The sequence below is a fragment of the Ensifer adhaerens genome (assembly GCF_001270265.1).
In the GTDB taxonomy this organism is placed as follows: domain Bacteria; phylum Pseudomonadota; class Alphaproteobacteria; order Rhizobiales; family Rhizobiaceae; genus Ensifer; species Ensifer adhaerens_B.
Genome location: NZ_LGAP01000034.1, coordinates 1 through 55,541 on the forward strand (window position 1 = coordinate 1; position 55,541 = coordinate 55,541).

A 55,541-nucleotide genomic window follows, 5' to 3' on the forward strand; every position below is an offset into this window, starting at 1 on the left:
GAAACGCCCCAGCGCCGATGGTACTTCGTCTTAAGACGCGGGAGAGTAGGTCGCTGCCAGGTCTGCAAAACGCAAGATAAAAAAACCGAAACGCCGCTCCCCTTCGAGGCATTGCCGAGAAGGATAAGGTAGCGGCGCAGATAAAGACTCTTCTCGACACACTCTCGGCCCAGCCGAAAAAAACGGGCCGCCCTCAAGCGGCCCTTTTGCTTGGTTAAGCTGAAAACAGACAAACAACGAGATTTTGCTTCGCAAAACTCGGACCGGATTAAAGCATAACCGCTAAAGCGGTTACGCAACCGCGATAAACCGCAAAGCGGTTTACGCTGGAACGGATAAACCGCTAAGCGGTTTACCTAGATGGCGCGGGGTGGAGCAGCCCGGTAGCTCGTCAGGCTCATAACCTGAAGGCCGCAGGTTCAAATCCTGCCCCCGCAACCAAATCAAAAAGCCCGCGAGACAGAAATGTCCGCGGGCTTTGGCGTTCTAAACACAAACGTCAGCGGACCATCGGTCCGAGCCACTGCGCGCAATGCCTGGCCTCAGCACGCAGACATCTCTCGCGTCCGGGCTACGAACAACGGCCAGAACGGCGCACCCTAGACGAAGAGGCGAAAAAACGTCGCCGGATCGTGCAATTTGGCCCTGCAGCTCTAGTCGCTAGAGGCCGCAGCCTTGCGTCAAGATATGCAAGGAGCAGGTCCTGGCAGGCAATATTCGCGAAAACCGCTATCGGGTCGAGGGCATGGATGGCGCATCCTGCGCCTCGAAGACCGACACAGCCGTCCGGCGCATGCCGGGCGTGGAAGATGTCTTGGTTTCCGTTGCCGCGGGTACGATGCTGGTCAAGCACGACGACGACGGCGAGCTCTCTGCGAACATCGTCAGCAAGGCCGGAAACCTCGGCTACCGCCTGCATCCGATTGCCGCCCACCAGACGCCTCCGATTGCTGTCGTGCACACTTGCTCGGGCCATCACGACCATGACCATCCTCACGATCACGATCACGATCACGACGAGCATACGCACGCGCACGACCACGCTCATGAACATCAGCACAGCCACAACGCGGCCCGGTCAACCTTGTTGCAGCAGCCGAGTTCACATGCGCACGATCATGGGCCGGCGAACGGTCCCTGGTGGCGATCGGGCAAGGGCCGGCTGACGATCGCCTGCGGTCTGGCGCTTGCCGCGGCTTATGGCCTTGGCCACCTGGTTCCAGCCACCGAGCCCTGGATCTTCACGCTTGCCATGCTGGTCGGCCTGCTGCCGATCGCGCGGCGCGCTTTCGCCGCGGCGACCTCCGGCATGCCGCGGCCTGCTGCTGAAGGGCGGCGCCGTGCTTGAAATGTCGGCAAGATAACCACCGCTGCACTCGACAAAACCGGCACGCTGACCGAAGGCAAACCCCGAGGTCACCGATGTCGTCTGCTTCGGCCGCGCCGAGAACGAGGTGCTTGGCTTGGCCGCAGCCCTTGAGCAGGGATCGAGCCACCCGCTTGCGCGGGCGATACTGCAACGCACCGGCGAGCTGAAGCTGCAGGTGCCGGGCATTGCGACGGTAAAGGCGGACCATCGCGGCGACACCGCCGACCCTGCCATCCGCGACGAGCCGCGCCCGGATGCCGCGGCCGGTGTCAAGGCGCTCACCGACGGCGGCATTCATGTTGTCATGCTGACCGGCGACAACCGCCGCACGGTGGAGGCGATTGGCCGTCAGTTCGGCATGGAAGTGCGCGCCGAACTGCTGCCTGAGGACAAGCAGCACATCGTCGGCGAATTGAAGAAATCGGGCTTCAATGTCGCCAAGATCGGAGACGGCATCAATGATGCACCGGCGCTGGCCGCGGCCGATGTCGGCATCGCCATGGGCGGCGGCACGGACGTGGCATTGGAGACGGCCGACGCGGCTGTGCTGCATGGCAGGGTTAGCGATGTCGCGGCGATGGTCCGCCTTTCCCGCTCTACAATGCGAAACATTTTCCAGATTATCACTATTGCGCTTGGCCTGAGGGTTGTTTTCCTCGTCACGACCATCGCCGGAATCACCGGGCTTTGGCCGGCTATCCTTGCCGATACCGGTGCCACGGTGCTTGTGACTATGAACGCGCTGCGCCTGTTGCGACCCGCCAAAACGGACTGAAGCAAACGTTTAAGACAGAACCGGCGGCATCGAATGCCGCCGGTTTTTTGTTGCGATCACGGTCGATCTGCCTGTGTATATTCACGCTGGACTCTCATCAGTGATCCGGTGAGAGTATAAGGAGATCTCGATTGAGGGCTTCCGCGCCGGGAAATCGATGATAAACTTATACCAAATGGTAAAAAAATCGCCGGCACGGTTTCTGGGAAGAAGACCGAAGCGGGCCAGTTTGGGGATCGCAAGGCCAATATGGACAGTATTGCCATCGAACTGCGTGGGATCGACAAGAGCTTCGGTCTGGTTCACGCCAACAAGAATATCAATCTGAAAGTCCGCAAGGGTACGATCCACGGCGTCATCGGTGAAAACGGTGCGGGAAAATCGACCCTGATGTCGATCCTCTACGGCTTCTATCAGGCCGACAGCGGCGAAATCCACGTGGATGGCAAGCAGGTCTCGATCCGGGATCCGAACGCGGCGATCGCCGCCGGCATTGGCATGGTGCACCAGCATTTCATGCTGGTCGAGAACTTCACCGTTCTCGAAAACGTCATGCTCGGAGCCGAGGAGAGCCGGATCCTCAACAAGGGCATTGCCAAGGCACGCGTCGAGCTGAAGCGGCTGGAGCGCGAATACGCGCTCGAGGTCAATCCCGACGCCGTGATCGAGGAACTGCCGGTCGGTCTGCAGCAGCGCGTCGAGATCCTCAAGGCGCTCTATCGCCGTGCCGATATCCTGATTCTCGATGAGCCCACCGGCGTGTTGACGCCGGCGGAGGCCGATCATCTCTTCCGCGTTCTCGAACAGCTGAAGAGCCAGGGCAAGACCATCATTCTCATCACCCATAAGCTGCGGGAAATCATGGCGATCACCGACGAGGTTTCGGTGATGCGGCGTGGCGAGATGGTGGCGACGCGCACGACGGCGGAAACCTCGGTCGAGGAACTCGCCGAATTGATGGTCGGTCGCCGCGTGCTGCTGCGCGTCGAGAAAGGCGAGGCGAAGCCCGGGGACGTCAAGCTTTCGGTCGACGGTCTGACCGTCAAGGACAGCCGCGGCGTCACCATGGTTGACAATGTTTCCTTCAACCTCAGGGCCGGCGAGATCGTCGGCATTGCCGGCGTCGCCGGCAATGGCCAGTCGGAACTGCTGGAGGCGATCTCCGGTATCCGCCGCGCGGTCTCGGGTGATGTCTTGCTCAACGGCAAGGCGATCGACGTCACCGGCCATGCCGACCCTAAGGAGCTGCGCGATCGCGGCCTCGCTCACGTGCCGGAAGACCGGCATCACGTCGGGCTCGTGCTGAAGTTCGAGGAAAGCGAAAACGCCATCCTCGGCTATCATCACGACAAGCGCTACCTCAACGGCGTCTTCCTGAATGTCGATGCCATCCGCAAGGATGCCGAGCAGAAGATCGCCGAATACGACATTCGTCCGCCGAACGCGCGGCTGAAGACCGCCAATTTCTCCGGCGGCAACCAGCAGAAGATCGTTCTCGCCCGCGAAATGGAGCGGGGACCCGACGTGCTGATCATCGGCCAGCCAACCCGCGGCGTCGACGTCGGCGCCATCGAATTCATCCACAAACGGATCATCGAGATGCGCGACCAGGGCAAGGCTGTCCTGCTTGTTTCCGTCGAACTCGATGAAATCCGCGCCCTGTCGGACCGGATCCTGGTCATGTTTGCCGGCCGTGTCGTCGGCGAGCGCGATCCCGACGCGACCGAGGGCGAGCTGGGCCTGCTGATGGCCGGCGTCGAAGGCCGCAAGGAGGCCGCAGAATGAGCAATCCCTATGCAAAGCTCCCGGGTTGGGTCGAATACGGCCTCGTCCCGCTGGTCAATCTCGCGGTCGCGTTTCTCGTTGCCGGCCTCGTGGTTCTGCTCGTCGGCGAAAACCCGTTCGAGGCGGCCTATCACCTGATCAACGGTGCCTTCGGTCGCGGCGAATATATCGGCTTCACGCTCTATTACGCCACCACCTTCATCTTCACCGGGCTTGCGGTCGCAGTCGCGTTCCATGCCGGGCTTTTCAACATCGGCGGCGAGGGCCAGGCCTATGTCGGCGGCATCGGGGTCGCCCTTGCGTGCCTCTGGCTCGACCAGACGATGCCGTGGTTCGTGGTCTTCCCGCTGGCGATCATCGGTTCGGCCGCCTTCGGCGCCGTTTGGGCATTTCTGCCCGGCTGGCTCCAGGCCAAGCGCGGCAGCCACATCGTCATCACCACGATCATGTTCAACTTCATTGCGTCGAGCCTGATGGTCTATCTCCTGACCAAGGTGCTGAAACCGCTCGGCTCGATGGCGCCGCAGACGCGCACCTTCGCCGAAGGTGGTCAACTGCCCAAGCTCGATTGGCTGCTGGCGATCTTTGGGCTGGATATCGGAACGGCGCCCTTCAATATTTCGTTCCTGCTGGCACTTGTCGCGGCCTTCGGTGTCTGGCTGCTGATCTGGCGCACCAAGCTCGGCTACGAGATGCGCACCATGGGCCACAGCCCGTCGGCCGCCCGTTACGCCGGCATGAGCGAGAGCCGCATCACCGTCATCACCATGATGATCTCCGGCGCGCTTGCCGGCATGATGGCGCTCAACCCGATCATGGGCGAGCAAGGCCGAATGCAGCTCGATTTCGTCCAGGGTGCCGGCTTCGTCGGCATCGCCGTCGCCCTCATGGGCCGCTCGCATCCGGCAGGCATCATCCCGGCGGCGGTTCTCTTCGGCGTTCTCTACCAGGGCGGCGCGGAGATCTCGTTCGAAATGCCGTCGATCTCGCGCGACATGATCGTCATCATTCAGGGCCTCGTCATTCTGTTCGCGGGCGCGCTTGAAAACATGTTCCGGCCGGCGATCACTCGGTTGTTTTCCATCTCCAGCCGGCGCGCCGCGGTCGTTGCCCAGACCAAGGGAGCTTGAAGCCATGGATTTCTTCCACGTCATCGTGGTGCTCCTCGAGTCCACCATCCGCGTCTCCGTTCCGCTGATCTTCGCGGCCCTTGCCGGGCTCTTCACCGAGCGCGCCGGTATCTTCGATATCGGCCTTGAAGGAAAAATGCTGGGCGCCGCCTTTGCGGCCGGCGCGGTCGCGGCGATCACCCAGTCCGTCTGGCTGGGATTGCTTGCCGCTATCCTGATCTCGATCGCCCTGTCGCTGGTGCACGGTTACGCGTCGATCACCCAGCGCGGCAACCAGATCGTCTCCGGCGTTGCCATCAACTTCATCGTTGCCGGTTCCACCGTCATCCTCGGCGAGGCCTGGTTCCGTCAGGGCGGGCGTACGCCGGCACTGGCCGAAGGTGCCCGGTTCCAGACGATCAACTTCCCCTTCGCGGACGCCATTCGCGAGGTTCCCCTCATCGGGCCGATCTATGCCGATCTGCTCTCCGGGCATTTCATCCTGACCTATGTGGCCTTTGCCATGGTGCCGCTCAGCTGGTGGATCCTCTATCGAACCCGCTTCGGCCTCAGGCTGCGTGCGGTTGGTGAAAACCCGGGCGCCGTCGACACGGCAGGCATTTCGGTGATCTGGATGCGGTATCGCGCCGTCATCTGCTGCGGCATCCTGTGTGGCTTTGCCGGCGCCTATCTGTCGCTTGCGATGACCGCCGGCTTCGTCAAGGGTATGACGGCGGGCAAGGGCTATATCGCGCTCGCCGCACTGATCTTTGCCAAATGGCGGCCGTTCAACATCATGCTTGCCTGCCTGCTCTTCGGCTTCCTCGATGCGTTCGCGATCCGTCTGCAGGGCAATCCCCTGCCGTTGATCGGCCAGGTGCCCGTGCAGCTGATGCAGGCATTGCCCTATATTCTCACCGTCATCTTGCTTGCCGGCTTCATCGGCAAGGCCATCCCGCCGAAAGCCGGCGGCGTCCCCTATGTGAAGGAGCGGTAAGACCATGGAAAACGAGCTCTTTGAAGCCGCACGCGAGGCGATGGCCAAGGCGCACGCGCCCTATTCGAAGTTTCCGGTGGGTGCCGCCATCCGCGCGGAGGATGGCAAGATCTACACCGGGGCGAACATCGAAAATCTGTCCTTCCCGGAGGGCTGGTGCGCCGAAACCACGGCCATCAGCCATATGGTCATGGCAGGTCAGCGCAAGATCATGGAAGTTGCCGTTGTCGCCGAGAAGCTGGCGCTCTGCCCTCCTTGCGGCGGGTGCCGGCAACGGCTGGCCGAGTTTTCCGGTGCCAGCACGCGCATTTTTCTCTGCGACGAGACGGGCGTGAAGAAGACGCTCGCTCTGTCGGATCTGCTGCCGCACAGCTTCGAGACCGAGATTCTCGGATGAGCAGTGCTGCGGAATTCCTGAGGGGCAGACTGGGCGGTCTGTCTCCGCGCTATGGCATTGTCCTTGGTTCAGGACTTGGGACGCTCGTCGAAGCGGTGAGTAGCACGACACGCATCTCCTATGCCGATATCCCGGGGTTCCCCGTCAGCAGCGTTTCCGGCCATGCCGGCGAACTTGTCGCCGGTTTGCTCGGCGAGGTCCCGGTCGTCATGCTGTCGGGCCGGGTGCACTATTACGAGAGTGGCGATGCCAACGCGATGCGCGTGCCGTTGCAGACGTTGAAGGAACTCGGCGTCGAAAAGCTCGTACTCACCAATTCCGCAGGCTCGCTGCGTGACGATCTGCCGCCGGGATCGGTCATGCGGATCTCCGATCACATCAATTTTTCCGGGTTCAATCCGCTGATCGGCGTCGAAAGCGACGATCGCTTCGTCGGCATGACCAGCGCCTATGATGCCGAGCTTGCCACGCGCATGCAAGGCGCAGCCGATCGGCTGGGAATTCCCTTGCACGATGGCGTCTACATGTGGTTCTCCGGGCCGAGCTTCGAAACGCCGGCGGAAATTCGCATGGCGCGTGTGCTCGGGGCCGATGCGGTCGGCATGTCGACCGTGCCGGAAGTCATTCTCGCGCGCTTCCTTGGCCTTAGGGTTGCCGCGGCTTCGGTCATCACCAATTTCGGCGCGGGCATGACGGGAGCCGAACTCAGCCATCACGAGACCAAGGACATGGCGCCCGTCGGCGGCAAGCGCCTGGCGGCCATTCTCAAGGACATGATTTCCACGGACGCGGCGGTTCAGTGACCATGCTTTCCCAGGAGATTATCCGCCGCAAGAGAAACGGCGAGCGCCTCGAAGCGGCAGACATCGCGAGCTTCGTCCACGGTCTTTCCGACGGTTCGATCTCGGAGGGCCAGGTTGCCGCATTCGCCATGGCGATCTGGTTTTCGGGCATGAGCCGCGACGAGACGGTGGCCCTGACGCTGGCCATGCGCGATTCCGGCGAAACGCTTGATTGGAGCAGCATCGGCCGCCCCATTGTCGACAAGCATTCGACCGGGGGCGTCGGCGACAACGTCTCGCTGATGCTTGCCCCGATCGTTGCTGCGTGCGGCTTGGCCGTGCCGATGATCTCCGGGCGGGGATTAGGGCACACGGGCGGCACGCTCGACAAGCTCGAATCGATACCCGGCTATGATATCCAGCCGTCGGCCTCACAGTTCCGAAAGACGGTCGACGAGGTCGGCTGCGCCATCATCGCCCAGACCGCCAATCTGGCGCCCGCCGACAAACGGCTCTACGCCATCCGTGATGTGACCGCGACCGTCGATTCGGTTCCGCTGATTACCGCGTCCATCCTCTCCAAGAAGCTTGCCGCCGGGTTGCAGTCGCTGGTGCTCGACGTCAAGCTCGGCAATGGCTCGTTCATGAGCGATCCCGGCGAAGCCGAGGTCCTCGCCCGCTCGCTTGTCGACGTCGCCAATGGTGCCGGTGTGCGCACGTCGGCCTTGCTGACGGATATGAATGAACCTCTGGCCGATGCGGCTGGAAATGCACTTGAGATCTGGAACTGCGTTGCCTTTCTCAAGGGCGAGAAGAGCGGCACCCGCCTTGAAACCGTCGTGATGGCCTTCGCCGCGGAAATGCTCGCCGCCGCCGGTGTGGCAATGGATTCGGTCGCCGGCGAGGCACTGGCCCGCACGGCGCTTGAAAACGGTGCGGCACTCGAGCGTTTCGCCAGGATGGTCCACGCGCTCGGCGGCCCCGGCGATTTCGTCGATCGTCCCGGACACTACCTCGTGCCTGCCCCGGTTATCCTGCCGGTGGAAGCCGACAGGGATGGCTATTTGCACACCTGCCAGACCCGTGAGCTCGGCCTGGCCGTCATCGCCTTGGGCGGCGGGCGGACGCATCCGAATGACAAGATCGACCACCGCGTTGGGTTCGCCGAACTGAAACCGTTGGGAACGCGGATTGTCAAAGGCGAGCCGATCGCTTTCGTTCATGCCGCGGAAGAGAATGCGGCCGAACGGGCGCGCCAAGAGATCAAGGCGCTCTACACGATCGCCGACGTCGAGCCGGAGGTGCGCTCGCCGATCCTTTCGAGGGTCATCTGACCAGGTGCAGCGCACCGTCTTCGACGCGGTAGGACGATAGTCGGCTGAGGAAGCTCATGCCGACGAGCATGCCGGAAAGCGCCTTGTCGGGTAGGACCAGGGCGTCGACATCGTGCAGCGATATGCCGCCGATTTCGACCCTCGTCAGTTTGGCCGGGGCTGCATCGACATCGCCATTGGCTGTTCGAACGCGTGCATTGAAAGTGAGCGCTCCGGCCGACAGGCCGAGCCTGCGTGCGGTCGAGACATTGATCGCGATGGTGCTGGCACCGGTATCGACCAGACCACGTTCGATCCGGCCATTGATGCGGAAGGTTCCGAAGAAATGGCCCGAGCGGTCGGCTTCGAGCACCACCCCTTTTGCCGAAGCATATTTTGCCGTCGTTGCCGGAACGGAGCTGTTTGCTCCCGTTTTGCTGGTGGCGGCAGTTTCAGGCCGCGACAGATAGGAACTCGCGAGATCAGGAATGACCAGGGCCGCAACGGCGATGCCCCCGGCAAATGTCAGCAAACGTCCGAACATGGCCTGACCTTCCGCATACCAGCCGCAGACACGCGTGCCGATGAGGGCCAGTAGAGCAGGGGATGGATAATGCGGCAAAAAAAAACCGCCGGTTTGCCGGCGGTTTTCAGTCAATTTTGCGTTCTGGTTAAGAAACGGAAAATCACTTGGTTCCGTACATGCGGTCGCCGGCGTCACCGAGCCCGGGCACGATGTAGCCGAGTTCGTTCAGGTGACTGTCGATCGATGCCGTGAAGATCGGCACGTCGGGATGGACCGCTTGGAAGTTGCGGATGCCCTCGGGTGCCGCCAGCAGGCAGAGAAAACGAATGTTCTTCGCTCCGCGCTCCTTCAGCTTGTCGATCGCCGCAATTGACGAGTTGCCGGTGGCAAGCATCGGATCGACGACGATGATGAGCCGCTCGGACAGGCTCTCCGGCGCCTTGAAAAAGTACTCCACCGCCTGCAGCGTTTCGTGGTCGCGATAGACGCCGATGTGGGAGACGCGGGCCGACGGCACCAGTTCGAGCATGCCTTCAAGCAGACCGTTGCCGGCGCGCAGGATTGAAGCGAAAACGAGCTTCTTGCCTTCCAGCACCGGCGCGTCGATCTCCTGCATCGGCGTCTCGATGCGCTCCATCGTCAGTTCCAGATCGCGCGTGACCTCGTAGCAGAGCAGCGTCGAGATTTCCCGAAGCAGCCGCCGAAAACCCGCGGTCGAGGTTTCCTTCTTGCGCATGATGGTCAGCTTGTGCTGCACAAGCGGATGATCAATCACTGTAACGCCGTCCATGGCCACCTTCCCGGAAGTTTATGTATCTGCCCTTTTTCCATGGAATGCTCCGCGGCCGCAAGGGCGTTGGGCGGCTCGTTGTGTTCATCCCCAGCGCGCTCGACCGCGCTGGGTGAAAGCGGGTTACGGTCAGAGACGGGCAAGCAACCGCTGACGCGTCGCGTCGTCGACGAATGCGGCTTCGATCGCCGTCCTGGTCATGCCGTTGATGTCGTCGTCGCTGAACCCCATCACCGCCGATGCGATATCATATTCCTGGGCAAGGGAGGTGTGGAAGAAGGGCGGGTCGTCGGTATTGAGCGTCACTCGCACTCCGGCTTCATGCAATGCCCGCAAGGGATGCGCGGCGAAATCCGGGAAGACCTGCAGGGAAATGTTGGATCCGGGGCAAACCTCCAGAACGACACCGTCATCGGCGAGCCTTAGGACCAAGTCTGCATCTTCGATCGCACGCACGCCGTGGCTGATGCGAGACGGCCTGATATGGTCGAGCGCATCGCGCACGCTGAACGCGCCCGAAAGCTCGCCGGCGTGAATGGTCAAGCCCAGGCCGGCGTCCCGGGCGATATCGAACGCCCGGGCAAAATCGGCAACGCGGTGCATGCGCTCCTCTCCCGCCAGATTGAAGCCGGTGACCAGCGTATGCTCTCTCCTGGCGGCAAATTCGGCTGTTTTGACGACCGATTCCGGTCCGAGGTGGCGGATGCCTGTTATCAGCATGCGCGACTCGATCCCGGTCTTTGCCCTGGCGGCCTCCATGCCGGCCGCAAGGCTTTCGAGATAAGCATCGGCACCAAGCCCGATGGTGTTGCCGTGATCCGGCGAAACGATGATCTCGCTGTAGATCGTTCCAGCCTCGGCCAGTTCCGTCAGATAGGTTTCGGCAAGAAGCGCATAGTCTTCCTGCGTGCGAAACAGTGAGGCGACGCTGTCGTAGCATTTCACGAAGCTGGTAAAATCCGCCCAGACATAGGCGCGGTCGGCGATGATCTCGCTGGTGTCGAGCCCATACTTTTCCGCCTGCTGCAGCGCCAGCTCCGGCGGCGTCGCGCCCTCGATGTGGCAATGCAGTTCCGCCTTCTTCAGATGTGCGGTCAAATGAGGCTTCTCCCGTGTAAGCCCGGTGCAATCCCGAGATGTCTGGCGACAGTTTCGCCGATATGCGCAAAGGTGTTGGCAACCCCCAGCGAACGGCTGCGAACGGCCGGGCCGAACATCAGCACCGGCACACGCTCACGCGTGTGATCGGTTCCGCGCCAGGTCGGGTCGCAGCCGTGGTCTGCCGTCAGGATGACGATATCGCCGGGCTTCAGTCGCCGGTCGAGATCGGGCAGCCGTGCGTCGAAGGCTTCAAGCGCCGCGGCATAGCCGGCGACATCGCGGCGGTGGCCGAAAAGCATGTCGAAATCGACGAAGTTGGTGAAGACGAGGTCGCCGTCCTCCGCCTCGTCGATAGCGGCCAGGCTCGCGTCGAAGAGCGCCATGTTGCCGTCCGCCTTGGTCAGCTTCGTCACGCCCTGGTGGGCGAAGATATCGCCGATCTTGCCGATCGCATGCACGGTGCGCCCCGCTTCCACCAACCGGTCGAGGACCGTTGGTTCGGGCGGCAGAACCGAGTAGTCCCGCCGATTACCGGTGCGGGCAAAGGTCTGCGGGCTCTGCCCGATGAAGGGACGGGCGATGACGCGGCCGATATTGTAGTCGTCGAGCAGGCGGCGAACGATCTGGCAGAACTCCAGCAGGCGCTCAAGTCCGAAGGTGTGCTCGTGCGCGGCAATCTGAAAGACGCTGTCCGAGGAGGTGTAACAGATCGGCTTTCCCGTCCGCATATGCTCCTCACCGAGGCGCGCGATGATATCAGTGCCGGAGGCGTGGCAGTTGCCGAGAATGCCGGGGATATTGCCCTCGCGGCAAATCGCTTCGACCAGTTCGGCGGGAAAGGCGTCGCCCTCGGCCGAGAAATAGCCCCAATCGAACATGACGGGCGTCCCGGCGATCTCCCAATGTCCGGACGGCGTATCCTTGCCGCGCGAGACTTCGCTGGCGGCGCCATAGGCGCCATAGACCCGGCCTGGAACCGGCATGCCCACCGGCACGCGGCCCGCGGCCAATTTCGCCGCGTGCACGAGCCCGAGTGCCGACATGTTGGGGAGATGCAGCGGACCTTCGCGCAAGCCTGCCCGATCCGCTCCACCCGCCGCGCAGAATTCGGCGATGTGGCCAAGCGTATCGGCGCCAAGGTCGCCGTAGGTTTCGGCGTCCGGCGCTCCGCCTATGCCGAAGGAATCGAGGACAAAGAGAAAAGCGCGCGCCATGAAAGTTCCGGTAAGCCGGAGCGCGAGCGGAGCTGCGGTCCGGTGCTGCAATGAGCGCGGAAGCAGATGCTGCCGGCGCAATCCCGAAGGAATACCGCCGGCGACGCCGCAATGCAATTGGCCTCGATCAAGCTCCGATCAGCAATCGGGGCACTTTATGATTTCGGCCTGGCGTGAGCGGAAATAGGTGGTTTTGGACAAATCCACCGTGTTGCTGCTGGAGGCGAGGTTCTGCGCGAACAACAACACTTCATGCTCCACGATAAGTTCCGTCCGAATGACGAAGGCTTTGGTCGCAGTAAATTGGGCCGGAACGGTCGTCGTCGAGTTTGCAGCGTAGGGCACTGCGCCATTCTGATCGCGCGACCAGATGACGGTCCCCTGATTTGCGCCGGTGACCTCGATGCCGGAGATCTTGAGCGTGTATGTTGATCCCTCATACGGCGCGAGGATGCTTTTCACGACATTCGACATGTTTCCCAGATAGGCCTTGTTGACCTCGGTTTGCTGAGAAACCAGGTCGGCCACGGCGCTGGACGCACGCGCTGCCTTGCCCGCCACGGTAAAGCCGAGCGATAATTCGAATGCGCCGATGTAAATCATGATCAGCAGCGGCGTGACGATGGCAAATTCTACACCGCCCAGCCCGCGCTGGTCTTTTAGCAGTGAGCGGAAGCTCGCGAAGGTCAGACGGATTGCCGGCATCCAGTGCATCGTTAAAGTCTTCACGACGCGCCTCACTCGTTTTCTGTGCGGAAAGTGGTTGTGGAAACCATGAGATAGTCTTTGGGCATGCTGGATCCGGCCGGGCGCAGGTTGGTTACAAATGGCCTGATGAGATCGGTCATCACACTCCAGCGATAGTACGCGCGCATGACGTTGAAGGAGCCTGGTCCGCCCGGCGCAAACTTCAGGTCGGTTGTCTTGAGATCCGACGACGACGACGAGGTGTCCATTCGCGGGATGAGCACCGGGAATTTGGTGAGATCGGTGACCGTTCTGACGTCGATGTAGAGCTTCGAGGCTTCGGCGGCCTCCGTCGCCGAGCACGTCATCAAAACGGAGATTTCGTTGCAGAACGCCTCGCGAAACTTGACCTCGTCCATGTCCGTCGCCGGCTTGCCCCGGTTGAACGTGATTTCGCCGGTGCGGATCTTGCGTGCCAACGTCTCGGTCGCGTTGGCCAGGAGCTGGTCGCCATAGAACGCGAGGAACGTTTCGATGGAGGCGAAAATCACCATGAAGAAGGGGAGAGCCAGTATCGCGAACTCAATGCTCGCGGTCCCTTTTCTGTCGCGCCGGAAACGCCCCCACATGCCTCGTAGAGGCTTTGCGCCCTTTTGGGGCCGCAGTGTTTCCTGCTCGATGCTCATCGCGCCGTCCCATCATGTTACGTCTGACGGAGAGGCAAAATAGGGAGTAACTATTGATATTTCGTTTGCGATGATCGTGGGTATTTTAGTGAATTTCCAACGTTTCTCGCAGTTTACTCAGTTTCCGCCACTTGCGGTTTTGCGCTCCACGTGCCGTTCACAACTTGGCGTACAGGAGAGCACGGTGCGCGACGTCTGCCGGTAGACGCGCAGAGTGTTGGCTTCGTCGATCGACACGAGAATTTGCTCATCGACGATGGCGTTTCCGTCCTGATCGAGAATGACAAGATTTGTCGTGCCGAAACTGCGGCCGGTAATGACGATCGTGCGGGCATCGGCAACGGTTGCATCTGCAACTTCCGCATTGCCGATGATGACCTTGGCGACCGGCCGGTCGAGCTTGAGTACGCGTGCGTGGTCCATGTAGACGCGCATCATGTCGTCCTGCGCGTTCGCGGCCGACATCGCCATGAGTGAAAGCATGCCGAAGATCGCGAGTGTCAGCGTGGCGGTCCGGTTGGCCGCGAAGGGCAAAATCATGGCAAGTCCCTGAGATGGCATTCGCCCCATCATCGATACTCTTGGTGAATGAACCGTTAAGTCGGGCGGCAGCACTCCAACTCGACACATTTCCTATTCGTTTACCCAAAAATCAGTGGTGGGCCGTTAACCTTTTGGTAGCTGTCTTCGTTAAGCCGGTAGCAATTCGGCAGGGCTAGGTTGGGCTCATCCGATCAACGGCAACAGTTGGCGGACGTGCTGAACAACAAACGTGAAGTTAGGAGAATCATCATGAAGAAGATTTTTGCCCGTCTGATGAAGGACGAGTCCGGCGCAACCGCCATCGAATACGGCCTGATCGCCGCTCTGATCTCCGTTGCCCTCATCGGCGGCGCGACTGCCCTCGGCGATCAGCTGGATCTGCTGTTCAATGGGCTGAAGAATGAAATGTCGACCGCCGTCACAAACATGTAAATCGGACTATCGTCCTTTTGTTCTGGAGGCCGTTCCCGTGTGGAGCGGCCTTTGGCTTTTATGGTGCTGTTCGATCTCTCTGCGAGATTATTCTTTGTTTATCTATTCGCTGCAATGTATCCGCTCCATTAGTAGGAAAGTGCTATGAGTAGCGCCGCGATCTTTATTGTCTTCCCCCTCTGCCTGGCTTTCGCTGCCCTGTCGGATTTGCTCACGATGACGATCCCAAATCGTGTTCCGGCCATCCTCTTAGGTGCGTTTCTTGTTATCGCGCTGGCGTCCGGTGTCGATTTTTGGCAGATCGGTTTGCATGTCGTCGCCGCGGCGGCTGTCTTCGCGGTTTGCTTTCTTCTATTTGCGCTGAATGTCATGGGTGGCGGTGACGCCAAGCTCTTGACCGCGTGCGCAGTCTGGTTTGGCCTCACCAACGCCTTGGTGGCGTTTCTCATTTATGTGTCGTTGTTCGGCGGACTTTTGACAGTAGCCATCCTACTGCTCAGGACGCAGGAGAGCAGGATATTGGCGGCTGGCATTCCGCTTCCGCGCCTTCTGTTTACGGCCAAGAAGATTCCCTATGGGATTGCAATCGCACTTGGGGGATTTGCTGCCTACCCGACATCACCCCTGATGCTGCAGGCATTTTCTCAGTTGAACGGTTAGACGCAATCTGGCTGTTCTTGCCGATCAAGGCAAAGCGTGAAGGCTGTAGAGGAATTGTTAACTATGCCCGTAAGAGGCTTGTTAACTATAATTACACCAATTCCTGATCAATCTGACCCCAGCATATCTGCGGGGCTCAGAAACCATCATGAAACCGGTTCGCATCATCATACTGGCGGTGGCCGTCGCATCTGCGGCGATGGCCGGGTTGTTGGCGATGAAGCTGACCCGCGGTCCCGCACGACAAATGGCGGAACCATTGATCGAGCGGGCGCCGACCGTCAATGTCCTCGTTGCCAGCAAGAGCTTGCCCGTGGGGTCGCGTTTGGGTGGCGATGCCGTGCACTGGATGGCATGGCCCAAGGACGGTGTCGTCGACGGGCTGATCACCGAGGAAAACCGTCCCTCTGCAATCGAAGACCTTACCGGAGCTGTGGTTCGCCTGCCCATATTCAATGGCGAACCTGTACGTAGCGAAAAAGTCGCCGATTCTTCCAGCCGAATCATGTCGTCGCTCTTGCCTGCAGGCAAGCGCGCCGTTGCCACGGAAATCACCGTTGCTACCGGTGCGGGTGGCTTCATCCTTCCGAATGACCGCGTCGACGTCATCATGGTCCGCAAATCGGACGGTGATCTCTACCTGACGGAAACGGTGCTCAGCAACGTTCGCGTGCTGGCGATCGACCAGCAGGTCGAGGAGAAGGATGACGGCTCCAAATCCGTTGTCGGAACCACGGCGACGCTGGAACTGACACCGGACCAATCAAAGGTCATGACCGTCGCGCAGCAAATGGCCGAACGCATTTCGCTCGCCCTTCGCAGCGTCGCAGATGCTCAAGAGCCCGACACGAACGCTGCGGATTATCTTCTGAGCGGCGATGGCCAGCCCAGCATCCAGGTCATCAAGTCGGGCTCCATCGTGAAGAATGACGGTGCCGTCAGCCAAGGTCAGCAACAATGAGTGATCGAGCGGAGCGCAAGGTGAAGCCGAGCGGAAACAAATTTCGGGCGTCCGTTGCAGCCGGCCTGTCGTTTTGCCTGACATTCTCGGGCATGGCGCTGCCAACGCTCCCGTCCGCCCAGGCGGCCGCCTCGTCGGTCGTCAGGATCGTTGAAAGTGGGCCCGGGGTGAAGAAGAAGGTCAGCCTGGGGCTGAACAAGGCCGTTGTCGTCGATCTTCCGGCCGATGCCCATGATATTCTCGTCGCCGACCCATCGCTCGCCGATGCCGTTACGCGCACATCCCGGCGGATCTATCTCTTCGGCAAATCCGTTGGGCAGACCAATATTTTTGTCTTCGGGCCAAATGGCGAAGAGATCATCAGTCTTGATGTCGAGGTTGAGCGTGACATCGCCAATCTGCAGTCAAATCTGCGTCGTTTCATCCCCGATGCCGAAATCAACGTCGAGATCATCTCCGACAACATCGTGTTGACGGGCACCGTGCGCACGCCGCTCGATTCGACGCGAGCCGTCGATCTCGCCAAGGCCTTTCTCCAGGGCGGTGAAGCGACGACACGCAATATCACGGCCCAGGGCAACAACGGTGACGCCGATATCTTTGCCGAAGATCGGCAGGTCTCGCAGATCGTCAACCTGCTGACGATCGATGGCGACGATCAGGTCACGCTGAAGGTGACGGTGGCCGAAGTCAGCCGCCAGGTCTTGAAGCAATTGGGCTTCAACGGACGTGTCAGCGACGGCGAGAGCGGTATCGGCTTCCGCAATCCCGCCAACCTCGGCGATGCGATCAGCGTCGGCGCGAATGCGCTGATCAAGGGGTCTATCGGCGGCACGACGATCTCGAGCTACATCAACGCGATGGAGCAAGCCGGCGTCATGCGCACGCTGGCCGAACCCAGCCTGACGGCTATTTCCGGGCAAGAGGCAAAATTCTATGTCGGCGGGGAATTTCGCCTTGCCGGCAACCAGGAAGTTAAGATCGATGACGAAACCGGCGACCCAACAGTTACGCGTGAGGTCAACGACGTCGAATACGGAATTCGCTTGAACTTCAAGCCGGTAGTTCTGGGGCCGGGCCGTATCAGCCTGCAGATCGAAACCAACGTCTCCGAACCGACCTATGAGGGTTCGGTCGTCACCGGTAACGGCTTGACCTCCATCCCCGGTCAGACCTTCCTCGGCATCCGCAGACGTGAGGCGTCGACCAGCGTCGAGCTCCCCTCGGGCGGTTCGATCGTCATCGCCGGTTTGGTGCAGGACAATATCCGCCAGGCCATGTCCGGCCTGCCGGGTGCATCGAAGATCCCGATCCTTGGGACGCTCTTCCGCAGCAAGGATTTCGTCCGCAACGAAACCGAACTCGTCATCATCGCGACGCCCTATCTCGTGCGCCCGGTCGCCAGAAGCGCGATCTCCAGGCCCGACGACAATTTCAATGCAGCCAACGATCTCGATAGCTTCTTCCTCGGTCGTGTGAACCGCATCTACGGGCGCCCGGAAGCATCCGCGCCGGCCGGCCGGTACCATGGCAACGTCGGCTTCATCTACAAATAGGCTGGGTCATGCAAACGCGAAGCAGCTTCCACGAGAATTCTGAAAGGCCGAGTGCCATGTCCCTCAACAGATCCGGAATTCCCGCCCGTCACTTGCGGCATGCTGCAATCCTCGTCGTTGCCGCGGGGCTGCTTGCCGGCTGCGGCACCAAGGACAATCTTGCCACGGGCTCCATCCCGGATGACTACCGCACCCGCCACCCGATTGTGCTTGCCGAAGGTGAGCGTACGATCGATATCCCGATCGCCTCCGGCGACCGCCGGCTGACGCAGGGCACACGCGACGTCATCAGCGGCTTTGCTGCCGAATATCGCAATTCGTCGACCGGTGTTGTCCAGATCATGCTGCCGCGCGGTTCGGCAAACAGCCATGCTGCGCAGGCCATGCGCAAGGAGATCCGCAGCGTTCTCGTTGCCGCCGGTGTCCCCGCGAAGCGGCTGATCGAGGCGGGCTACGAGGCCGGTCCGATGGGTGACGCTGCTCCTGTTCGCATACGCTATGTGGCGATCACTGCCCAGACCGGCCCTTGTGGTGAATGGCCCGAGGACGTTGCGCTCAACACGATCCAGAACCGCAACTACTACAATTTCGGCTGCGCATCGCAATCCAATCTGGCGGCCCAGATTTCCAATCCGACCGATCTGCTCGGCCCGCGCCAGATGTCGCCGATCGATGCGGAGCAGCGCGGTCAGGTCATCACGGACTGGCGCGGAACCGAAAAGAGTGACGGACCCGTCATCATCTTTAATTGATATCGTTGGGATCAGCAGATGAGCACCATTGAGTACAGGATCGAAACGGGCGCCGGGGCAGGCGATCCCACCTTCGATACGGTGCAACCGGGCGACCTGGAGCAGGTCCGTCCGCTGCCGCGCATCTCGATCCACGCGTTTTGCGAAAGCGAGGCGATGCAGCGACTGATGGAGCGTTGCGGGCAGGATCGCCGCATGGCGAAGGTCAGCTTGCGCATCAACAGTGGCGGCATCGATGCTGCGGCAAACATGTTTGCGACCGTGTCGACGCCGAATCTGATCATTCTGGAAACGTCAACAGAACCCCGATTGCTGCTGACGGAGCTTGCGCCATTGGCTGCGGTCTGCGACCCAAGCACCAAGGTCGTTCTCGTCGGCAAATACAACGATATCGCCCTTTATCGCGATCTTATCCGCAATGGCATTTCCGAGTATATGGTTGCGCCGGTGGCGATGCCGGACATTCTGGCGGCGGTCGCATCGATTTTCGTCGACCCCGATGCTGAGCCTTTGGGACGCAGCCTGGCCTTTATCGGCGCCAAGGGCGGCAGCGGTTCTTCGACCATCGCGCACAATTGCGCCTGGGGCATTTCTAATCTTTTTTCAACCGAAACCATTCTTGCCGATCTCGATCTGCCTTACGGCACCGCCAATATCGATTTCGATCAGGATCCTCCGCAGGGTATTTCGGAGGCGGTCTTTGCACCCGAGCGGCTCGACGAGGTCTTTCTCGATCGCCTTTTGACCAAATGCTCCGAGCATCTTTCGCTGCTTGCGGCGCCGTCGATGCTGGATCGTGCCTATGATTTCGAGGGCGGCGCCTTTCATCCGATCCTCGAAATCCTGCAGCGCAGCGCGCCCGTTTCGGTGCTCGACATCCCGCATATGTGGACGGAATGGACGCGTTCGGTTCTCGGCGACGTCGATGAGGTCGTGATCACCGCGGTGCCGGATCTCGCAAGTCTTCGCAACACGAAGAACCTGCTCGATGCTTTGAAGAAGCTTCGGCCGAACGACAAACAGCCGCATCTCGTTCTCAACCAGGTCGGTATGCCGAAGCGTCCGGAGATTGCGGTGAATGAATTCTGCGAATCGCTGGAAATCGAAGCCGCAGCCATCATCCCGTTCGACGCCGTTCTCTTCGGCAACGCATCGAACAGCGGTCGTATGATTGCGGAGATCGACAAGAAGTCGGCGGCAGCTGAAACCTTCTCCCAGTTTGCGCATCTGTTGACCGGCCGTGTGTCGATGAAGAAGGCGCGACGCGGCGGCCTCGGCAAGGTGCTGGCAGCGCTCGGCAAGAAATAGACGACGCATAGAGCATTTCCAGGAAAAGTGCGGAGCGGTTTTCCGTCAGGAAATGCGAAAAAACAAAGAGATAGAGCGTCTCTAAGGCTCCAGTTAAGACGGAAACGCTCTAGAACGGACGGATCAGGAACATGTTCGGCAAACGCGGAAACGAAGGCTTCGGTAAAGGCGGCACCACAGGTGCAGCGATGCCGCCGATCGTCCCTGCTACCCAATCGGCGGTGATCGAGCGCGCTGCCGTGCCGGTGCTTGCCGATTCTCAAACGCCCGCTTCGCGCCCGCAATCGCAAGCTCCGGCGCAAAGGAAGCGCCCCGCCCGCACTGAGGACTACTACGACACGAAATCACAGGTCTTCTCGGCCCTGATCGACACGATCGATCTTTCGCAACTAGCGAAGCTCGATACGGAGAGCGCACGCGAAGAAATTCGCGATATCGTCAATGACATCATCACGATCAAGAATTTCGCGATGTCGATCTCCGAGCAGGAGGAACTGCTCGATGATATCTGCAACGACGTTCTTGGATATGGGCCGTTGGAGCCGCTGCTCGCGCGCGACGACATCGCCGATATCATGGTCAATGGTGCCGGTCAGACCTTCATCGAAGTCGGCGGAAAAACCATCGAGTCCGAAGTTCGCTTCCGCGACAATGCCCAGCTTCTGTCGATCTGCCAGCGGATTGTGGGACAGGTGGGCCGCCGCGTCGACGAATCCAGCCCGATCTGCGACGCGCGTCTTCCCGATGGCTCACGTGTCAACGTTATCGCGCCGCCGCTCGCCATCGACGGTACCGCACTGACGATCCGCAAATTCAAGAAGGACAAGCTGAAGCTCGATCAGCTGGTGAAATTCGGCGCGATCACGCCTGAGGGCGCCGTCCTTCTGCAGATCATCGGCCGCGTCCGCTGCAACATCGTCATCTCCGGCGGTACCGGTTCGGGCAAGACGACGCTTCTGAACTGCTTGACCGGCTTCATCGACCTCGACGAGCGGGTGATTACCTGTGAAGACACCGCCGAACTGCAACTGCAGCAGCCGCACGTGGTTCGGCTCGAAACCCGGCCGCCGAATATCGAAGGCGAGGGTGAGATTACCATGCGGGACCTCATCAAGAACTGCCTGCGCATGCGGCCCGAACGCATCATCGTCGGCGAAGTGCGCGGACCCGAGGTGTTCGATTTGCTGCAGGCGATGAACACCGGCCACGACGGTTCCATGGGTACGATCCACGCCAATACGCCGCGCGAATGCCTCGCGCGTATGGAGTCGATGATCGCCATGGGCGGCTATACGCTGCCGGCCAAGACAGTCCGCGAGATCATTTCCGGATCCGTTGACGTCATCATCCAGGCGGCACGCCTGCGAGACGGTTCCCGCCGCATCACCCACATCACCGAGGTGACCGGCATGGAAGGCGATGTCATCATCACCCAGGATCTGATGCGCTACGAGATCGAAGGGGAAGATGCCAACGGCCGCATTGTCGGCCGCCACGTATCCACCGGCATCGGTCGCCCGCATTTCTGGGACCGCGCCCGCTACTTCAACGAAGACAAACGCCTGGCGGCGACGCTCGACGCTATGGATAAGGGCTAGTCTCCACGATGTTCGGCATAGGCATCCCCGTCCTGGCGCTGGCATTCCTCGTCGCAATTTCAGCGGCAGGGCTTGCCTATGTTGTCCTCTACTCCCGGATCGAGACCGAGAAAAAAGCGGAAGGTCGAATTCGCAAGGTCGGCGCAGCCGAAACAGATCGCGTCAAGGTCAAGGCGGCTCGCGATCGTGTCAGCGAGATGTCGAAGCGACGCAAGTCCGTTCAGGACTCGTTGAAGGAACTCGAGAAAAAACAGCAGGAGAAGTCGGCCAAGACGACGCTTTCGATGAAGGCCCGCCTGGCACAGGCGAACCTCTCCATTTCCTTGGCGCAGTTTTATCTTTTCAGTGTGGTGTTCGGCTTCATCGCCTTCATTGTCGCGCTCCTGGCTGGCCTCGGCCTGGCTATTTCTGCTGGTGTCGGTGTGATCGCGGGCGCGGGCCTGCCACGTTGGTTCGTCGGGTTCCTGATCAAGCGCCGTTGCAAGAAATTCCTTGAAGAGTTTCCCAACGCGCTCGACGTCATGGTTCGCTCGATCAAATCGGGCCTTCCCTTGAATGATGCTCTGCGCCTTATCGCCAGTGATGGCCAGGAGCCGGTGAAAACCGAGTTTCGCCGTGTCGTCGATTCCCAGCAGGTCGGCCTCAGCGTCACCGAGGCATGCGCCCGCATGATCAACGGCATCCCGCTGGCAGAAGTGAACTTTTTCGCAATTGTTATCGCCATTCAGGCGCAGGCCGGCGGCAATCTGTCCGAAGCGCTCGGCAACCTGTCGAAGGTTCTGCGCGAACGGAAAAAGATGAAGGCAAAGGTTAGCGCCCTTTCGATGGAGGCGAAGGCTTCGGCCTGCATCATTGGCGCCTTGCCGTTCATCGTGTCGTTCCTCGTTTACGTAACATCTCCCGACTACATGATGGTCCTGTTCACCGACCAGCGTGGCCACCTGATAATCGGGGCTGGCCTGGTGTGGATGAGCATCGGCATTCTGGTCATGCGCAATATGATCAACTTCGATATCTGAGGGGCGAATATGGGCGAAGGATTGATCAAGACGCTGACGGATCCGAATATCATCATTGCCGTTCTCGTCTCGTTTGCCGTGCTGGCGACCTTCTATTCGCTTGTCGTACCGCTCTTCGAGCGTGGAGACCTCGGTAAGCGGATGAAATCCGTGGCGACCGAGCGGGAGCAGATCCGTGCGCGGGAACGCGCGCGTCTTGCGGCCGAAGTCTCGAGCGGCAAAGCCAGCTTGCGCGGCGAGAACAACACCTCCGTTCGCCAGATCGTCGAGCGGCTGAACCTGCGCAAGGCCCTCGTCGATGACAACACGGTCAGCCGTCTCAAGATGGCAGGCTATCGCTCCCAGAACGCGCTCAACACCTTCCTCTTTGCACGGTTCTGCCTTCCCTTCCTGTTTCTCGTCGTCGCGGTCGTCTATATCTTCGTGCTCGGCAATTTCGCCGAGAAACCGTTCATGATGCGGTTCGCCTTTGCCGTTGGCTTTGCCTATGTCGGCTTCTACGCGCCGAACATCTTTGTCGCCAACGCCATCTCCAAGCGACAGCATTCCATTCGCCGCGCGTGGCCGGATGCGCTCGATCTTCTGCTGATTTGCGTTGAATCCGGCGTGTCGATGGAGCTTGGCATGCGGCGCGTCGCCGACGAAATCGCCGCCCAATCGCCTGCTCTGGCCGAAGAACTGGTGCTGACGACGGCCGAACTCTCGTTTCTGCCCGACCGGCGCACCGCTCTGGAAAACCTTGGCCATCGCACAGGCATCGATGATGTGAAGTCGGTGGTTCAGGCACTGATCCAGGCCGACCGTTACGGAACGCCGATTGCGCAGGCATTGCGCGTGCTGGCGCAGGAAAGCCGTGACCAGCGCATGAATGCCGCGGAAAAGAAAGCGGCTGCGCTACCGCCCAAGCTCACCGTGCCGATGATCCTGTTCTTCCTGCCGGTTCTCGTCGCCGTCATCCTCGGTCCGGCCGGCATCCAGGTCGCCGACAAGTTCTGAAATCCCCGGTTGCCCGGTAATGCATGGGAATGGCGGGCAGGTGCAGCCCGCCAGATGGCACTTTGCGGCGGCAGCCGACGAAATGGCGGCTGCCAACTGGCGAAGCTCAGTTGGTGTTGGCCTCGTCCGCCTTTGCCAACTGCTTCCACGCGCCTTGCTGGGACAGCATCGAGCGCAGATACGTCACGTTGGCTTCCGCCTGTTCGCCGGAAAGCTCCTGGCGGGCGATCGTTTCGGCCTCTTGAAAGCGCCCCTGCAGCCCGACCGCAAGCGCGAGGTTCTGCCGCACGCTGCTGTCGGCGCCGGGCTGGCCTGTCGCCGATTTCAAGTAGGTTTCCGCCGTGCGCAGGTCCTTGGTCAGAAGGTAGGACATGCCGAGGTTGGAGAGGACGGAGGGCTCGTTGGGCCTAAGCTCAAGCGCTTCTCGGTACCGCAGGCGCGCTTCCTGCGCGCGGCCGAGCTGGTCGAGGATAGCGCCTTCGGCTGATTTCAGCTTCCAGTCCGGCCGGTCCGGTGTCTGGGCGCGGCTGATCGTGTTCAATGCCTGTTCCAGCTGTCCTGCAGCGGCCTGCGCCTTGCCGTAGGCGCCGAGAACCTCGCGGTCCTGTGGATGGTTGATTGCGACCTGCTGCATGACGGCAAGCGCCTGTTCGTTGCGACCGGTCATGCGCAGAAGGTTGGCGTAGTTGAGCCCGGCCTCGCGATCCCGTGGGTTTTTCTCATAGGCCTGGCCGATGCCTTCGGCCGCCTGGGCGAGTTCCGATGCCGTCATCGATTGAACGGGCTTCGACGTGCGGGAAATGGAACCCGTCGTCAGCTCCTTCTTCGGCTGGTTGGCGCAGCCGGCCATGGACAGGGCGACCATCGCGATCGCGGCGCCTTGCAGCAGACGTTGGACGTTTCGGGATGAGATCGTGCGTTTGGCCATCGGCGGTGTCCCCAGCATGCATTCGCGCACCAGAACTCCAAACAACATCGGCGCAACTTTCACTCCAGCAATAATCTGTTAACCCTAACAGAGCGTTAATTGCGCGAATCCATCTCTGTCAGCCGAGGACTTCCATGGCCCCCTATCAATTCATCGAACGGCCGTCGCCGTTCAACACCAGCGCAGGCAAGACGCTGCCGATATTCGCGGTCACGCCGGCGCATATCGAAACGGGAGCCATCGATCCGATCGCGCTTGATTGGGCGCGCAAGGCCGGCTTCAAGGCTGAATCGGGCGCTGTCCTTCTGATCCCGTCTTCCGATGGGCATCTGGGCGGCGCACTCTTCGGCCTGGGCAGCAACCCGTCCGAAGCGCCGTTCCTGACCGGCAAGCTCGCGCGCGCTCTGCCTGCGGGCAAGTGGCATATCGAAACGGCGCCGTTGACCGCCAACCGGCTGGCGCTCGGTTATGGTCTCGGCTCATACCGCTTCGAGCGCTACAAATCGGCAAAAGGCGAGCCGCCGACCTTGCTGATCCCGACTGATGCCGATGCGGCCGACATCAAGCGCCAGCTTGCCGGCGTCTTTCTTGCCCGCGACCTGATCAACACGCCGACCAACGACATGGGTCCCGAGGCGCTGGAGGCGGCGTTCCGTGCGCTTGCAACGCACTACAAGGCGGATGTTTCGGTAATATCCGGCGAAGCCTTGCTGACACAGAACTTCCCGCTTGTGCACACAGTCGGCCGCGCGAGTGCCGAAGCCCCCCGCCTTCTCGAACTGCGCTGGGGCAAGAAGGGCCACAAGAAGGTAACGCTGGTCGGCAAGGGTGTCTGCTTCGACACCGGCGGCCTCGACATCAAGCCGGCTTCCTCGATGCTCTTGATGAAGAAGGACATGGGCGGTGCCGCCAACGTCATGGGCCTCGCGCTGATGATCATGGATGCGAAGCTCAAGGTCGATCTGCGCGTCATCATCCCCGTTGTCGAGAACTCGATCTCCGCCAATGCCTTCCGGCCCGGCGACATCTATCGCAGCCGCAAGGGCCTGACGGTGCAGATCGACAACACCGACGCCGAGGGCCGGCTCATTCTTGCCGATGCGCTCGCCTATGCCGACGAGGAAAAGACCGATCTGCTCGTGGACATGGCAACGCTGACCGGTGCCGCCCGCGTTGCGCTCGGCCCCGACCTGCCGCCGTTTTTCACCGACGACGCCGAGCTGGCGCACGATCTGACGGAAGCGAGCCTCAGCGTCGACGATCCGATGTGGCGCATGCCTTTGCACATGGGCTACGACAAGGACGTCTCCGCGCGCATCGCCGATCTGACGAACGCACCTTCGGGCGGCATGGCAGGCTCGATCACCGCCGCGCTCTTCCTCAAGCGCTTCGTCACCAACACCAAGAGCTGGGTGCATTTCGATATCTTCGGATGGGCGCAGTCCGAGCGGCCGCATTCGCCGGTCGGCGGTGAGGCCCAGGCCATTCGCGCGCTCTATCAGCACATCGGGCAGATCGCCAAGTAACGCTCGCTCGCACACGGCCGGCGCTGACCAGGCGCTGGCCGTCAAAAAAGAAACGCTTGCGTAACGGTCCGCGGCTATGGTGGTGAACCACCGCAGCGCCGGCTTCCATCGGAAGCGCCACGGTCGCTGTAGCCATTTGACGGTCTGCACGAATCCTCAAACCGGTAGCGATCCGGGATTTCTGCAGCTGCGCAGGAGTTGCCATTGCCGGTCGAGCTTACGCCCTCCCAGGCCCTTGGGCTCTGGCACACGGTATCGCTGGAACAGGTGCGCGTCGACGGTCGCGACCTGACGCTGCGCCAGATGGCGATCCTCTTGCAGATCTATCTCGTACCGCCGCCCCACACCGTTCGTGGCCTTGCCGCGACGCTTGGCGTCACCAAGCCGGTGATCACACGCGCGCTCGATACCATGGGTGCGCTCGGCCTTGTCGATCGCGTCCGCGACGATCGCGATCGACGCAACGTCGTCATCAAAAGGACAGTCGACGGTGCTCTTTATCTTGAAAAGTTCGGCGATCTGATCATTGATCAGGGCCGCAAACAGCCTAAGTGAGTTGATATGTCGACACTTCCGGATCGCCGCCTGAATGCCTATCGAGCCGACCTCGCCGAGAGCCGCCTTCGTGGCGTCGTCGAAGCTGAGCGCTATGTCGAGGGAAGCGTTGCCCGCGTCTCGGTGCCGGTGACGCCGCTTCGGGCAAAGCCCGACCTTGCCTGCGGCACGGATACCGAACTGCTGCTCGGCGAATCGGTTCGCGTGCTCGATACCAATGAGAGCTGGTGCTGGGTGAAGGCCGATCTCGACGGCTATGTCGGCTACCTCCCGGAATATTGCCTTGCGCCGGTGGTCAAGAGCCCGACGCATATCGTGTCCGTGCCGCGCACCTTCGTCTATTCCGGTCATGATCTGCGTTTTCCGACGGTCTATCCGTTGTCGATGGGCAGCCGTCTGGCGGTCGTCGACGAGCGCGAGACCCGCGGCACCCGCTATTTCCTGCTCGACGGTGGCCAGGCGGTGATTGCCAACCACTGCATCGAGGTCGGCAGCGTCGTGCCGGGCGATTATGTCTCGGTCGCCGCCCGCTTTGTCGAAACCCCCTATCTCTGGGGCGGACGCTCCGGTTTCGGCATTGATTGTTCCGGCCTTGTGCAGCTGTCGATGATGATGGTCGGCAAGCTCGCGCCGCGCGATTCCGACATGCAGGCTTCTGGTTTGGGAATGCCGATCGCACGTGAAGAGCTTAAACGCGGCGATCTCGTTTTCTGGAAGGGGCACGTCGCCCTGATGGAAGACGACGCGACGTTGATCCACGCCAACGGCCATACGATGACCGTGGCGCGCGAGGGCCTGGAAGCCTCCATCAAGCGCATTGGTTGGCTCTACGACCAGCCGACGGGCTATCGCAGACCTTGATGGATCAGTAGCCGGCTAATTTGTCCACCACGTGCTGCAGCGGCAGACCGCTTTCGAGGCGGGCGATCTGCTGCTCGACGTGGCTGAACAGGGCCTTGACGTCCGACGACGCGGCGACGTGCGGCGTCACATAGACATTCGGCATTTGCCAGAAGCGGCTTTCCGGCGACAGCGGCTCCTGCTCGAAAACATCGAGCGAGGCGCCGCCGAGAATCCCTCTATCGAGCGAACTCAGGATATCGGCTTCGACCTGACTGCCGCCGCGGCCACCATTGACGAAGACGGGCGCGCCAAACCGGCCGTTGCGGCTCAACTTGGCAAAAAGCCCGGCATTGAAGATGCCTTTGGTATCCGGCGTCAGCGGCAAAAGGCCGACCAGGAAATCCGTGCGCGCCAGGAAGGCGTCCAGTTCGTCGCCGGCATAGGTCTCGATGCCGTCGACCGCCTTCTTGCTGCGCGACCAGCCGACGACGTTGAAGCCCATGACCGAAAGCTTGCGCGCCGCGTCCTGACCCAGCACGCCCATGCCCATGATGCCGACGGTAACGCCCGCCGCCTCGGGCTGGAAAAGATCCCGCCACTCCCGCTTTGCCGCAAGCGCTTCGTAGGCCCGGTGCTGGCGCAGATGCATGAGGCATTGCATCACCACCCATTCGCTCATGCGTGTCGTCAGGCTGCGATCGACGAAACGAACGAGCGGCACATCAGGCAGACCCGGCAATGTCAGAACGTGGTCGACGCCGGCGCCGCCGGAGAAAACCACCTTGAGATCCGGCGCCCTCTCGAAGAGGTCCGGTGCCGATTTCCACACCACCGCATAATCGATCCCTGAGAGATCGCGATTGTGATGGATGGCATCGGCGCGGTTGATCACCTCGCGATCCGGGAAGGCACCTTTCAGTGCCGCTTCCACTTCTTCCGGAATGAACTTCAGATCGACGATGACGGGGCTTTTCGAGGACATTGCGAGAACTCTATTGGCGGATGGCGGACAGGTTGACGGCTTCGAGGTTGAAGGCGGCCGCCATCAGGGCCTTGGTATAATCTTCCTGTGGGGCATTGAAGATGCGCTCAGCCGGACCCTGTTCGACGACCTTGCCCATGCGCATGACGATCATCTCGTTGGCAAGCGCCCGCACCACCTTCAGGTCGTGGCTGATGAACAGATAGGCGAGGTCGTGTTTGCTCTGCAGGTCGCGCAGGAGGTCGACCACCTGCGCCTGCACGCTCATGTCGAGCGCTGAAGTCGGCTCGTCGAGCATCACAAATTTCGGCTTCAGCACCATCGCCCGCGCTATCGCGATCCGCTGGCGCTGGCCACCGGAGAACTCGTGCGGGTAGCGCCAACGGGTGGCGGGGTCGAGCCCCACCTCCTCAAGCGCCGCGGCAACGCGGCCATCGCGCTCGTCGTCCGACAATGCGCGTTCGTGGATCTTCAGTCCTTCCGCGATGATGTCGGCAACCGACATGCGCGGGCTCAGCGAACCGTAGGGGTCCTGGAATACCACCTGCATCCGGTTTCTGAGCGGCCGCATCTCACGGAAGCTGTAGGCGGCGATGTCCTTGCCGACGAAGGCGATGCGACCCTTGGAGGATATCAGCCGCGTCAGCGCCAGGCCCAGCGTCGTCTTGCCGGAGCCCGATTCGCCAACGACGCCGAGCGTCTGGCCGGCGCGCAGCTGCAGGTCGATGCCGTCGACCGCCTTTACATGGTCGACGACCTTGCGCAGGAAGCCGGACTTGATCGGAAACCATACCTTCACATCAGCCGCTTCCATGACGATCGGCTTGGCGCTGTCGGAGGGCGGCGGGTTGCCCCTTGGCTCGGAGGCGAGCAGGTGGCGGGTATAGGCATGCTGCGGATTGGCAAAGATCTCGGCGGTTGGCCCGGTCTCGACGATCTTGCCCTTGGTCATCACGCAGACGCGATCGGCGATCTTGCGCACGATGCCGAGGTCATGGGTGATGAACAGCATCGACATGCCGTGCTGATCTTTCAGCGTTTTCAAGAGTTCAAGGATCTGGGCCTGCACGGTGACGTCGAGCGCCGTCGTCGGCTCGTCGGCAATCAACAGCTCAGGACGGTTGGCGAGCGCCATGGCGATCATCACGCGCTGGCGCTGGCCGCCGGAAAGCTCGTGCGGATAGGCGCCAAGCCGCTTCTCCGGCTCGCGGATGCCGACCTGGTTCAGGAGCTCGAGAATTCTCGCGCGCGCCGCGGCACCTTCGAGCCCCTGGTGCAGCTCGAGGATCTCGCCGATCTGCCGCTCGATTGGATGCAGCGGGTTGAGCGACGTCATCGGCTCCTGGAAGATCATCGTGATGTCGTTGCCGCGCACATGCCGCAGCTCCGCATCACTGGCCTTCAGGAGGTCCTTGCCGTTGAAGCGGATCTCGCCGCCCGGATGGCTTGCCGAGGGGTAGGGCAAAAGCTTCAGGATCGAGTTGGCGGACACGGATTTGCCGGAGCCGGACTCGCCGACAAGCGCAACCGTTTCGCCACGCTGGATGTCGAAGGAAATGCTGTCGACCGCAATCGATGTGTTGCCGCCCTGATGGAAGGCGACCGACAGATCGCGCACGGAAAGAATGGGATCGGTCATCGTCGCGCTCACCGGAATGTCTTTCTCGGGTCGAAGGCATCACGGGTCGCCTCGCCGACGAAGATCAGCAATGACAGCATCAGCGACATGACGCAGAAGGCCGTCAGCCCGAGCCAGGGCGCCTGCAGGTTGGATTTGCCCTGGGCGATCATCTCACCGAGGGAGGGCGAGCCGGGCGGCATGCCGAAGCCGAGGAAGTCGAGCGAGGTCAGGGTGGTGATCGAGCCCGAGAGGATGAACGGCAGGAAGGTGAGGGTCGCGACCATCGCGTTCGGCAGCAGGTGGCGATACATGATCGTGCCGTTGCCGACGCCAAGGGCGCGCGCCGCATTCACATATTCGAAGTTGCGAGCCCGAAGGAACTCGGCGCGCACGATGCCGACAAAGCCGACCCAGGAAAAGAGCAGCATGATGCCGAGCAGGATGAAGAAGCCGGGTGGCAGGATCGCGGCGATGATCAGTAGGATGTAGAGCACCGGCATCGACGACCAGATTTCGATGAAGCGCTGCATCAAAAGGTCGGTCCAGCCGCCGAAATAGCCCTGCACCGCGCCGGCCGTCACGCCGATGATCGCCGAGGCGATGGTGAGCACCAGCCCGAAGAGCACCGAGATGCGGAAGCCGTAGATCATGCGTGCCGTTACGTCCCGCGCCTGGTCGTCGGTGCCGAGCCAGTTGAGGTTGCCGGCGATGCAGTTGCGGTCGGCGGTGCCTTCCGGATAGGCCGAGCAGCGCTCGTCCTTGCTCATCAGCCAGAAGGGCGCGGTCGGTGCCGAATGCGGTATGTTCGAATTGACCGTCTGATAGGAATAGCGGATCGGCGGCCAGATCATCCAACCGTTGGCCTCGATCTCGTCGCGGATAAAGTCGGAGCGGTAGTCGGTCTCGGCAAGGAAGCCGCCGAACTTCTCCTCGGGATAGTTGACCACGACCGGAAACAGGATCTCGCCCTTGTAGGAGGCGATGATCGGCCTGTCGTTGGCGATGAACTCGGCAAAGAGGCTTAGCACGAACAGCAGGAGGAAAAGCCAGAGCGACCAGTAACCGCGCCGGTTCGCTTTGAAATTCTGCCAGCGCCGCTTGTTGACCGGCGACAGCCAGCCGCGCGGCGGGGCGGCAACCTGGGTGGGGGCGGTGGTGACGGTGCTCATCACACGTCCCTCCGCTCGAAATCGATGCGTGGATCGACCCAGGTATAGATGAGGTCGGAGAGCAGGCTGACGAGCAGCCCCATCAGCGAGAAGATAAACAGCGTCGCAAAGACGATCGGGTAGTCGCGCTTGACGACGGAATCATAACCGAGCCGGCCGAGGCCATCGAGCGAGAAGATGTATTCGATCAACAGCGAACCGGTGAAGAAGGCCGAGATGAAGGCGCTCGGGAAGCCGGCGATGATGATCAGCATCGCATTGCGGAAGACGTGACCATAGAGCACCTGGCGGTCGGTCAGGCCCTTGGCGCGCGCCGTCGTCACATATTGCTTCTTGATCTCGTCGATGAACGAATTTTTGGTCAGCAGCGTCGTCGTCGCAAAGGCCGAAAGCAAAAGCGTGATCAGCGGCAGCGTCATGTGCCAGAAATAGTCGAGGATCTTCTGCCACCAGGGCAATTGCCAGAAATTGTCCGAAACGATGCCGCGCAGCGGAAACCAGTCGAGGAACGATCCGCCGGCGAAGACGACGATCAGCAGGATGCCGAAAAGGAAGCTCGGAACGGCATAGCCGATGATGATGATGCCCGACGTCCACACGTCGAAAGCCGATCCGTCCGACACCGCCTTCTTGATGCCGAGCGGGATCGAGATCGCGTAGGAGAAGAGCAGGATCCAGAGGCCGAGCGAGATCGAGACCGGCATCTTCTCCTTGATGAGGTCGATCACCGAGGTGTTGCGGAAGAAGCTCTCGCCGAAATCGAAGCGGATATAGTTCCACATCATCGTGCCGAAGCGTTCGAGCGGCGGCTTGTCGAAGCCGAACTGCTTTTCGAGCTTGGCGATGAATTCGGGGTCGAGCCCCTGGGCGCCGCGGTACCGGCCGCTTTCGTCGCCGCTACCCTGCATCAGGTCGCCGCCGCCGCCGCTCAGGCGGTCGGAACCGCCGGCGTTCGTCAGTTCCGAAATCACCTGTTCGACCGGTCCGCCGGGTGCAAACTGAACGACGATGAAGGAAATCGCCATGATGCCGACGATCGTCGGGATCATCAGCAGCAGTCGCCGCAGGATATAGGCACCCATCAGGCCAGCCTCTCGATCGACGTGTTGCCGGTGGCCCGGACCCGCGAAGCGTTGGCGTGCGCCCTATGATGTCTCAATCCTCACGTCTCCTTGCGGCTTTGAGGCCCAAGTCGGGCCTGTTTCGTGTTTCACTGATTCGTTTTTCTGCATTTGGAATCGAGACGGCAGCGGAGCGCAAGGGCTTCATTTGGCCGTGGCTGCCTTCGACCACCAGATGTCGGGAAAGCCGATCGCGTATTTCGGTAGCTCTGCCGGCCGCCCGAACTTGTCCCAGTAGGCAATCGTCGCATCCTTCTTGTAGTAGAGCGGCACGACGTAGTGGTGCGCCAACAGGACGCGATCGAGCGCCTTGGTCGCGGCCACCAGAGTTTGCCGGTCTTTCGCGAAGATCACTTTCTCGATCAATGCGTCGATGCCGGGATCGGCGATGCCGACATAGTTGCGCGAGCCTTGTTCCTTTGCCGCCTTCGAGCTCCAGAAATCCAGCTGCTCATTGCCGGGGCTCAGTGTCTGCCCCCAGACGATCCAGGTCATGTCGTAGTCGAAGGCGCGTGTGCGGTTGGTGTATTGCGAGGCATCGACCGTCCGGATACGCGCCTCGATGCCGATCTTCTTGAGGCTTTGCGCGTAGGGCAGGGCCACGCGCTCGAGGGTGGCGCTGCTCAACAGGATTTCGAAGGAGAAGGGTTTTCCGGATTTGGCTTCGACCATCCGGTTGCCCTTCAGCTCGTAGCCGGCCTCCTTCATCAGAGCGATCGCCTTGCGCAGGTTGTCGCGTGACGTCTGCGGCGAGCCGCCGACCGGGTTGGCATAGGGTGTCGTGAAGATTTCCGGCGGGACCTTGTCCTTCACTTCGTTGAGGATTGCCAATTCGGCCCCTTCCGGCAGGCCCGACGAGGCGAGCTCGGTGTTCCAGAAGTAGCTGTCGATGCGGGTATACTGGTTGTAGAAAACGGTCCGGTTCATTTCCTCGAAGTCGAAGGCGTAGTTCAGAGCCTCGCGCACGCGCTCGTCATTGAAGGGCGCGCGCCGCGTGTTCGGCACCATTGCCTGCATGATGCCCGTTGCCCTGAGCGGGTTGGGCAAGCTCTCGCGTTTGACGCGGCCGTCCTTCACCGCCGGAAAATCATAGCCTGTCGCCCAGCGGCTCGCCTGGTTTTCGGTCCAGTAATCGGTGTTGCCCGATCGGAAGGATTCGAACTCGACATCGCGGTCGCCGAAGAGCGTGTAGCTGATCGCGCCGAAATTGTTCTGCCCGACATTGACGTTCAGTGTCTTGCCCCAATAGTCGTCCCGCAGCTCGTATCGCAGCGTTGCTCCGGCCGAGAACGTGGCGATGCGATAGGGTCCCGACCCCATCACCGGTTCGAGCGTCGTTCGCGTGATATCGCGAGGCTTTCCGTCCGGACCTTGCCCCTCCCACCAATGTTTGGGCAGGATCAGGAACTGGCCGAGGATATGCGGCAATTCCCGATTGTTCTTCTGGTCGAAGCGGAAGGTGACGTCGCGCTCGCCGGTCTTTTCCGCCGAGGTCACGTGCTTGTAGTAGCTGGCATAGAGCGGATTGAGTTCCTTGACCTTGTCGAAGCTGAAGATGACGTCTTCCGGCGTTACCGGTTTTCCGTCCGCCCATTTTGCTTCCTGCCTCAGTCGGAAGGTGGCAGACGAAATATCGTCGGGGTAGGACACACCTTCGGCGAGCAGGCCATAGGCGGTCGAAATCTCGTCGTCGGCCGACTTCATCAAAGTATCGAAGACAAGCGGTAGCCCGGCGGCCGCCTCGCCCTTGTCGAGGATCGGGTTGAAGGTGTCGAAGGTTCCGGTCTGCGAGAGTTTCAGTTCTCCGCCTTTCGGCGCATCCGGGTTGACATAGTCGTAGTGCTCAAAGGCGGGTGGGTATTTAGGCTCGTCGACGAGCGAGAGGCCGTTGCGAAAGGCCGGCTGTTCCTGGGCGTAGACTGCAGGTGGGAGAAAAAGCGTGGCCGCCAGAAGTGTGGCCGTCAGCCGTGCTCTTGCAGTCCTGCCAATAACCAGCATCCAATCAGTACCCCTTATATTTCAATGTTCTTTTGCGAGAGAATAGGCGAAATCGGGCCAAATGACAGGCACTGCCGCAAATCAGGCGAAATTTTTGCGTCACATCCCGGTGATCCGCAAGGCTGAGGCAAAGGCAGCACCTTAGGATCAGGGGATATCGGGCATCTCGCACCCATTGCCGGTGCGGTTCGCCGTCGGGGAATGAACGGAACGGAATTGGACATGGTTGCTGCAATACGACGCTGTGGCTCGGCGCTTCTGGCGCTTTTGCTCGGAACGAGCTTCTTGATCGCCGATGTTGCCAAGGCCGACGACACGCCGGCAAAGGCGCTCTTTGGCGCCAAGACGCTGCCGGCACAGATGGCGCCCTCGTCCTATGGCTTTTATGCGAAAGGTTGCCTTGCCGGTGGCGTGGCGATCCCTACGGATGGCCCCACCTGGCAGGCAATGCGGCTGTCGCGCAATCGTCGCTGGGGCCATCCCCAGATGATCGCGCTGATCGAACAGTTCTCCCATGACGCTGCGCAAAAGATCGGCTGGCCGGGCCTGCTCCTCGGCGACATCTCGCAGCCGCGCGGTGGGCCGATGGTCTCCGGCCACGCCTCGCACCAGATCGGTCTCGATGCCGATATCTGGCTGACGCCGATGCCGCAAAGGACACTGACAGGCCCGGAACGCGAAGACATCGCCGCAACGTCGATGCTGCAGAAGAACAAGTTTCTGACCGTCGATCCATCGATCTGGACGCCGACGCATGCCCGGCTGATCATGCTGGCCGCCAGCTACCCTCAGGTCGAGCGGGTCTTCGTCAACCCGGCGATCAAGAAGAAGCTCTGCGACACCTGGAACGGCGATCGTTCGGCGCTCGGCAAGGTCCGGCCGATCTACGGCCATGACTACCATTTTCACATCCGTATCAAATGCCCGGCCGGGTCGACGACCTGCAAGGACCAGGCGGCCGTTCCGGCCGGCGACGGCTGCGACAAGTCGCTGGCCTGGTGGTTTACCGATGCGCCCTGGGCAAAGCCGAAGAAGAAGCCTGGCGAAACGCCGGTGAAGCCCCGCCTGACCACCATGGCCGATCTGCCGAAGGCCTGCACGTTGGTGCTGAACGGACCGGCGCCCGCCTCCGAGCAGGAGGCGACCTATGGCCTGGCCTATCGTGCCGCGTCGCCGGCGCCTGCCGAGCAGGGCATCGAGCAGGTGATCGGCAATGCAGCGACCGATCTGCCGCCGGCCGACGTTCCCCTGCCGCTGCCGCGCCCAACGCTGCAATAGCCGTCTCGGCTTGCGCCTTTTCAATCTCGATAGGCTCATGTATAGGGCCATCAAATCGATTTAAATTTGATGGCGGGGATACGGCATGGCGGATCGGAAATGCGTTGCCCTGATCGCTCACGATCAGAAGAAGGACGATCTCGCCGCCTTTGCCAAGGCAAACGAGGCGGTCTTTTCGCAGTGGAAGATCGTTGCCACGGGTACGACAGGCGGCCGCGTTCTCGATGTCTGCCCCGGTCTCGACATCACGCGCCTGAAAAGCGGCCCGCTTGGCGGCGACCAGCAGATCGGCGCGATGATCGCCACCGGCGACATCCAGCTTCTGATCTTCTTCGTCGATCCGCTGACGGCCATGCCGCATGATGTCGACGTCAAGGCGTTGATGCGGCTTGCGATCGTCTACGATATTCCGATGGCGCTCAATCGCGCCACGGCCGAGCAGTTGATCGACTTCAACCACAACTGATAGAGAATTCGAAACCTCACGGCGACGATCAGGATGGACAGTGTGATGCCCGGTGCAAGTGACAACAGCTTTTCCTTTCCGATCCTGATCGGCGATATCGGCGGCACCAATGCCCGCTTCGCCCTGCTGCTCGATGCCTTTGCCGAGCCGAAGCAGTTGCCGCCGATCAAGACAGGCGATTTCGAGACGATCGAGGAAGCGATGCAGAAGAGCATCCTCGACAAGACGTCTGTCCAGCCGCGCTCGGCAATCCTCGCCGTCGCCGGCCCGATCAGGGGCGACGAGATTCCGCTGACTAACGCCGGCTGGGTGATTCGCCCGAAGGACATGCTTTCCAGCCTTGGGCTGGAAGACGTCCTCATCATCAACGATTTCGAAGCGCAGGCGCTGGCCGTCGCCGCCCCCGCGGCCGAAGATCTGGTCCAGATCGGCGGCGGCAGCATTCGCCCGCTGACCTCGCGCGTCGTTCTTGGTCCGGGCACCGGGCTCGGCGTTGGCGGCCTGGTCTTTGCGCAGCACACCTGGTTTCCGGTGCCCGGTGAAGGCGGTCATGTCGATATCGGTCCACGCACCGAGCGCGATTACCAGATCTGGCCGTTCCTGGAGCCGATCGAGGGGCGCATGGCCGGCGAGCAGATCCTCTGTGGCCGCGGCATCATGAACCTCTATCGCGCCGTTTGCGCCGCCAATGGCGAGGAATCGATCCTGAACGACCCGGCCGAGGTCACCACAAGCGCGCTTGCCGGCAACAATTCCGCTGCCGTCGAGACCATATCGCTGTTCTCGACCTATCTTGGTCGCGTGGCCGGCGACATGGCGCTGATTTTCATGGCGCGCGGCGGCGTGTTCCTGGCCGGAGGCATTTCGCAGAAGATCCTGCCTGCACTGCTGAAGCCGGAGTTCCGGGCCGCCTTCGAAGACAAGGCGCCGCATTCGGCGCTGATGAAGACCATCCCGACCTTTGCGGTCATCCACCCGATGGCGGCGCTCTCCGGTTTGGCGGCTTTCGCGCGCACGCCGAGAGACTTCGGTGTTGCAACGGAAGGACGCCGGTGGAGAAGCTGAAGGCGTCCGATCGCGCAAAGACTCGCCAAAGCCGCATCAAACCACTATAGAGCCCGGGAAAGGTAGTGTCGGCGTCGGCCTACCATGCAGGCTCAGGGAAGACGGGCTTTTTGAGCGCTAAAGATAAAAAACAGCACAGTGTCGATTCCGACACCATCAGCGGAATCCTGAAGCGGGTCATTGCAGAAAACGGCCGTGACCACATCCGTGGTTATCTCTTTGCCATTGCCTGCCTGGCTGTCGTCGCCGCGACCACCGGCTTTACCGCCTCGATCATGGAAACCGTGATCAATGAGGCCTTTGCCAACAAGAATGCGGGTATCGTGCTGCTGGTCTGCGGCTCGATCTTTGGCGCGTTCGTGCTGCGCGGCTTTGCCACCTATGGCCAGGCCGTCGCCCTGTCGAAGATCGGCAATAACATCGTCGCACGCTACCAGAAGCGGCTTTACGCGCATCTGATGGCGCTCAGCGTCGGCTACTTCAGCGAGACGCGGTCGGCGCAGCTTGCAGCCCAGATCAGCCAGAACGTCAGCGGTATCCGCGACGTGCTCAATCTGACGGTCACCTCGATTGCCCGCGATCTGTTGACCCTGATCGGTCTGATCGGCGTGATGTTCGTCAAGGACTGGCTGCTGTCGATCATTGTTTTCGTGACCGCGCCGCCTTTGCTTTTGGGCCTGCGGTATGTTTCCAGGCGGCTGCGCTCGGCAACGCGCGAAGCCATCGATGTGAACAGCCGTGTCCTTGGCGCCATGCAGGAGACGATCCAGGGTATTTCCATCGTCAAGGCCTTCACGATGGAAGGTGAGCTGCGCGGCAAGGTCGAGGCAATCATCGACCGGGCCGAAAATCGTGCCAACCGGATTGCTCGCCTGAGCGAACGCACGGCGCCGATGACCGAGACCTTTGCGGGCCTGGCCATCTCCAGCGTGCTTGCCTATTCCGCATTCCGCGCAATCTACAACGATGTTCCGCCAGGTGCCTTCTTCGCTTTCGTCGTCGCCCTTTTGATGGCCTATGACCCGGCGCGACGGCTGGCCCGCCTGCAGGTGTCTCTGGAGCGCGCTGCGGTTAATGCCCGCATGGTCTACGAGATCCTCGATACCGTTCCGCATCAGCGCGACAAGCCGGATGCAAAGCAGCTCACCTTTAACGGTGCAGCCGTCGAGCTGCGCGATGTGCGTTTCCGCTACGCCAATGGCGATGAGATCTTGAAGGGCGTCAGCTTTGTCGCCGAGGGCGGCAAGACGACAGCGCTTGTCGGCCCGTCCGGCGCTGGAAAGTCCACCGTCATCAGCCTCGTTCCCCGCTTCTACGATCCAGCTTCCGGCCAGATTTTGATCGATGGGCAGGACATAGCCAACGTCACCAAACAGTCGTTGCGCAATGGCATCGCCTACGTCTCACAGCAGCCGTACCTTTTCGAAGGCTCGATCCGCGACAACATCCGTTATGGCCGACCGGACGCGACGGACGCGGAAATCGAGGACGCTGCCCGCCTGGCCTATGCGCATGATTTCATTCTCGCCCAGCCGCAGGGTTATGACACCGCGGTCGGCGAAAACGGGGTCACGATGTCCGGCGGCCAGAGGCAGCGCCTGTCGATCGCTCGCGCGCTCGTGCGCAATGCACCGATCCTGCTGCTCGACGAGGCGACCTCTGCGCTCGACACCGAGTCCGAGGCCGCGGTGCAGAAGGCGCTCGACGAGGCGATGCATGGACGCACGGTGATCGTCATCGCCCACCGGCTTTCGACGGTCGTCAATGCCGACAAGATCATCGTCATGAAGGATGGTCTCGTCGTCGAGGAGGGCACGCACGAGGATCTTGCACGCCGTCAGGACGGTCTCTACGCTCGCCTGCACAATCTCCAGGGCAAGGCCCCCGAGGCGTCGGTCGACGCCGAAATCTAACATGAACAGGAAGGAAAATCGCCGATGAGCACAACGGACATGAAGCTTGTGGTCGTCGGCGCGGCCGGCCGCATGGGCCAGACGTTGATCCGCATGGTTCATGGCATGGACGGCGTCCGCCTGCATGCGGCGATCGAACGTCCAGGCTCCCCCTTCATCGGCCGTGATGCGGGCGAGCTGGCCGGGCTCGGACCGATCGGCATCGTGGTCAGCGACAAGCCGCTCGAAGCCTTTGTCGAAGCCGAAGGCGTGCTCGATTTCACCTCGCCAGCCGGCTCCGTCGAATTTGCCGGCCTTGCGGCCCAGGCGCGCATCGTGCATGTCATCGGCACGACCGGTTGCTCGGCAGACGACGACGCGAAAATCCGCGCGGCCGCACGCCACGCCCGCGTCGTCAAGTCGGGCAATATGAGCCTCGGCGTCAATCTTCTCGGCGTCCTGACAGAGAAGGCGGCGCGTGCCCTCGGCCCTGCCGCATGGGACATCGAAATCCTCGAAATGCACCATAAGCACAAGGTGGACGCCCCTTCCGGCACGGCACTCCTCCTCGGCGAAGCGGCGGCGAAGGGCCGCAGCATCGCTCTGTCGGAAAATTCGGTGCGCGTCCGCGACGGCCACACCGGCGCCCGCCCGCAGGGCACGATCGGTTTTGCGACGCTGCGCGGCGGCTCGGTGATCGGCGAACATTCGGTCATTCTCGCCGGCGAAGGGGAGCAGGTAACGCTTTCCCACAGCGCCACCGACCGCTCCATCTTCGCGCGCGGTGCCATCACCGCAGCGCTCTGGGCGCGCGACCAGAAACCCGGTTTCTACTCCATGCTCGATGTTCTCGGGCTCAACTGACACCATCTTTATCGTCTCAAGGGGAAATCATATGAGCGGCACCCTCGTCCTCGTCCGGCATGGCCAGAGCGACTGGAACCTGAAGAACCTGTTCACCGGCTGGCGTGATCCTGACCTGACCGCGCTTGGCGTCGAAGAGGCCAAGGCTGGTGGCAAGGCGCTCGCCGAATACGGCATCAAGTTCGACGTCGCCTTCACCTCGTCGCTGATCCGCGCCCAGCGCACCTGCCAGTTCGTGCTCGATGCCGTCGGCCAGTCGTCGCTGGAAACCATCCGCGATCAGGCGCTGAACGAGCGCGACTATGGCGACCTCTCCGGGCTCAACAAGGATGATGCCCGCGAGAAGTGGGGCGAAGAGCAGGTGCATGTCTGGCGCCGTTCCTACGACGTTCCGCCGCCGGGCGGCGAAAGCTTGCGCGACACCGGCGCCCGCGTATGGCCCTACTACCTGACGGATATCCTGCCGCGTGTGCTTGCCGGCGAGAAGGTTCTCGTCGCCGCCCACGGCAACTCGCTGCGCTCGCTGGTCATGGTTCTCGACCGTTTGACCAAGGAAGAGATCCTGAAGCTCAACCTCGCGACCGGCGTGCCGATGGTCTACAAGCTCAACGCCAACTCGACAGTCGCTTCCAAGGAAGTGCTGGGCGATATGTCGGCCGCTCACTAAGCCGAGCCTGCATCAATAAGCAAAAGGGGCGTCTGGCGCCCCTTTTCGTTCTCAGGCCTTGCCGGCTTCCCAGCCGAGGATTGCGCGCTTGCGCGTCAGTCCCCAGTGATAACCGGTGAGATCACCGCTCTTGCCGAGCGCGCGGTGGCAGGGAACGACGAACGAGATCGGGTTGCTGCCGACCGCCGCCCCGACCGCGCGCGAGGCGGTTGGCTGGCCGATGTTGCCGGCGATGGTCGAATAGGTCGTGGCGCGGCCAAGCGGAATCTTCAACAGCGCCTGCCAGACGCGGATCTGAAAATCGGTGCCGATCAGGAAGATACGCAAGGGCTGGTCCGCGCACCAGCGTTCCGGATCGAAAATGCGGGCCGCATATTGCGCCGTCGCCGCGCTGTCCTCGACATAGCTGGCGTTCGGCCAGCGATGCGCCATGTCCTCGAAGCTTTCCTGCTCGCCGCCGCTATCGGCAAAGGCAAGGCCTGCCAGGCCACGGTCGGTAATCATCACCAGCGCCGTGCCGAAGGGGGAGGGATGGTAGCCGTAGCGGATGGTAAGGCCCGCACCGCGCGCCTTCCATTCGCCCGGCGACATCGCCTCATGGGTGACGAAGAGGTCGTGCAGCCGGCTCGGGCCGGAAAGCCCGACCTCGATGCTGGTCTCCAGCAGCGGCATGTCTTCCTGGCGCAAGAGCCGCTTGGCATGGTCGAGAGTGACTGCCTGCAGGAAGGCCTTCGGAGACAGCCCGGCCCAGCGGGTAAAGACCTTCTGCAATTGCGTCGGTGATTGTTTCAGCCGCTGGGCGATCGCTTCGAGCGAAGGCTGCTCGCGATACTCTTCGGTGAGCATTTCGATCACGCTTCTCACCGTGTCATAATCGGTGCCTTTCGGCGTGATGTCGGTGGGTAGGGTTGTCGCTATGTTCATCGGTCATCTCCTGTCATGACACAGGTAATCATGCCGCCAGTGTCGTTGCCACCCGAAACTTGATTGGCCCGCGTCAGCGGCGGCGCACCGTGGCAAGTGCCCCGGAAAACGCGGTGGCGAAGGTTTCGCGATCGTCGCGATTGAGAAAGGAACCGACATCGGTCCGTTGGCCGCGGTCGCTGACGCTCATCGAGACGATGCCGATCTCCTGGTGCCGGGCGATGTTGAAGCGCGCCCAGAACGGATTGAAGCGATGTTCGATCATCCGGCCCGACGGTGTGAACTTGCGCACCGACACGTCGGTTCGCGAAACGCGCACTTCTTCGCGGCTGCGCGCCGAGCGGTAGTTCAGCCAGAAAGCGCCGAACAGCAGGGCGAAGTCCAGTCCGAAGAAGAACACGATCGGCCAGGCACCGATCACCATGAACACGATGGCATGGACCAGGCTGAGCAGCCCGGCGATCAGGAAAAAGACCTTGAATCCCCTAAGGCCCAGGGAGCGATAGGGGGTCAGTTCGGCGCTGAACACCGGCTCTTCGCCGCCAAGCGTCTCATCGTTGCCATTCGTCATGACCATTGACTATAGATGCATCATGAAAAACTTGAAGCCGAAATTGCCGAACAAGCCCGCGAAAACGACGTCGGCGGCAGGTCGCCGCACCCCGCGAACATCAGGCGTCTACAGCCGCGACGACATCGCCGAGATCTTCCGGCGTTTCTCGATCCAGCGGCCGGAGCCGAAGGGGGAACTGGAGCACGTCAATCCCTTCACTCTGGTGGTTGCCGTGGCCCTGTCGGCGCAGGCGACCGACGCCGGCGTCAACCGGGCGACCCGGGCGCTTTTCGCCGTCGCCGACACCCCGGAAAAGATGTTGGCGCTCGGGGAGGAGAAGGTGCGCGACTACATCAAGACCATCGGCCTCTTCCGCAACAAGGCCAAGAACGTCATCGCGCTCTGCGAGAAGCTGATCACCGATTTCGGCGGCGAGGTGCCGCGCACGCGGGAGGAGCTGATAACGCTGCCGGGTGTCGGGCGAAAGACCGCCAATGTCGTGCTGTCCATGGCCTTCGGCCAGGCGACGATCGCCGTCGACACACACATCTTCCGCATCGCCAACCGGCTCTGTCTGGCACCGGGCAAGACCACGGATGAGGTTGAGGCGAAGCTCGCGCGCATCATCCCCGACGAATATCTCTACCACGCGCATCACTGGCTGATTCTGCATGGCCGCTATTGCTGCAAGGCGCGCAAGCCGGAATGCGAGCGCTGCGTCATTGCCGACATCTGCAAGGCCCCGGAAAAGACCTGCGATATCCCGGCACCGCTGGTCGAATTGCCGCAGCAGGTTCTTCCGGTCGCCGGCTGAGGCGCGCGGCCCAAAAATCTGCGACGCGCGCGGCCGGACTGGGCTTGGGTCAGGCGGAGATCAATCGATCGATCAGGTGACCGATCGCTTCGACGTAGAGGTCCGTCGCAGCGCCTTCGGCTATCTCCAATGCGGCGCGATCGAAAGCCGCTGACAGCAGCGTCGCCGTTGCCGCCAACGCGGCCTGATCATAGACCTTCGGCGCCATCGCCTCCGCCAGGCCGTCTTCCAGCGTTCTCTGGGCATTGGCCGCATCGATCGCGGCCATCGTTTGCGTGCCGAGCACGGCCGGACCGTCGAGAAGCAGGATGCGTATCCTCCCCGGCTCTGCCATCGCATCGAAATAGGCGCGTGCCCCGGTTATGAGCGCCTCGCGCGGCGTCAGGCTGTCGAGTGTCGCCTCTTCGATCCTCGCCGCCACCGCACCAGCCTCCCGCTCGGCGACGGCGCGAAACAGCGCCTTCTTGTCTTCGAAGTGGTGGTAGAGCGCGCCGCGCGTCATGCCGGCGGCAGCCACGATGTCCGGCGTCGACGTCTCCGCATATCCCCTCGCGACGAAAAGACCGTGAGCGGCGTCGAGGATCGCAGCACGCGTCGTGTCGGAGCGGTCACGATTGGACCGGCGAGAGGATTTCAATTGCATACATTCAGCCTGTATGTTAATTGGAAAAATACATGCAGATTGTATGATAATGCGTCCGTGAGGGAAAGCCATGAAATCGACGAGCTACTATCCAGTGATCATGACATCAGACGTTGCAGCAACAGCGGCATTCTACATCGACAACTTTCGCTTCCAGGCGCTGTTCACCAGCGATTGGTACATGCATCTGCAGTCGACGGAATCCGAGACGGTGACGCTGGCCGTTCTCGATTATCGCCATGAAACGATCCCGGAAGAGGGCCGGGCGCCGGTCAGTGGCCTGCTCCTCAACTTCGAGGTCGAGGATCCCGATGCGGTCTATGCCGATTGCCAGGCGGCCGGACTTCCGATCCTGAAGGCGATCTGCGACGAAGACTTCGGCCAGCGCCATTTCATCACCGCTGACCCCAATGGCGTGCTGATCGACGTCATCAAGCCGATCCCGCCGAGCGCCGAGTTCGCGGCCGCCTACGATGCAAGCGCCTTGCCGACGGAATGATCGCAGCTACGCGTGTTTTGTCTTCCAAATGGCTGGAAAACCGCTATTAACGAACACCGGCCATTAGGGAAACTGGACGGAGTTCATGACAAAATACGACGTGCTGACGATCGGCAATGCGATCGTGGATATCATTGCGCGCTGCGATGACGGCTTTCTGAGCGAAAACGGCATCATCAAGGGCGCGATGAACCTCATCGATGCCGACCGTGCGGAGCTGTTGTACTCGCGCATGGGGCCCGCGGTGGAAGCCTCCGGCGGTAGTGCCGGCAATACCGCGGCCGGCGTCGCCAGCCTTGGCGGTCGCGCCGCCTATTTCGGCAAGACGACCAACGACCAGCTCGGCGAGATCTTTGCGCACGACATTCGCGCCCAGGGCGTCTATTTCCAGACCAGGCCGCTCGAAACCGTGCCGCCGACCGCGCGCTCGATGATCTTCGTGACCGAGGACGGCGAGCGCTCGATGAACACCTATCTCGGCGCCTGCGTCGAGCTTGGCCCGGAGGATGTGGAAGCCGACGTCGTCGCCCAGTCCAAGGTCACCTATTTCGAAGGCTACCTCTGGGATCCGCCGCGCGCTAAGGATGCGATCCGCGAAGCCGCCAAGATCGCCCATGAAAACGGTCGCGAAACCGCAATGACGCTGTCGGACAGTTTTTGCGTTCACCGCTACCGTGACGAATTTCTGGAACTGATGCGCTCCGGCACCGTCGACATCGTCTTTGCCAACAAACAGGAAGCGCTTGCGCTCTACGAGACTGAGGACTTCGATCTGGCGCTGGAAAAGCTGTCGAAGGACTGCAAGCTTGCAGCCGTCACCTTGAGTGAAGAAGGCTCCGTCGTCGTACGCGGCACAGAACGCGTCCGCGTCGGCGCGACGCCGCTCGCGCAGGTGGTCGACACCACCGGGGCTGGCGATCTCTACGCCGCCGGTTTTCTCTACGGATATACGACCGGGCGTTCGCTCGAAGATTGCAGCAAGCTTGGCAATCTTGCAGCCGGTATCGTCATTGGCCAGATCGGCCCGCGGCCGATGGTCTCGCTTGCCGGTGCCGCCAGGCAGGCCGAGCTCGCCTGAGGCGAGCTACAGCGCCGCGCGTCAAATATGACGCGCTAAGGACGCTGCAGCACTTTAGACTTACTGCATAATGCCTTAAATCGAATTCGATTTAAGGCATTATGCAGTAACCTTTTCATTTATGTCAGAGCGGGCGTGGCCTTCATTTAAAGGCTTCGCCCGGATAGGCGCCCCAGATCTCGCTCTGGACGATCCAGCCTTCGACACCCTGGGTCTCGATGTGGCACCAGTCGCCGTTGCATTCACCGACGTGGATGACGACGCCGGGCTCCATGCGGGCAACGATCGCCGCCGTGCTCTGCGGTTCGCGGCGCAGATTGACGAACACGCCTTCGCCCTTGCCGCGCATCCATGGCGCGGTCACGGCGGTGCGGTCGCCCGACAGAAGCGCCTGGTTCACCCAGCCTTCTGTGCCGTCCGCATCGCGGATGCGGCGCCAGTTATCGTATTCCTGGATGATCTCCACCGGCACGCCGGGCCTGAGGTAACGGAACGCCACCGCATAGTCGACACTCGGGCCGATGCGCAGGTTGACGCTCTTGGCCTTCAGGCTGACGAATCGCGGCAGCGGCAATCCGCTGGCCCCTTTTGCGGCCTGGGCATGGGCGCCCGAAGCCGTAATGACCGCGCCGATTAAGGCGGCGATCAACGCTGACGAGAGTTTGGAAATGACGTGACGCATGACGAAGCTCATTTTCCGTGGCAACTTGTAGGCGCAGTTCACCCAAGGCTCTTGGCCGGGGCGTAAATCGCGGGGACGACGCAGCGAGTTTTGTTTGTCTTCCCGACCGGGTCTGGTAGAAATTGCGGCTACAGGGAGAAAGTATCGCCCAACTTGGTTAAGGACCCGTCAACGAGGCCCATCGCAGCAATGACAAGCAAGAAGAAGCCCAAGGTCTACATCACCCGGAAATTGCCGGATATCGTCGAAACCAGAATGCGAGAGCTGTTCGACGCCGAGCTGAACATCGATGACACGCCGCGCAGCCAGCCGGAGCTTGTGGCGGCGGTGAAGCGCGCCGACGTACTCGTACCGACTGTGACCGATCGGATCGACGCGGCGCTGATCGAGCAGGCCGGGCCGCAGCTGAAGCTGATTGCGAGCTTTTCCAACGGCGTCGACAACATCGACGTCGACGCGGCCGCACGCAAGGGCATCACCGTCACCAACACGCCGAACGTGTTGACCGAGGACACCGCCGACATGGCGATGGCGCTCATTCTCGCCGTGCCGCGTCGGCTTGCCGAAGGTGCGCAGATCCTGACCGACCGCAAGGGCGAATGGGCCGGCTGGTCTCCGACCTGGATGCTCGGCCGGCGCATCGCCGGCAAGCGCATCGGTATCGTCGGCATGGGCCGCATCGGCACCGCGGTCGCGCGCCGCGCCAAGGCCTTCGGCCTGTCGATCCACTATCACAACCGGCATCGCGTCAAGGCCGAGACCGAGGAGATGCTGGAGGCGACCTACTGGGACAGCCTCGACCAGATGCTTGCCCGCGTCGATATCGTCTCGGTCAATTGCCCCTCGACACCGGCGACCTATCATCTGCTGTCCGCCCGTCGCCTGGCGCTGATGCGCCCGGAAAGCTATATCGTCAACACCGCCCGCGGCGGCATCATCGATGAGACAGCGCTGATCAAGTGCCTGCGTGAAGGCAAGATCGCCGGTGCCGGTCTCGACGTCTTCGAGAACGAGCCTGCGGTCAATCCCAAGCTCATCAAGCTCGCGGGCGAGGGCAAGGTCGTGCTGTTGCCGCATATGAGTTCGGCGACGCTCGAAGGCCGCATCGACATGGGCGATAAGGTGGTCATCAATATCCGCACCTTCTTCGACGGTCACCGGCCGCCCGACCGTGTGCTGCCCGGCCGCGACTGATCAGAGCGTCTTGCGCATCTCGACGGTGGTGGGGCGGGTAAAGCCCGGGTGAGCGGTCCTGCCGGTTTCGACAAAGCCCCAGGCCGCGAACATCAGGTGGTTCTCGATCAGTTCGATCCGGGTCTGCAGCCTCAGAGCGGGCAGGCGGCGGCTACGCGCTGCTTCTTCGGCGCTTGCAAGCAGCAGCCGGCCGACGCCTTTTCCCTGGTAGGCTGCGGCGACCGCAAGCTTGCCGATATAGAGACAGTCGATCTCCGGCTTGCAGAAGATGCAGCCGACAAGCACCGGGCCGTCGGCAACGACAAAGCCGATTTCTGCCGACGCCTTTTCCTTCAGCCCTTCACTCGTCAGCGCAAGCGCCGAGGATGGCGGATCGATCCGCCCGTCCATATAGGCGAAGGCGTCCAGGACCAGGGTCAGCAATTCGTCGTAGCGCTCGAAAGTCGCATCGATCCGCGAGATCTCCATCAGTCCGCCCGCTCGCCCTTGCGCCTGTGATAGCGGATCGTGCTGAACTGCGCCGAAAGCGCGTCATACATCAACAGCCGGCCGACCAGCGGCTCGCCGATCCCGGCAATCACCTTGATCGCCTCCATAGCCTGCAATGTTCCGATGACACCAGTGAGCGCGCCGACGATGCCGGCCTCAGCACAGGAGGGCACGACGCCCGGCGGCGGTGCCTCGGGAAAGAGGTCGCGATAGGATGGGTTTTGTTCCCCGTCCTTGCCCACGCGATAGGGCATCAGCACGGTGAGCGACCCATCGAAACGCCCGACCGCACCGGTGACCAGCGGTATGCCGATGGCGGCGGCCGTATCGGCGGCGAGATAGCGCGTGTCGAAATTGTCCGAGCCGTCGATCACCAGGTCATATTGGCGCAAAAGCGTTGCGGCGTTGTCGGCTGCCAGACGAAACGGATGCGTCTCGACCACCACATGCGGATTGAGCGCGCCGATTGCTGCCGAGGCGCTCTCGACCTTTGCCTGGCCAATATCCGCCGTGCGGTGGATGATCTGTCGTTGCAGATTCGACAGCGACACCACGTCGTCGTCGATAACGCCGAGCGTGCCGATGCCGGCGGCGGCGAGGTACTGAAGGACGGGAGCGCCGAGACCGCCCGCTCCAATGACCAGAACGCGCGCCGCCTTGAGCTTCTGTTGACCGGCGCCGCCGAGTTCCGGCAGGAGGATGTGGCGCGCATAGCGGGCAATTTCCGATTGGTCGAGGCTCGTATTTGTCATGAGCGGACACTTTCCATGATCGGCTCTATCATCCCGAAACGCTTCCGTGCTCCACCGTCAGGAACCGGCCGCGCTCGCCGAGCGCGTCGAACATCGCACGGTCCGTGCCGGTCATGAAGGCCTGGCCGCCGAGCCCGTCGACGAGATCGAAAAGGGCGGCGCGCCTGCCCATGTCGAGATGGGCGGCGATTTCGTCAAGCAGCAAAATGGGGGCGTGGCCGGTCATGTCGCCGACAAGGCGCGCATGGGCGAGTACCAGGCCGACGAGCAGCGCCTTCTGTTCACCCGTCGAGCAGCGCTCGGCCTCCATGTCCTTTTCGCGGTGGCGGATCAAGAGGTCGGTGCGATGCGGCCCGTCCAGCGTGCGTCCGGCGGCTGCATCGCGGGGCCGGCCCTCGCGCAGCATGATGAGATATTGCTCCTCGAGGTCGAAGGCCGGCCTGTGGCTCTCGTCGTCGAGGAAACCGGCAAGCGCCAGGCGCGCGGAAGGAAAGACGCTGTCGCCCGTGTTTCTTTCGACCAGCGCCGTCAGCAGACCCAGCATCTCCTGCCGCGCCAGCGCCATCGACACGCCGAGCCCTGCCATTTCGCGCTCGATGGCGGTCAGCCAGGCCGGGTCGGGGCGAAACTCGCTGAGCAACCGGTTGCGGCTGCGCATGGCGCGGTCGAATTCGCTGGCGCGCCGGCCATGCTCGGGATCGAGCGAAAGCACGAGCCGGTCGAGGAAGCGACGGCGATCGGCCGACGGGCCGGTAAATAGCCCGTCCATCGCCGGCGTCAGCCACAGCACGCGCAGATGGTCGGTCAGTTCATCGACCGCACTCGCTGTCGTGCCGTTCAGCCGCAGGCGTCGCGATTGGCCCTCACTGGTGCCGGCTGTGCCGGTGCCGATCTCGACCGGGCCTTCCATGCCCATCACTTCGGCAAAGACCGAGAAGCCGTCGCTTGCGCCGACGCGGGCGACATCGGCATAGGCCGCACGCCTGAGGCCACGGCCGGGCGACAGAAACGACACCGCTTCCATCAGATTGGTCTTGCCGGCGCCGTTCTCGCCGGTCAGCACGATGTGCCTCTGGTCGAGCGTCAGCGACAGCGCCGCATAATTGCGGAACTCGCTCAGCTTCAGGCGATTGAGAAAGACCTTTTGTGGCATTTCGGGCCCGGATTCGACTTCGGCGCCAGTTACAGCGCCGCGCGTCGAACAGGACGCTGTAACACGCTAAACTCGCTGCATAATCTTCGTCTTAAATCGATGCCGATTTAAGGAACTATGCAGTAGGACGAAAGCGGGCATCAAGGCAAGACGAAAGGCGGCCTCAGCCATTCCCAGGCAAAAATGCGCGATAACGGCGGGGAAAGCCTTACGATCCCCGTGTTTCAGCGCTTTTCTTGATGGCTTGCGTACAATATGACAGCCGCATGACAATCCACGAACGGATATATTTGTGATGCTGGCTTGGTTCCGCAAACTCCTTCCCCGCGAAGACCGCTTTTTTGATCTCTTCGCCCACCATTCGCGCACCGTCGTCGGTGCCGCCGAGGCGCTCGACAAGCTTTTGGCCGGCGGTGATGACCTCGAAAAGCACTGCGACCGGATCGTCGCGCTTGAAGACGAGGCGGATAACATTACCCGCGATGTGCTTCTGGCCGTTCGCCGCTCCTTCATCACGCCGTTCGATCGTGGCGACATCAAGGATCTGATCCAGTCGATGGATGATGCCATCGACATGATGCACAAGACGGTCAAGACCATCCGGCTCTTTGAACAGAAGACCTTCGATCCGGGCATGAAGGAAATGGGCGCCATCGTCGTCCAGGCGGCGCATCTGATTGCCGAGGCCATCCCGCTGCTGAACCGCATCGGCGTCAACCACGGCCGGCTCATCGCCATTGCCGAGGAAATCACGCGCATCGAAGGTCGGTCCGACGAACTGCACGACCAGGGCCTGAAGGATCTCTTCCGCCGCCATGGCGCCAACAATGCGATGGCCTACATCATCGGCAGCGAGATCTACGGCGAGCTCGAGAAGGTCGTCGACCGCTTCGAGGACGTCGCCAACGAGATCAGCGGCATCGTGATCGAGAACGTCTGATGGACGCGACGCTCGCCCTGCCGCTGCTTGTCGCGCTGATCGCGATCGCACTGTTTTTCGATTTTCTCAACGGCTTGCACGACGCCGCCAACTCGATCGCAACCATCGTTTCGACCCGGGTGCTCCGGCCGCAATATGCGGTCATGTGGGCAGCGTTCTTCAATTTCATCGCCTTCCTGTTCTTCGGGCTGCATGTGGCTGAAACGCTCGGGAAGGGCATCATCGATCCCAGCATCGTCACGCCGCTGGTGATTTTCGCAGCGCTGATCGGCGCGATCTTCTGGAACATTGCGACCTGGATCTTCGGCATCCCGTCAAGCTCGTCGCATGCGCTGATCGGCGGCCTCGTCGGTGCCGGCCTTGCCCGCACCGGCGGTGACGCCATCGTCTGGACCGGGCTGTTGAAGACGGTCGGCGCCATCTTCATGTCGCCGATGATCGGCTTCTTCCTGGCGTTGTTGCTCGTGCTCATCGTGTCCTGGCTGTTCGTGCGCCAGACGCCGTTTGCGGTCGACCGTACCTTCCGGGTGATGCAGTTCATCTCGGCCTCGCTCTATTCGCTCGGCCACGGCGGCAACGATGCGCAGAAGACCATGGGCATCATCGCGGTGCTGCTGTTCTCGCAGGGCTATCTTGGTTCCGAGTTCTACGTGCCGTTTTGGGTGGTGATCACCTGCCAGGCAGCGATCGCGCTCGGCACGCTGTTCGGCGGCTGGCGCATCGTCCATACGATGGGCTCGAAGATCACCAAGCTCAATCCGATGCAGGGCTTCTGCGCGGAAACCGGTGGCGCCATCACGCTCTTTGCCGCCACTTGGCTCGGCATTCCGGTCTCGACCACCCACACCATCACCGGTGCGATCATCGGCGTGGGTGCCGCCAAGCGCGTATCGGCGGTGCGCTGGGGCCTTGCCGGCAACATCGTCATCGCCTGGTTCGTGACCATGCCGGCGGCTGCGGCGATCTCGGCGCTCACCTACTTCGCAATCGATCTGTTCCTGTGAATCCTATCCGCCTCCGGCCGAATGCCGGGGGCGGAACACTTCTGAAATCTAAGCGCGTCAGTCGCTCACACGCGGTGCCGGGTTGTCCTGGCCATCTTGATGCAGCGTCAGGCTTGCGGCGCGAGCGCCGGCCGGGACCTCGAACGTCAGCTGCGCATCGACCGACTTTGCAAAGAAGCGATGTTCCGCCTCCGGAAAGATTTCGATCCGCCTCTGGCCTGTTGCCTGTGCAAACAGCCGATCGCCGTCGCGAAAAACCGTCAGATCGAAATCGGGCGCCAACCGATAGGTGCCGACATAGGCAACGTAGGTCGCCGGGTCGAGCGTGATGGCGACGCGCTGAACCGGCGCGGGTGCAAGTGGTCTCTCCTTGTCGAGCAGATGCACGCCGATATCGTCGACGCCGGCCTCCGTCGCCGTATTTGACAGGACAACGACGCCGACACCGGTCGATGGACGGAAGCCGACGAACGATCGATAGCCGCCGGTGCCGCCATTGTGCCAGACGATTTGCGTATCGCCGCGTCCGGAAATCACCCAACCGAGCGCCTGCTCTGCGTTGCCGTCGCCAAGCGGCTGCCGTTCGGCGAGCACGGCGGTAAACGCGGGTGTCAGGGCTGAGGACTTCCTGCCCATTGCCGCCTGCAGGAAGGCCAGCAGATCGTTCGCTGTCGAGCGCAGCGCCCCGGCTCCTTGCAGCGCGCCGAGATCCCAATCGCTTGTCGGTTCCAGGCCGGCATCGTGGCCGGTCGCTCGCCGACCCTTCCATTCAGGACGCGAGGTGATCGCGGTATCGGTCATGCCGAGGGGGACCGCGATGCGCTCGCTGACGAGCGCCTCGTAGGATAGGCCTGACTGCAATGCGAGCGCGTGGCCAAGCAGGCCATAACCGAGGTTGGAATATTCATGTTGGACGCCGGGTTGCCGCGTCGGCTGGTGACCGGACAGAAAGGTGTAGAGCTTGGCGACGCCATAGTCGGCATAGGGGTCGGTGTCGTCGGCCGGCACCATATTGTCCGGCAGCCTCGGCAGGCCGGACATATGCGTCGCCAGATGTTTCAGCGTGATCGGCATACCATCGGCTGCCGCCTTGATGGCTACGCTCTCCGGCAGCAATTGCGCGACAGGCGTTTCGAGCCGGATAGCTCCACGTTCGACCATGTCGGCAAGCAGCAGTGCGGTGAAGACCTTGGTCACCGAGCCGATCTCGAACACGGTGTTGCCATCGACAGGGCGCGGGTCGTCCTTGGCCAGGCGGCCATGCGCGACGACCCGTTGCCCGTTCGCATCGATAATGCCGACAACGATCCCGACCGACTGCTTCTGCTCGTCGATGCGTTCGGTCAGAATCTCTAGAATTTCATCGTCGGTGGCGGAGAGAGGCTCCGCCTGGGCGGTGGCAGTGAGCGTCATGAGAACGATCCAGGTGAGGAGGAAGTGTCGCATGGAGGGAAGATAGGCGCCCCATTTTCGGTTGCAAGACGCATTCGGGGCATACCAACCCTCGATAGTCGAGACTTGGTCAAGGCTTGGTCGAGATATCGCAGACTGTGAGGCAGGGCTGAGCTGTCGCGCCTGAAATGCCCGGCGGTTCACGGATCCCAGTGCGGCGGATCGCCAAAAGCCTTTTTCAGGTGCTCGGCAATTGCCCTGAGTTTGGCCGAGGGCCGCCGGCCCTCGGGATGGGCCATGTAGATGAACTCCGGCTCCGGGCGAAAACCGACATCGATCTCGCGCAGCCGGCCGTCGCGCACCGCGGGACCGCAGATGAAGGCCGGCAGCAGCGCAATGCCAAGCCCGGCGACGGCGGCGTCGTGGATCATGTCGCCATTGTTGATCCTGAGTGCCATGCGGGCGCGGATGACGGTCGAACCGGTTGGCCCCTCGAACCGCCAGTCGGAAGCGCCGCGGTTGGTGTAGAAGATGCCACGGTGATCGTTGAGTTCGGCAAGCGAGGCCGGCGTGCCGTTGCGCTCGAGATAGTCGGGCGAGGCGACCAGCAGGCGCCGGCTCTTGGCAAGCTTCCACACGATCAGTCGTGAATCGGCGATGGTCCCGTGGCGCACGATCGCGTCATAGCCCTCGGAGGCGACATCGACCCGGCGATCGTCCAGATCGAGCGTCAGTTCGATCTCGGGATGCGCCGCCAGAAACGGATAGAGCGCCGGCCCGAGATGCAAATGGCCGAAGCTGACGGGGGCGGCGATCCGCAGCGGCCCGGTCAGCGTTCCGCGGCGCTCGGCCAGATCGCTGGCGGCGGCCTGCACTTCGCTGACGATCCGCACCGCGCGCTCGCGAAAGGCGATGCCATCCTCGGTGAGCGTCAGCTTGCGTGTGGTGCGATGCAAGAGCGTTGCGTTCAGGCCGCGCTCCAGCTCCGCGACCCGTTCGCTGATCACCGATTTCGACAGCCGCAGCCGGCGCGCCGCCTCGCTGATCGAGCCGGCTTCCGCCACGGTGACAAAGGCAGCAATTCCTTCGATCTTCAGCATCGTTCGGTATTTCCGAATTCGAGTTCCATCATTGGCAGACTAATCCGAACGGCGATCTTCGGCCATATCTATCGGCATCGAAGGACAACGGTCGATGGAAAGAAAGACCGGTCCCAAGCCAAACCCACAGAAGGAATTCCATCATGTCACGTTTGCAGAACAAGACCGCGCTCATCACCGGCGGCACCAGCGGCATCGGCCTTGAGACGGCGCGCCAGTTCATCGCCGAGGGGGCACGCGTCGCCGTCACCGGCACCAATCCGAAGAACATCGCCGAGGCGCGCAAGGTGCTCGGCGAACGCGCCGTCATCATTGAGGCCGATGCCGGCGACGCCGCCGGACAGGCCGCGGTCGCAGGAGAGATCAAGGCGGCCTTCGGCCATCTCGACATCCTCTTCGTCAATGCCGGTATCGCCAAGCTTCAGCCGATCGAAAACTGGGACGAAGCCAGCTTCGACCGTTCGCTCGACATCAACGTCAAGGGTCCGTTCTTCCTGATCCAGGCGCTGCTGCCGATCTTTTCCAAGCCCGCCTCGATCGTGCTCAACACCTCGATCAATGCCCATATCGGCATGCCGACCTCCAGCGTCTATGCGCTCAGCAAGGCGGCGCTGCTCTCCCTCGCCAAGACTCTCTCGGGTGAACTGATCGGTCGCGGCATTCGCGTCAATGCCGTCAGCCCCGGTCCGATCAGGACGCCGCTGCATGACGGGCATGGCGCAACACCGGCGGAAAACAAGGAGATCGTCGCGTCGATCGCCGCTCAGATCCCGCTCGGCCGCTTTGGTGATGCCAGCGAGATCGCCAAGGCAATCGTCTTCCTTGCCTCCGACGAAGCCGCGTTTACGGTCGGTGCCGAACTGATCATCGACGGCGGCATGGCCACACTCTGATCCTGCCCGACGCCACCGCCCGGAACCACTATCGGGCGGCGGCGGATCCTTCCTCCGCACGCGGGGGATGCGATCCCCCGCCGTTGGCATGGCTCGTCGAGAAGAGTATATTTTTCAGGTCTAATAGATAGTCGTGCATTCGAAGGGAATGAAGCAACCCCAACACCGATCAGATCCCAGGAGGAGACGATGACGAGTGTCAGATGGACGATCAAAGGTCGAGAATTCATCCATTGCAATTGTGCCTATGGTTGCCCCTGCCAGTTCAACGCATTGCCGACCAACGGCAATTGCTGCGCGGTCGGCGGGTTTGAGATCGAGAGCGGTCATCACGGGGAAACGCGGCTCGACGGGCTGAAATGCGGAATGATCGCCGCCTGGCCCGGCGCGATCCACGAAGGCAGGGGGCAGGTCGTGCCGATCGTCGATATCAACGCCTCTCCGGCACAGCGCGAGTCCCTGCTGCGCATCATGAGCGGCCAGGACACCGAGCCGGGGGCGACCTTCTTCCAGGTGTTTGCCACCACCTTCGAAACTTTTCACGATCCCGTCTTCGCCGATATCGACTTCGACATTGATGTGAGTGCACGCACAGCGAGGCTGAATGTGCCCGGCTGGATCGAGGCGCGCGGCGAGCCGATCCTGAATCCGGTCACCGGCAATCCGCATCAGGCGCGCATCAACCTCCCGCAGGGTTTTGAATACGATCTCTGCGAGGTTGGACGCGGGTGGGCCGATACAACAGGGCCGCTGACGCTCTCGATCCCGGATTCGCACGCCCATTTCGCCAGCATGCATCTGACGGAAAGCGGCGTGGTTCGCTGAGGCCATGGCCGACACCGCGCTCGAAACGTTTCTGAAGCGCGACCGCGTCATCGTCGTGGTCTCGCTGTTGGCGCTGACCGGGGTTACCTGGCTCTACATCCTTTGGCTGGCAGCCGGCATGGATGCCATGGCGGTCATGCCGCCCTCAGGCGATGGCATGAGCGGCGACATGACCATGGATATGGGCACGGGTGACGACATGGACATGTCGCTGGGTGCCATGGCGTCGATGGCCGAAGTTACCCTCCGCCCCTGGAGCGCTTCGACCTTCGCCT

General features: G+C 61.8%; 56 protein-coding genes, 1 tRNA gene and 1 pseudogene (1 of these 58 running past the window's edge). 36 read left to right on the plus strand and 22 right to left on the minus strand.

Going from position 1 to position 55,541, the window contains the following annotated elements; genetic code table 11:
* Positions 1-364 precede the first annotated feature (364 nt).
* The 9 genes and pseudogenes from AC244_RS29925 (at position 365) to deoA (ending at position 8,548) form a co-directional block, all read left to right on the plus strand.
* Positions 365-441 (plus strand) — tRNA-Met (locus tag AC244_RS29925).
* Between the two features lie 304 nt (positions 442-745).
* Entirely contained in the window at positions 746-1,348 is a 603-nt protein-coding gene (locus tag AC244_RS38960; RefSeq protein ID WP_053252471.1) for a cation transporter, read from the plus strand.
* A gap of 6 nt (positions 1,349-1,354) precedes the next feature.
* Positions 1,355-2,144 (plus strand): annotated as a pseudogene (locus AC244_RS38965) (HAD-IC family P-type ATPase); the annotation flags it as partial.
* Positions 2,145-2,393: 249 nt separating this feature from the next.
* Positions 2,394-3,929, plus strand: a complete 1,536-nt coding sequence (locus tag AC244_RS29940; RefSeq protein WP_053252473.1) for an ABC transporter ATP-binding protein — start codon at positions 2,394-2,396, stop codon at positions 3,927-3,929.
* Entirely contained in the window at positions 3,926-5,059 is a 1,134-nt protein-coding gene (locus AC244_RS29945; protein WP_053252474.1) for an ABC transporter permease, read from the plus strand. The genes AC244_RS29940 and AC244_RS29945 overlap by 4 nt, the downstream gene beginning before the upstream one ends.
* 4 nt (positions 5,060-5,063) lie before the next feature.
* Positions 5,064-6,035, plus strand: a complete 972-nt coding sequence (locus AC244_RS29950; protein WP_053252475.1) for an ABC transporter permease — start codon at positions 5,064-5,066, stop codon at positions 6,033-6,035.
* A gap of 4 nt (positions 6,036-6,039) precedes the next feature.
* Positions 6,040-6,432: a cytidine deaminase gene (locus AC244_RS29955; protein ID WP_053252476.1), complete on the plus strand. Its 393-nt coding sequence runs from the start codon at positions 6,040-6,042 to the stop codon at positions 6,430-6,432.
* Positions 6,429-7,235, plus strand: a complete 807-nt coding sequence (locus AC244_RS29960) for a purine-nucleoside phosphorylase (RefSeq protein ID WP_053252477.1) — start codon at positions 6,429-6,431, stop codon at positions 7,233-7,235. Before AC244_RS29955 ends, AC244_RS29960 begins: the two co-directional genes overlap by 4 nt.
* Entirely contained in the window at positions 7,232-8,548 is a 1,317-nt protein-coding gene (deoA, locus tag AC244_RS29965; protein ID WP_053252478.1) for a thymidine phosphorylase, read from the plus strand. The genes AC244_RS29960 and deoA overlap by 4 nt, the downstream gene beginning before the upstream one ends.
* Here deoA and AC244_RS29970 read toward each other — a convergent pair.
* The 7 genes from AC244_RS29970 to AC244_RS30000 form a co-directional block, all read right to left on the minus strand.
* Positions 8,541-9,071: a TIGR02281 family clan AA aspartic protease gene (locus tag AC244_RS29970; RefSeq protein ID WP_053252479.1), complete on the minus strand. Its 531-nt coding sequence runs from the start codon at positions 9,069-9,071 to the stop codon at positions 8,541-8,543. The genes deoA and AC244_RS29970 overlap by 8 nt on opposite strands.
* Before the next feature lie 142 nt (positions 9,072-9,213).
* The gene (gene upp, locus AC244_RS29975) at positions 9,214-9,843 is read right to left on the minus strand and encodes a uracil phosphoribosyltransferase (RefSeq protein ID WP_053252480.1); all 630 of its coding nucleotides are present in this window, start codon (positions 9,841-9,843) and stop codon (positions 9,214-9,216) included.
* A 129-nt stretch (positions 9,844-9,972) separates the two neighbouring features.
* Entirely contained in the window at positions 9,973-10,941 is a 969-nt protein-coding gene (locus AC244_RS29980; RefSeq protein WP_053252481.1) for an adenosine deaminase, read from the minus strand.
* Positions 10,938-12,158: a phosphopentomutase gene (locus AC244_RS29985; protein WP_053252482.1), complete on the minus strand. Its 1,221-nt coding sequence runs from the start codon at positions 12,156-12,158 to the stop codon at positions 10,938-10,940. Before AC244_RS29985 ends, AC244_RS29980 begins: the two co-directional genes overlap by 4 nt.
* A gap of 138 nt (positions 12,159-12,296) precedes the next feature.
* Positions 12,297-12,863, minus strand: coding sequence for a TadE/TadG family type IV pilus assembly protein (locus AC244_RS29990; RefSeq protein WP_414735966.1), 567 nt, complete (start codon positions 12,861-12,863; stop codon positions 12,297-12,299).
* A gap of 32 nt (positions 12,864-12,895) precedes the next feature.
* Positions 12,896-13,531 (minus strand): TadE/TadG family type IV pilus assembly protein, encoded by a 636-nt coding sequence (locus tag AC244_RS29995; RefSeq protein ID WP_053252484.1) that lies wholly within the window; start codon positions 13,529-13,531, stop codon positions 12,896-12,898.
* Between the two features lie 117 nt (positions 13,532-13,648).
* A complete protein-coding gene (locus AC244_RS30000; protein WP_053252485.1) occupies positions 13,649-14,071 on the minus strand; it encodes a pilus assembly protein N-terminal domain-containing protein in 423 nt (140 codons plus the stop codon).
* A 252-nt stretch (positions 14,072-14,323) separates the two neighbouring features.
* Between AC244_RS30000 and AC244_RS30005 the strand changes: the two genes are divergently transcribed.
* From AC244_RS30005 to AC244_RS30045, 9 genes are all read left to right on the plus strand, one after another.
* Positions 14,324-14,506, plus strand: coding sequence for a Flp family type IVb pilin (locus AC244_RS30005; protein WP_053252486.1), 183 nt, complete (start codon positions 14,324-14,326; stop codon positions 14,504-14,506).
* Positions 14,507-14,650: 144 nt separating this feature from the next.
* A complete protein-coding gene (locus AC244_RS30010) occupies positions 14,651-15,166 on the plus strand; it encodes a prepilin peptidase (RefSeq protein WP_053252487.1) in 516 nt (171 codons plus the stop codon).
* 148 nt (positions 15,167-15,314) lie between these two features.
* Positions 15,315-16,127: a Flp pilus assembly protein CpaB gene (cpaB, locus tag AC244_RS30015; RefSeq protein WP_053252488.1), complete on the plus strand. Its 813-nt coding sequence runs from the start codon at positions 15,315-15,317 to the stop codon at positions 16,125-16,127.
* 20 nt (positions 16,128-16,147) lie between these two features.
* On the plus strand, positions 16,148-17,683 hold the full coding sequence (locus AC244_RS30020) for a type II and III secretion system protein family protein (protein ID WP_053252531.1): 1,536 nt from the start codon (positions 16,148-16,150) through the stop codon (positions 17,681-17,683).
* 56 nt (positions 17,684-17,739) lie between these two features.
* Positions 17,740-18,435: a CpaD family pilus assembly protein gene (locus AC244_RS30025; RefSeq protein ID WP_053252489.1), complete on the plus strand. Its 696-nt coding sequence runs from the start codon at positions 17,740-17,742 to the stop codon at positions 18,433-18,435.
* An 18-nt stretch (positions 18,436-18,453) separates the two neighbouring features.
* Positions 18,454-19,743, plus strand: coding sequence for an AAA family ATPase (locus AC244_RS30030; protein WP_053252490.1), 1,290 nt, complete (start codon positions 18,454-18,456; stop codon positions 19,741-19,743).
* A 131-nt stretch (positions 19,744-19,874) separates the two neighbouring features.
* A complete protein-coding gene (locus tag AC244_RS30035) occupies positions 19,875-21,341 on the plus strand; it encodes a CpaF family protein (protein WP_053252491.1) in 1,467 nt (488 codons plus the stop codon).
* Between the two features lie 8 nt (positions 21,342-21,349).
* Complete coding sequence (locus AC244_RS30040) at positions 21,350-22,360, plus strand: type II secretion system F family protein (RefSeq protein WP_053252492.1); 1,011 nt, start codon at positions 21,350-21,352, stop codon at positions 22,358-22,360.
* Positions 22,361-22,369: 9 nt separating this feature from the next.
* Positions 22,370-23,356 (plus strand): type II secretion system F family protein, encoded by a 987-nt coding sequence (locus AC244_RS30045; protein ID WP_053252493.1) that lies wholly within the window; start codon positions 22,370-22,372, stop codon positions 23,354-23,356.
* A gap of 106 nt (positions 23,357-23,462) precedes the next feature.
* On the opposite strand, the gene AC244_RS30050 is transcribed toward AC244_RS30045, so the two are convergent.
* Positions 23,463-24,284: a tetratricopeptide repeat protein gene (locus AC244_RS30050; protein WP_053252532.1), complete on the minus strand. Its 822-nt coding sequence runs from the start codon at positions 24,282-24,284 to the stop codon at positions 23,463-23,465.
* Positions 24,285-24,418: 134 nt separating this feature from the next.
* On the opposite strand from AC244_RS30050, the gene AC244_RS30055 reads away from it, so the two are divergent.
* The 3 genes from AC244_RS30055 (at position 24,419) to AC244_RS30065 (ending at position 27,226) form a co-directional block, all read left to right on the plus strand.
* A complete protein-coding gene (locus AC244_RS30055) occupies positions 24,419-25,810 on the plus strand; it encodes a leucyl aminopeptidase family protein (RefSeq protein WP_053252494.1) in 1,392 nt (463 codons plus the stop codon).
* 204 nt (positions 25,811-26,014) lie between these two features.
* Positions 26,015-26,365, plus strand: a complete 351-nt coding sequence (locus AC244_RS30060; RefSeq protein ID WP_053252495.1) for a MarR family transcriptional regulator — start codon at positions 26,015-26,017, stop codon at positions 26,363-26,365.
* Positions 26,366-26,371: 6 nt separating this feature from the next.
* Positions 26,372-27,226 (plus strand): NlpC/P60 family protein, encoded by an 855-nt coding sequence (locus AC244_RS30065; RefSeq protein WP_053252496.1) that lies wholly within the window; start codon positions 26,372-26,374, stop codon positions 27,224-27,226.
* Between the two features lie 4 nt (positions 27,227-27,230).
* Here AC244_RS30065 and AC244_RS30070 read toward each other — a convergent pair whose 3' ends face one another.
* The 5 genes from AC244_RS30070 to AC244_RS30090 form a co-directional block, all read right to left on the minus strand.
* Positions 27,231-28,190, minus strand: coding sequence for a 2-hydroxyacid dehydrogenase (locus AC244_RS30070; protein ID WP_053252497.1), 960 nt, complete (start codon positions 28,188-28,190; stop codon positions 27,231-27,233).
* 10 nt (positions 28,191-28,200) lie between these two features.
* Entirely contained in the window at positions 28,201-29,829 is a 1,629-nt protein-coding gene (locus AC244_RS30075; protein WP_053252533.1) for an ABC transporter ATP-binding protein, read from the minus strand.
* An 8-nt stretch (positions 29,830-29,837) separates the two neighbouring features.
* On the minus strand, positions 29,838-30,980 hold the full coding sequence (locus tag AC244_RS30080; protein WP_053252498.1) for an ABC transporter permease: 1,143 nt from the start codon (positions 30,978-30,980) through the stop codon (positions 29,838-29,840).
* Positions 30,980-32,062 carry a microcin C ABC transporter permease YejB gene (locus AC244_RS30085; RefSeq protein WP_053252499.1) on the minus strand — a complete coding sequence of 361 codons (1,083 nt, stop codon included), beginning with the start codon at positions 32,060-32,062 and terminating at the stop codon, positions 30,980-30,982. The genes AC244_RS30080 and AC244_RS30085 overlap by 1 nt, the downstream gene beginning before the upstream one ends.
* A 183-nt stretch (positions 32,063-32,245) precedes the next feature.
* Positions 32,246-34,099, minus strand: a complete 1,854-nt coding sequence (locus AC244_RS30090) for an extracellular solute-binding protein (RefSeq protein WP_053252500.1) — start codon at positions 34,097-34,099, stop codon at positions 32,246-32,248.
* A gap of 222 nt (positions 34,100-34,321) precedes the next feature.
* Between AC244_RS30090 and mepA the strand changes: the two genes are divergently transcribed.
* From mepA to AC244_RS30120, 6 genes are all read left to right on the plus strand, one after another.
* The gene (mepA, locus tag AC244_RS30095) at positions 34,322-35,377 is read left to right on the plus strand and encodes a penicillin-insensitive murein endopeptidase (RefSeq protein WP_161807918.1); all 1,056 of its coding nucleotides are present in this window, start codon (positions 34,322-34,324) and stop codon (positions 35,375-35,377) included.
* Positions 35,378-35,462: 85 nt separating this feature from the next.
* A complete protein-coding gene (locus AC244_RS30100; RefSeq protein WP_053252502.1) occupies positions 35,463-35,843 on the plus strand; it encodes a methylglyoxal synthase in 381 nt (126 codons plus the stop codon).
* Between the two features lie 45 nt (positions 35,844-35,888).
* Entirely contained in the window at positions 35,889-36,908 is a 1,020-nt protein-coding gene (locus tag AC244_RS30105) for a glucokinase (protein WP_053252534.1), read from the plus strand.
* A gap of 110 nt (positions 36,909-37,018) precedes the next feature.
* Positions 37,019-38,821 (plus strand): ABC transporter ATP-binding protein, encoded by a 1,803-nt coding sequence (locus AC244_RS30110; protein ID WP_053252535.1) that lies wholly within the window; start codon positions 37,019-37,021, stop codon positions 38,819-38,821.
* A 24-nt stretch (positions 38,822-38,845) separates the two neighbouring features.
* Positions 38,846-39,664 carry a 4-hydroxy-tetrahydrodipicolinate reductase gene (gene dapB, locus AC244_RS30115; protein WP_053252503.1) on the plus strand — a complete coding sequence of 273 codons (819 nt, stop codon included), beginning with the start codon at positions 38,846-38,848 and terminating at the stop codon, positions 39,662-39,664.
* 31 nt (positions 39,665-39,695) lie between these two features.
* Positions 39,696-40,331: a 2,3-bisphosphoglycerate-dependent phosphoglycerate mutase gene (locus AC244_RS30120; protein WP_053252504.1), complete on the plus strand. Its 636-nt coding sequence runs from the start codon at positions 39,696-39,698 to the stop codon at positions 40,329-40,331.
* A 51-nt stretch (positions 40,332-40,382) separates the two neighbouring features.
* Here the strand turns inward: AC244_RS30120 and AC244_RS30125 are convergent, their stop codons facing one another.
* Together AC244_RS30125 and AC244_RS30130 are read right to left on the minus strand one after the other, a co-directional pair.
* A complete protein-coding gene (locus AC244_RS30125) occupies positions 40,383-41,255 on the minus strand; it encodes a methylated-DNA--[protein]-cysteine S-methyltransferase (protein WP_053252505.1) in 873 nt (290 codons plus the stop codon).
* A 73-nt stretch (positions 41,256-41,328) separates the two neighbouring features.
* Positions 41,329-41,826 (minus strand): DUF2244 domain-containing protein, encoded by a 498-nt coding sequence (locus tag AC244_RS30130; protein ID WP_053252536.1) that lies wholly within the window; start codon positions 41,824-41,826, stop codon positions 41,329-41,331.
* Between the two features lie 22 nt (positions 41,827-41,848).
* Here AC244_RS30130 and nth point away from each other — a divergent pair, with 22 nt between their 5' ends.
* Positions 41,849-42,622, plus strand: a complete 774-nt coding sequence (nth, locus tag AC244_RS30135) for an endonuclease III (RefSeq protein ID WP_053252506.1) — start codon at positions 41,849-41,851, stop codon at positions 42,620-42,622.
* A gap of 49 nt (positions 42,623-42,671) precedes the next feature.
* Here the strand turns inward: nth and AC244_RS30140 are convergent, their stop codons facing one another.
* On the minus strand, positions 42,672-43,265 hold the full coding sequence (locus AC244_RS30140) for a TetR/AcrR family transcriptional regulator (RefSeq protein ID WP_053252507.1): 594 nt from the start codon (positions 43,263-43,265) through the stop codon (positions 42,672-42,674).
* Between the two features lie 70 nt (positions 43,266-43,335).
* Between AC244_RS30140 and AC244_RS30145 the strand changes: the two genes are divergently transcribed.
* Positions 43,336-43,764 carry a VOC family protein gene (locus AC244_RS30145; protein WP_053252508.1) on the plus strand — a complete coding sequence of 143 codons (429 nt, stop codon included), beginning with the start codon at positions 43,336-43,338 and terminating at the stop codon, positions 43,762-43,764.
* Between the two features lie 85 nt (positions 43,765-43,849).
* Complete coding sequence (locus tag AC244_RS30150) at positions 43,850-44,842, plus strand: adenosine kinase (RefSeq protein ID WP_053252509.1); 993 nt, start codon at positions 43,850-43,852, stop codon at positions 44,840-44,842.
* Between the two features lie 142 nt (positions 44,843-44,984).
* On the opposite strand, the gene AC244_RS30155 is transcribed toward AC244_RS30150, so the two are convergent.
* Complete coding sequence (locus AC244_RS30155) at positions 44,985-45,524, minus strand: SH3 domain-containing protein (protein WP_053252510.1); 540 nt, start codon at positions 45,522-45,524, stop codon at positions 44,985-44,987.
* A 189-nt stretch (positions 45,525-45,713) separates the two neighbouring features.
* On the opposite strand from AC244_RS30155, the gene AC244_RS30160 reads away from it, so the two are divergent.
* Positions 45,714-46,718 carry a 2-hydroxyacid dehydrogenase gene (locus AC244_RS30160; RefSeq protein ID WP_053252511.1) on the plus strand — a complete coding sequence of 335 codons (1,005 nt, stop codon included), beginning with the start codon at positions 45,714-45,716 and terminating at the stop codon, positions 46,716-46,718.
* On the opposite strand, the gene AC244_RS30165 is transcribed toward AC244_RS30160, so the two are convergent.
* The 3 genes from AC244_RS30165 to recF are packed head-to-tail and all read right to left on the minus strand — an operon-like array spanning position 46,719 to position 49,112.
* Positions 46,719-47,186 (minus strand): GNAT family N-acetyltransferase, encoded by a 468-nt coding sequence (locus AC244_RS30165; RefSeq protein ID WP_053252512.1) that lies wholly within the window; start codon positions 47,184-47,186, stop codon positions 46,719-46,721. It lies immediately after the preceding gene.
* Positions 47,186-47,959 (minus strand): molybdopterin-synthase adenylyltransferase MoeB, encoded by a 774-nt coding sequence (locus AC244_RS30170; protein ID WP_053252513.1) that lies wholly within the window; start codon positions 47,957-47,959, stop codon positions 47,186-47,188. Before AC244_RS30170 ends, AC244_RS30165 begins: the two co-directional genes overlap by 1 nt.
* Positions 47,960-47,987: 28 nt before the next feature.
* On the minus strand, positions 47,988-49,112 hold the full coding sequence (gene recF / locus AC244_RS30175) for a DNA replication/repair protein RecF (protein WP_053252514.1): 1,125 nt from the start codon (positions 49,110-49,112) through the stop codon (positions 47,988-47,990).
* 295 nt (positions 49,113-49,407) lie between these two features.
* Between recF and AC244_RS30180 the strand changes: the two genes are divergently transcribed.
* Both AC244_RS30180 and AC244_RS30185 read left to right on the plus strand, forming a co-directional pair.
* Positions 49,408-50,052, plus strand: a complete 645-nt coding sequence (locus tag AC244_RS30180) for a DUF47 domain-containing protein (protein WP_053252515.1) — start codon at positions 49,408-49,410, stop codon at positions 50,050-50,052.
* On the plus strand, positions 50,052-51,056 hold the full coding sequence (locus tag AC244_RS30185; protein ID WP_053252516.1) for an inorganic phosphate transporter: 1,005 nt from the start codon (positions 50,052-50,054) through the stop codon (positions 51,054-51,056). Before AC244_RS30180 ends, AC244_RS30185 begins: the two co-directional genes overlap by 1 nt.
* 57 nt (positions 51,057-51,113) lie before the next feature.
* Here AC244_RS30185 and AC244_RS30190 read toward each other — a convergent pair whose 3' ends face one another.
* Both AC244_RS30190 and AC244_RS30195 read right to left on the minus strand, forming a co-directional pair.
* The gene (locus AC244_RS30190) at positions 51,114-52,469 is read right to left on the minus strand and encodes a serine hydrolase (protein ID WP_082367271.1); all 1,356 of its coding nucleotides are present in this window, start codon (positions 52,467-52,469) and stop codon (positions 51,114-51,116) included.
* Positions 52,470-52,648: 179 nt separating this feature from the next.
* Complete coding sequence (locus AC244_RS30195) at positions 52,649-53,548, minus strand: LysR family transcriptional regulator (protein WP_053252518.1); 900 nt, start codon at positions 53,546-53,548, stop codon at positions 52,649-52,651.
* Between the two features lie 143 nt (positions 53,549-53,691).
* On the opposite strand from AC244_RS30195, the gene AC244_RS30200 reads away from it, so the two are divergent.
* The 3 genes from AC244_RS30200 to AC244_RS30210 all read left to right on the plus strand — a co-directional run.
* On the plus strand, positions 53,692-54,441 hold the full coding sequence (locus AC244_RS30200; RefSeq protein ID WP_053252519.1) for an SDR family oxidoreductase: 750 nt from the start codon (positions 53,692-53,694) through the stop codon (positions 54,439-54,441).
* A 189-nt stretch (positions 54,442-54,630) separates the two neighbouring features.
* Positions 54,631-55,266 carry a DUF1326 domain-containing protein gene (locus tag AC244_RS30205; RefSeq protein ID WP_053252520.1) on the plus strand — a complete coding sequence of 212 codons (636 nt, stop codon included), beginning with the start codon at positions 54,631-54,633 and terminating at the stop codon, positions 55,264-55,266.
* Positions 55,267-55,270: 4 nt separating this feature from the next.
* Positions 55,271-55,541 carry the start of a DUF2182 domain-containing protein gene (locus tag AC244_RS30210; protein WP_053252521.1) on the plus strand. The gene runs 602 nt beyond the window's last position, so the window shows 271 of its 873 coding nt (coding positions 1-271); its start codon is at positions 55,271-55,273; the stop codon falls past the right edge of the window.

Excerpts from the sequence above, each read along its gene's own strand:
- AC244_RS30155 (WP_053252510.1), bottom strand. The coding sequence starts at position 45,524 with ATGCGTCACGTCATTTCCAAACTCTCGTCAGCGTTGATCGCCGCCTTA.
- AC244_RS29960 (WP_053252477.1), top strand. The coding sequence starts at position 6,429 with ATGAGCAGTGCTGCGGAATTCCTGAGGGGCAGACTGGGCGGTCTGTCT.
- AC244_RS30025 (WP_053252489.1), top strand. The coding sequence starts at position 17,740 with ATGTCCCTCAACAGATCCGGAATTCCCGCCCGTCACTTGCGGCATGCT.
- AC244_RS30075 (WP_053252533.1), bottom strand. The coding sequence starts at position 29,829 with ATGACCGATCCCATTCTTTCCGTGCGCGATCTGTCGGTCGCCTTCCAT.
- AC244_RS30035 (WP_053252491.1), top strand. The coding sequence starts at position 19,875 with ATGTTCGGCAAACGCGGAAACGAAGGCTTCGGTAAAGGCGGCACCACA.
- AC244_RS29955 (WP_053252476.1), top strand. The coding sequence starts at position 6,040 with ATGGAAAACGAGCTCTTTGAAGCCGCACGCGAGGCGATGGCCAAGGCG.
- AC244_RS30130 (WP_053252536.1), bottom strand. The coding sequence starts at position 41,826 with ATGACGAATGGCAACGATGAGACGCTTGGCGGCGAAGAGCCGGTGTTC.
- AC244_RS30070 (WP_053252497.1), bottom strand. The coding sequence starts at position 28,190 with ATGTCCTCGAAAAGCCCCGTCATCGTCGATCTGAAGTTCATTCCGGAA.
- upp (WP_053252480.1), bottom strand. The coding sequence starts at position 9,843 with ATGGACGGCGTTACAGTGATTGATCATCCGCTTGTGCAGCACAAGCTG.
- AC244_RS30200 (WP_053252519.1), top strand. The coding sequence starts at position 53,692 with ATGTCACGTTTGCAGAACAAGACCGCGCTCATCACCGGCGGCACCAGC.
- nth (WP_053252506.1), top strand. The coding sequence starts at position 41,849 with ATGAAAAACTTGAAGCCGAAATTGCCGAACAAGCCCGCGAAAACGACG.
- AC244_RS30090 (WP_053252500.1), bottom strand. The coding sequence starts at position 34,099 with ATGCTGGTTATTGGCAGGACTGCAAGAGCACGGCTGACGGCCACACTT.
- AC244_RS30105 (WP_053252534.1), top strand. The coding sequence starts at position 35,889 with ATGCCCGGTGCAAGTGACAACAGCTTTTCCTTTCCGATCCTGATCGGC.
- mepA (WP_161807918.1), top strand. The coding sequence starts at position 34,322 with ATGGTTGCTGCAATACGACGCTGTGGCTCGGCGCTTCTGGCGCTTTTG.
- AC244_RS30205 (WP_053252520.1), top strand. The coding sequence starts at position 54,631 with ATGACGAGTGTCAGATGGACGATCAAAGGTCGAGAATTCATCCATTGC.
- AC244_RS30180 (WP_053252515.1), top strand. The coding sequence starts at position 49,408 with ATGCTGGCTTGGTTCCGCAAACTCCTTCCCCGCGAAGACCGCTTTTTT.
- AC244_RS30195 (WP_053252518.1), bottom strand. The coding sequence starts at position 53,548 with ATGCTGAAGATCGAAGGAATTGCTGCCTTTGTCACCGTGGCGGAAGCC.
- AC244_RS30100 (WP_053252502.1), top strand. The coding sequence starts at position 35,463 with ATGGCGGATCGGAAATGCGTTGCCCTGATCGCTCACGATCAGAAGAAG.
- dapB (WP_053252503.1), top strand. The coding sequence starts at position 38,846 with ATGAGCACAACGGACATGAAGCTTGTGGTCGTCGGCGCGGCCGGCCGC.
- AC244_RS30040 (WP_053252492.1), top strand. The coding sequence starts at position 21,350 with ATGTTCGGCATAGGCATCCCCGTCCTGGCGCTGGCATTCCTCGTCGCA.
- AC244_RS30010 (WP_053252487.1), top strand. The coding sequence starts at position 14,651 with ATGAGTAGCGCCGCGATCTTTATTGTCTTCCCCCTCTGCCTGGCTTTC.
- AC244_RS30165 (WP_053252512.1), bottom strand. The coding sequence starts at position 47,186 with ATGGAGATCTCGCGGATCGATGCGACTTTCGAGCGCTACGACGAATTG.
- AC244_RS30030 (WP_053252490.1), top strand. The coding sequence starts at position 18,454 with ATGAGCACCATTGAGTACAGGATCGAAACGGGCGCCGGGGCAGGCGAT.
- AC244_RS30005 (WP_053252486.1), top strand. The coding sequence starts at position 14,324 with ATGAAGAAGATTTTTGCCCGTCTGATGAAGGACGAGTCCGGCGCAACC.
- AC244_RS29995 (WP_053252484.1), bottom strand. The coding sequence starts at position 13,531 with ATGAGCATCGAGCAGGAAACACTGCGGCCCCAAAAGGGCGCAAAGCCT.
- AC244_RS38960 (WP_053252471.1), top strand. The coding sequence starts at position 746 with ATGGATGGCGCATCCTGCGCCTCGAAGACCGACACAGCCGTCCGGCGC.
- AC244_RS30050 (WP_053252532.1), bottom strand. The coding sequence starts at position 24,284 with ATGGCCAAACGCACGATCTCATCCCGAAACGTCCAACGTCTGCTGCAA.
- AC244_RS30055 (WP_053252494.1), top strand. The coding sequence starts at position 24,419 with ATGGCCCCCTATCAATTCATCGAACGGCCGTCGCCGTTCAACACCAGC.
- AC244_RS30000 (WP_053252485.1), bottom strand. The coding sequence starts at position 14,071 with ATGATTTTGCCCTTCGCGGCCAACCGGACCGCCACGCTGACACTCGCG.
- AC244_RS29970 (WP_053252479.1), bottom strand. The coding sequence starts at position 9,071 with ATGTTCGGACGTTTGCTGACATTTGCCGGGGGCATCGCCGTTGCGGCC.
- AC244_RS29945 (WP_053252474.1), top strand. The coding sequence starts at position 3,926 with ATGAGCAATCCCTATGCAAAGCTCCCGGGTTGGGTCGAATACGGCCTC.
- AC244_RS30170 (WP_053252513.1), bottom strand. The coding sequence starts at position 47,959 with ATGACAAATACGAGCCTCGACCAATCGGAAATTGCCCGCTATGCGCGC.
- AC244_RS30140 (WP_053252507.1), bottom strand. The coding sequence starts at position 43,265 with ATGCAATTGAAATCCTCTCGCCGGTCCAATCGTGACCGCTCCGACACG.
- AC244_RS30190 (WP_082367271.1), bottom strand. The coding sequence starts at position 52,469 with ATGACGCTCACTGCCACCGCCCAGGCGGAGCCTCTCTCCGCCACCGAC.
- AC244_RS29990 (WP_414735966.1), bottom strand. The coding sequence starts at position 12,863 with ATGCCGGCAATCCGTCTGACCTTCGCGAGCTTCCGCTCACTGCTAAAA.
- cpaB (WP_053252488.1), top strand. The coding sequence starts at position 15,315 with ATGAAACCGGTTCGCATCATCATACTGGCGGTGGCCGTCGCATCTGCG.
- AC244_RS30120 (WP_053252504.1), top strand. The coding sequence starts at position 39,696 with ATGAGCGGCACCCTCGTCCTCGTCCGGCATGGCCAGAGCGACTGGAAC.
- AC244_RS30160 (WP_053252511.1), top strand. The coding sequence starts at position 45,714 with ATGACAAGCAAGAAGAAGCCCAAGGTCTACATCACCCGGAAATTGCCG.
- AC244_RS29950 (WP_053252475.1), top strand. The coding sequence starts at position 5,064 with ATGGATTTCTTCCACGTCATCGTGGTGCTCCTCGAGTCCACCATCCGC.
- AC244_RS30085 (WP_053252499.1), bottom strand. The coding sequence starts at position 32,062 with ATGGGTGCCTATATCCTGCGGCGACTGCTGCTGATGATCCCGACGATC.
- AC244_RS29985 (WP_053252482.1), bottom strand. The coding sequence starts at position 12,158 with ATGGCGCGCGCTTTTCTCTTTGTCCTCGATTCCTTCGGCATAGGCGGA.
- AC244_RS30150 (WP_053252509.1), top strand. The coding sequence starts at position 43,850 with ATGACAAAATACGACGTGCTGACGATCGGCAATGCGATCGTGGATATC.
- AC244_RS30045 (WP_053252493.1), top strand. The coding sequence starts at position 22,370 with ATGGGCGAAGGATTGATCAAGACGCTGACGGATCCGAATATCATCATT.
- AC244_RS30145 (WP_053252508.1), top strand. The coding sequence starts at position 43,336 with ATGAAATCGACGAGCTACTATCCAGTGATCATGACATCAGACGTTGCA.
- AC244_RS30065 (WP_053252496.1), top strand. The coding sequence starts at position 26,372 with ATGTCGACACTTCCGGATCGCCGCCTGAATGCCTATCGAGCCGACCTC.
- AC244_RS29940 (WP_053252473.1), top strand. The coding sequence starts at position 2,394 with ATGGACAGTATTGCCATCGAACTGCGTGGGATCGACAAGAGCTTCGGT.
- AC244_RS30125 (WP_053252505.1), bottom strand. The coding sequence starts at position 41,255 with ATGAACATAGCGACAACCCTACCCACCGACATCACGCCGAAAGGCACC.
- AC244_RS30080 (WP_053252498.1), bottom strand. The coding sequence starts at position 30,980 with ATGAGCACCGTCACCACCGCCCCCACCCAGGTTGCCGCCCCGCCGCGC.
- AC244_RS30185 (WP_053252516.1), top strand. The coding sequence starts at position 50,052 with ATGGACGCGACGCTCGCCCTGCCGCTGCTTGTCGCGCTGATCGCGATC.
- recF (WP_053252514.1), bottom strand. The coding sequence starts at position 49,112 with ATGCCACAAAAGGTCTTTCTCAATCGCCTGAAGCTGAGCGAGTTCCGC.